The organism is Arsenicicoccus cauae (assembly GCF_043162025.1).
Taxonomy (GTDB): Bacteria; Actinomycetota; Actinomycetes; order Actinomycetales; family Dermatophilaceae; genus Arsenicicoccus; species Arsenicicoccus cauae.
Window position 1 is genome coordinate 1,567,795 of sequence record NZ_CP171001.1, and the last position, 56,938, is coordinate 1,624,732.

At 72.3% G+C, this 56,938-nt stretch carries 49 protein-coding genes and 2 tRNA genes (2 of these 51 running past the window's edge); 41 read left to right on the forward strand and 10 right to left on the reverse strand.

The window, feature by feature from the left end; all coding sequences use genetic code 11:
* Window positions 1-2,555 carry the 3' portion of a penicillin acylase family protein gene (locus ACF3NS_RS07395; RefSeq protein WP_392468932.1) on the forward strand. Its footprint begins 43 nt before the window's first position, so 2,555 of the gene's 2,598 nt are visible here — the last part of the coding sequence; its start codon lies beyond the left edge, outside the window; its stop codon occupies window positions 2,553-2,555.
* A gap of 14 nt (window positions 2,556-2,569) precedes the next feature.
* On the opposite strand, the gene ACF3NS_RS07400 is transcribed toward ACF3NS_RS07395, so the two are convergent.
* Window positions 2,570-3,151 (reverse strand): 5-formyltetrahydrofolate cyclo-ligase, encoded by a 582-nt coding sequence (locus ACF3NS_RS07400; RefSeq protein ID WP_392468933.1) that lies wholly within the window; start codon window positions 3,149-3,151, stop codon window positions 2,570-2,572.
* 92 nt (window positions 3,152-3,243) lie between these two features.
* Here ACF3NS_RS07400 and ACF3NS_RS07405 point away from each other — a divergent pair, with 92 nt between their 5' ends.
* The 8 genes from ACF3NS_RS07405 (at window position 3,244) to ACF3NS_RS07440 (ending at window position 9,943) form a co-directional block, all read left to right on the forward strand.
* Window positions 3,244-5,142, forward strand: coding sequence for a diguanylate cyclase (locus ACF3NS_RS07405; RefSeq protein WP_392468935.1), 1,899 nt, complete (start codon window positions 3,244-3,246; stop codon window positions 5,140-5,142).
* Between the two features lie 10 nt (window positions 5,143-5,152).
* Window positions 5,153-6,418, forward strand: coding sequence for a gephyrin-like molybdotransferase Glp (gene glp, locus ACF3NS_RS07410; RefSeq protein WP_392468937.1), 1,266 nt, complete (start codon window positions 5,153-5,155; stop codon window positions 6,416-6,418).
* Entirely contained in the window at window positions 6,415-6,906 is a 492-nt protein-coding gene (gene moaC / locus ACF3NS_RS07415; protein ID WP_288798426.1) for a cyclic pyranopterin monophosphate synthase MoaC, read from the forward strand. Before glp ends, moaC begins: the two co-directional genes overlap by 4 nt.
* Complete coding sequence (locus ACF3NS_RS07420; protein ID WP_392468938.1) at window positions 6,903-7,391, forward strand: molybdenum cofactor biosynthesis protein B; 489 nt, start codon at window positions 6,903-6,905, stop codon at window positions 7,389-7,391. Before moaC ends, ACF3NS_RS07420 begins: the two co-directional genes overlap by 4 nt.
* Window positions 7,391-7,993 (forward strand): GNAT family N-acetyltransferase, encoded by a 603-nt coding sequence (locus ACF3NS_RS07425; RefSeq protein ID WP_392468940.1) that lies wholly within the window; start codon window positions 7,391-7,393, stop codon window positions 7,991-7,993. The genes ACF3NS_RS07420 and ACF3NS_RS07425 overlap by 1 nt, the downstream gene beginning before the upstream one ends.
* A gap of 71 nt (window positions 7,994-8,064) precedes the next feature.
* Window positions 8,065-8,946, forward strand: coding sequence for a hypothetical protein (locus ACF3NS_RS07430; protein WP_392468942.1), 882 nt, complete (start codon window positions 8,065-8,067; stop codon window positions 8,944-8,946).
* Between the two features lie 46 nt (window positions 8,947-8,992).
* Window positions 8,993-9,065, forward strand: a tRNA-Ala gene (locus tag ACF3NS_RS07435).
* 104 nt (window positions 9,066-9,169) lie between these two features.
* Window positions 9,170-9,943, forward strand: coding sequence for a DinB family protein (locus ACF3NS_RS07440; protein ID WP_289033662.1), 774 nt, complete (start codon window positions 9,170-9,172; stop codon window positions 9,941-9,943).
* Window position 9,944: 1 nt separating this feature from the next.
* On the opposite strand, the gene ACF3NS_RS07445 is transcribed toward ACF3NS_RS07440, so the two are convergent.
* Together ACF3NS_RS07445 and ACF3NS_RS07450 are read right to left on the reverse strand one after the other, a co-directional pair.
* Entirely contained in the window at window positions 9,945-10,334 is a 390-nt protein-coding gene (locus ACF3NS_RS07445; protein WP_392468944.1) for a PIN domain-containing protein, read from the reverse strand.
* Window positions 10,322-10,591 (reverse strand): hypothetical protein, encoded by a 270-nt coding sequence (locus ACF3NS_RS07450; protein WP_392468946.1) that lies wholly within the window; start codon window positions 10,589-10,591, stop codon window positions 10,322-10,324. The genes ACF3NS_RS07445 and ACF3NS_RS07450 overlap by 13 nt, the downstream gene beginning before the upstream one ends.
* Before the next feature lie 498 nt (window positions 10,592-11,089).
* On the opposite strand from ACF3NS_RS07450, the gene ACF3NS_RS07455 reads away from it, so the two are divergent.
* A complete protein-coding gene (locus ACF3NS_RS07455; protein WP_392468947.1) occupies window positions 11,090-13,750 on the forward strand; it encodes an excinuclease ABC subunit A in 2,661 nt (886 codons plus the stop codon).
* Window positions 13,751-13,861: 111 nt separating this feature from the next.
* On the opposite strand, the gene ACF3NS_RS07460 is transcribed toward ACF3NS_RS07455, so the two are convergent.
* Complete coding sequence (locus tag ACF3NS_RS07460; RefSeq protein WP_288799230.1) at window positions 13,862-14,815, reverse strand: sugar-binding transcriptional regulator; 954 nt, start codon at window positions 14,813-14,815, stop codon at window positions 13,862-13,864.
* Window positions 14,816-14,976: 161 nt separating this feature from the next.
* Between ACF3NS_RS07460 and ACF3NS_RS07465 the strand changes: the two genes are divergently transcribed.
* The 5 genes from ACF3NS_RS07465 to ACF3NS_RS07485 all read left to right on the forward strand — a co-directional run bounded on the left by ACF3NS_RS07465 (window position 14,977) and on the right by ACF3NS_RS07485 (window position 21,461).
* Window positions 14,977-16,710, forward strand: a complete 1,734-nt coding sequence (locus ACF3NS_RS07465) for a glycerol-3-phosphate dehydrogenase/oxidase (RefSeq protein ID WP_392468949.1) — start codon at window positions 14,977-14,979, stop codon at window positions 16,708-16,710.
* A 116-nt stretch (window positions 16,711-16,826) separates the two neighbouring features.
* A complete protein-coding gene (locus ACF3NS_RS07470; protein ID WP_154593309.1) occupies window positions 16,827-17,618 on the forward strand; it encodes an MIP/aquaporin family protein in 792 nt (263 codons plus the stop codon).
* Between the two features lie 45 nt (window positions 17,619-17,663).
* Window positions 17,664-19,199, forward strand: a complete 1,536-nt coding sequence (gene glpK, locus ACF3NS_RS07475) for a glycerol kinase GlpK (RefSeq protein ID WP_392468952.1) — start codon at window positions 17,664-17,666, stop codon at window positions 19,197-19,199.
* A 106-nt stretch (window positions 19,200-19,305) separates the two neighbouring features.
* Complete coding sequence (locus ACF3NS_RS07480; RefSeq protein ID WP_392468953.1) at window positions 19,306-19,824, forward strand: PH domain-containing protein; 519 nt, start codon at window positions 19,306-19,308, stop codon at window positions 19,822-19,824.
* On the forward strand, window positions 19,821-21,461 hold the full coding sequence (locus ACF3NS_RS07485; protein WP_392468955.1) for a PH domain-containing protein: 1,641 nt from the start codon (window positions 19,821-19,823) through the stop codon (window positions 21,459-21,461). The genes ACF3NS_RS07480 and ACF3NS_RS07485 overlap by 4 nt, the downstream gene beginning before the upstream one ends.
* Before the next feature lie 101 nt (window positions 21,462-21,562).
* On the opposite strand, the gene ACF3NS_RS07490 is transcribed toward ACF3NS_RS07485, so the two are convergent.
* Window positions 21,563-23,146: a phospholipid carrier-dependent glycosyltransferase gene (locus ACF3NS_RS07490; protein ID WP_154593305.1), complete on the reverse strand. Its 1,584-nt coding sequence runs from the start codon at window positions 23,144-23,146 to the stop codon at window positions 21,563-21,565.
* Between the two features lie 31 nt (window positions 23,147-23,177).
* Between ACF3NS_RS07490 and ACF3NS_RS07495 the strand changes: the two genes are divergently transcribed.
* The 12 genes from ACF3NS_RS07495 to ACF3NS_RS07550 all read left to right on the forward strand — a co-directional run bounded on the left by ACF3NS_RS07495 (window position 23,178) and on the right by ACF3NS_RS07550 (window position 36,600).
* Window positions 23,178-24,149, forward strand: coding sequence for a cation diffusion facilitator family transporter (locus ACF3NS_RS07495; RefSeq protein ID WP_392468957.1), 972 nt, complete (start codon window positions 23,178-23,180; stop codon window positions 24,147-24,149).
* Window positions 24,146-25,024 (forward strand): 16S rRNA (cytidine(1402)-2'-O)-methyltransferase, encoded by an 879-nt coding sequence (rsmI, locus tag ACF3NS_RS07500; RefSeq protein WP_154593303.1) that lies wholly within the window; start codon window positions 24,146-24,148, stop codon window positions 25,022-25,024. The genes ACF3NS_RS07495 and rsmI overlap by 4 nt, the downstream gene beginning before the upstream one ends.
* A 169-nt stretch (window positions 25,025-25,193) precedes the next feature.
* Entirely contained in the window at window positions 25,194-25,925 is a 732-nt protein-coding gene (locus tag ACF3NS_RS07505) for a succinate dehydrogenase cytochrome b subunit (protein WP_288799219.1), read from the forward strand.
* Window positions 25,926-25,938: 13 nt separating this feature from the next.
* Complete coding sequence (locus ACF3NS_RS07510) at window positions 25,939-27,936, forward strand: fumarate reductase/succinate dehydrogenase flavoprotein subunit (RefSeq protein ID WP_154593302.1); 1,998 nt, start codon at window positions 25,939-25,941, stop codon at window positions 27,934-27,936.
* Window positions 27,933-28,676 (forward strand): succinate dehydrogenase/fumarate reductase iron-sulfur subunit, encoded by a 744-nt coding sequence (locus ACF3NS_RS07515; RefSeq protein ID WP_288799218.1) that lies wholly within the window; start codon window positions 27,933-27,935, stop codon window positions 28,674-28,676. The genes ACF3NS_RS07510 and ACF3NS_RS07515 overlap by 4 nt, the downstream gene beginning before the upstream one ends.
* Before the next feature lie 124 nt (window positions 28,677-28,800).
* Entirely contained in the window at window positions 28,801-29,337 is a 537-nt protein-coding gene (gene aroQ / locus ACF3NS_RS07520) for a type II 3-dehydroquinate dehydratase (RefSeq protein WP_392468960.1), read from the forward strand.
* An 84-nt stretch (window positions 29,338-29,421) separates the two neighbouring features.
* Entirely contained in the window at window positions 29,422-31,317 is a 1,896-nt protein-coding gene (metG, locus tag ACF3NS_RS07525) for a methionine--tRNA ligase (RefSeq protein WP_392468962.1), read from the forward strand.
* Window positions 31,314-32,183, forward strand: a complete 870-nt coding sequence (locus ACF3NS_RS07530; RefSeq protein ID WP_154593299.1) for a TatD family hydrolase — start codon at window positions 31,314-31,316, stop codon at window positions 32,181-32,183. Before metG ends, ACF3NS_RS07530 begins: the two co-directional genes overlap by 4 nt.
* Window positions 32,180-33,082, forward strand: a complete 903-nt coding sequence (gene rsmA, locus ACF3NS_RS07535; protein WP_392468963.1) for a 16S rRNA (adenine(1518)-N(6)/adenine(1519)-N(6))-dimethyltransferase RsmA — start codon at window positions 32,180-32,182, stop codon at window positions 33,080-33,082. Before ACF3NS_RS07530 ends, rsmA begins: the two co-directional genes overlap by 4 nt.
* Window positions 33,083-33,130: 48 nt before the next feature.
* Window positions 33,131-34,072, forward strand: coding sequence for a 4-(cytidine 5'-diphospho)-2-C-methyl-D-erythritol kinase (locus ACF3NS_RS07540; RefSeq protein ID WP_288799689.1), 942 nt, complete (start codon window positions 33,131-33,133; stop codon window positions 34,070-34,072).
* Between the two features lie 7 nt (window positions 34,073-34,079).
* Window positions 34,080-35,906 carry an ABC-F family ATP-binding cassette domain-containing protein gene (locus ACF3NS_RS07545; protein WP_392468965.1) on the forward strand — a complete coding sequence of 609 codons (1,827 nt, stop codon included), beginning with the start codon at window positions 34,080-34,082 and terminating at the stop codon, window positions 35,904-35,906.
* Between the two features lie 199 nt (window positions 35,907-36,105).
* A complete protein-coding gene (locus ACF3NS_RS07550; RefSeq protein WP_154593297.1) occupies window positions 36,106-36,600 on the forward strand; it encodes a MarR family winged helix-turn-helix transcriptional regulator in 495 nt (164 codons plus the stop codon).
* A 9-nt stretch (window positions 36,601-36,609) separates the two neighbouring features.
* On the opposite strand, the gene ACF3NS_RS07555 is transcribed toward ACF3NS_RS07550, so the two are convergent.
* Both ACF3NS_RS07555 and ACF3NS_RS07560 read right to left on the reverse strand, forming a co-directional pair.
* On the reverse strand, window positions 36,610-37,431 hold the full coding sequence (locus tag ACF3NS_RS07555) for an IclR family transcriptional regulator C-terminal domain-containing protein (protein ID WP_154593296.1): 822 nt from the start codon (window positions 37,429-37,431) through the stop codon (window positions 36,610-36,612).
* A 10-nt stretch (window positions 37,432-37,441) separates the two neighbouring features.
* Window positions 37,442-37,636: a hypothetical protein gene (locus tag ACF3NS_RS07560; protein ID WP_154593295.1), complete on the reverse strand. Its 195-nt coding sequence runs from the start codon at window positions 37,634-37,636 to the stop codon at window positions 37,442-37,444.
* Between the two features lie 54 nt (window positions 37,637-37,690).
* Between ACF3NS_RS07560 and ACF3NS_RS07565 the strand changes: the two genes are divergently transcribed.
* The 5 genes from ACF3NS_RS07565 to ACF3NS_RS07585 all read left to right on the forward strand — a co-directional run bounded on the left by ACF3NS_RS07565 (window position 37,691) and on the right by ACF3NS_RS07585 (window position 42,888).
* Window positions 37,691-38,467, forward strand: coding sequence for a hypothetical protein (locus ACF3NS_RS07565; RefSeq protein ID WP_392468968.1), 777 nt, complete (start codon window positions 37,691-37,693; stop codon window positions 38,465-38,467).
* A gap of 139 nt (window positions 38,468-38,606) precedes the next feature.
* Window positions 38,607-40,190: a DUF222 domain-containing protein gene (locus ACF3NS_RS07570; RefSeq protein WP_392468969.1), complete on the forward strand. Its 1,584-nt coding sequence runs from the start codon at window positions 38,607-38,609 to the stop codon at window positions 40,188-40,190.
* A gap of 25 nt (window positions 40,191-40,215) precedes the next feature.
* A tRNA-Gln gene (locus ACF3NS_RS07575) sits at window positions 40,216-40,294 on the forward strand.
* Between the two features lie 138 nt (window positions 40,295-40,432).
* Window positions 40,433-41,899 carry a bifunctional UDP-N-acetylglucosamine diphosphorylase/glucosamine-1-phosphate N-acetyltransferase GlmU gene (gene glmU, locus ACF3NS_RS07580; RefSeq protein WP_392468971.1) on the forward strand — a complete coding sequence of 489 codons (1,467 nt, stop codon included), beginning with the start codon at window positions 40,433-40,435 and terminating at the stop codon, window positions 41,897-41,899.
* Complete coding sequence (locus tag ACF3NS_RS07585) at window positions 41,896-42,888, forward strand: ribose-phosphate diphosphokinase (protein ID WP_154593293.1); 993 nt, start codon at window positions 41,896-41,898, stop codon at window positions 42,886-42,888. The genes glmU and ACF3NS_RS07585 overlap by 4 nt, the downstream gene beginning before the upstream one ends.
* 69 nt (window positions 42,889-42,957) lie before the next feature.
* On the opposite strand, the gene ACF3NS_RS07590 is transcribed toward ACF3NS_RS07585, so the two are convergent.
* Genes ACF3NS_RS07590 through ACF3NS_RS07600 form a run of 3 tightly spaced genes read right to left on the reverse strand, consistent with a single transcriptional unit; the run spans window position 42,958 to window position 44,608 of the window.
* Window positions 42,958-43,854, reverse strand: coding sequence for a hypothetical protein (locus ACF3NS_RS07590; protein WP_392468973.1), 897 nt, complete (start codon window positions 43,852-43,854; stop codon window positions 42,958-42,960).
* Window positions 43,854-44,117, reverse strand: coding sequence for an acyl carrier protein (locus tag ACF3NS_RS07595; protein ID WP_154593291.1), 264 nt, complete (start codon window positions 44,115-44,117; stop codon window positions 43,854-43,856). The genes ACF3NS_RS07590 and ACF3NS_RS07595 overlap by 1 nt, the downstream gene beginning before the upstream one ends.
* Window positions 44,114-44,608 (reverse strand): holo-ACP synthase, encoded by a 495-nt coding sequence (locus tag ACF3NS_RS07600; protein ID WP_392468975.1) that lies wholly within the window; start codon window positions 44,606-44,608, stop codon window positions 44,114-44,116. The genes ACF3NS_RS07595 and ACF3NS_RS07600 overlap by 4 nt, the downstream gene beginning before the upstream one ends.
* A gap of 248 nt (window positions 44,609-44,856) precedes the next feature.
* Here ACF3NS_RS07600 and ACF3NS_RS07605 point away from each other — a divergent pair, with 248 nt between their 5' ends.
* From ACF3NS_RS07605 to ACF3NS_RS07645, 9 genes are all read left to right on the forward strand, one after another.
* Complete coding sequence (locus tag ACF3NS_RS07605; RefSeq protein WP_392468978.1) at window positions 44,857-46,197, forward strand: UDP-glucose dehydrogenase family protein; 1,341 nt, start codon at window positions 44,857-44,859, stop codon at window positions 46,195-46,197.
* A 204-nt stretch (window positions 46,198-46,401) separates the two neighbouring features.
* Entirely contained in the window at window positions 46,402-47,097 is a 696-nt protein-coding gene (locus tag ACF3NS_RS07610) for a 50S ribosomal protein L25/general stress protein Ctc (RefSeq protein ID WP_154593288.1), read from the forward strand.
* A 117-nt stretch (window positions 47,098-47,214) separates the two neighbouring features.
* Complete coding sequence (gene pth, locus ACF3NS_RS07615; protein ID WP_154593287.1) at window positions 47,215-47,814, forward strand: aminoacyl-tRNA hydrolase; 600 nt, start codon at window positions 47,215-47,217, stop codon at window positions 47,812-47,814.
* 121 nt (window positions 47,815-47,935) lie between these two features.
* Window positions 47,936-51,535 carry a transcription-repair coupling factor gene (gene mfd / locus ACF3NS_RS07620; RefSeq protein ID WP_392468981.1) on the forward strand — a complete coding sequence of 1,200 codons (3,600 nt, stop codon included), beginning with the start codon at window positions 47,936-47,938 and terminating at the stop codon, window positions 51,533-51,535.
* A 184-nt stretch (window positions 51,536-51,719) separates the two neighbouring features.
* Window positions 51,720-51,977 (forward strand): acyl carrier protein, encoded by a 258-nt coding sequence (locus ACF3NS_RS07625; RefSeq protein WP_392468982.1) that lies wholly within the window; start codon window positions 51,720-51,722, stop codon window positions 51,975-51,977.
* Window positions 51,974-53,158, forward strand: a complete 1,185-nt coding sequence (locus ACF3NS_RS07630; RefSeq protein WP_392468984.1) for an acyl-CoA dehydrogenase family protein — start codon at window positions 51,974-51,976, stop codon at window positions 53,156-53,158. The genes ACF3NS_RS07625 and ACF3NS_RS07630 overlap by 4 nt, the downstream gene beginning before the upstream one ends.
* Before the next feature lie 12 nt (window positions 53,159-53,170).
* Window positions 53,171-54,100, forward strand: a complete 930-nt coding sequence (locus ACF3NS_RS07635) for a hypothetical protein (RefSeq protein ID WP_392468985.1) — start codon at window positions 53,171-53,173, stop codon at window positions 54,098-54,100.
* Between the two features lie 4 nt (window positions 54,101-54,104).
* Window positions 54,105-55,076, forward strand: coding sequence for a DUF1839 family protein (locus ACF3NS_RS07640; RefSeq protein WP_154593282.1), 972 nt, complete (start codon window positions 54,105-54,107; stop codon window positions 55,074-55,076).
* Window positions 55,073-56,938, forward strand: the 5' portion of a protein-coding gene (locus ACF3NS_RS07645) for a hypothetical protein (protein ID WP_392468987.1). It continues 432 nt past the right edge of the window; 1,866 of the gene's 2,298 nt are visible here — the first part of the coding sequence; its start codon is at window positions 55,073-55,075; its stop codon lies off the right edge, out of view. Before ACF3NS_RS07640 ends, ACF3NS_RS07645 begins: the two co-directional genes overlap by 4 nt.

Here is a 56,938-nt window from a genome sequence, read left to right on the forward strand (position 1 = left end):
TCGTCGTCCTGCTCCTCGTGGCCGCCCTCATCGTCGCCGGCGTGGTCTACGGCGCCGTGCGCAGGACCGACCCGAGCGTCACGGGCACCGCGCGGTTGGCGGGGCTGTCGGGCGAGGTGGACGTGCGGCGGGACGCCCAAGGCGTGGCCCACGTCTACGCCGACACCCCCGAGGACCTGTTCCGGGCGCAGGGCTACGTCGCGGCCCAGGACCGGTTCTTCGAGATGGACCTGCGCCGCCACGCGACGGCGGGCAGGCTCGCCGAGCTCGTCGGCGAGGCCGGCGTGGCGTCCGACACGAGCGTCCGCACCATGGGCTGGCGCCGCGTCGCCGAGCAGGAGCTGCCGACCCTCTCGGCCGACACCCGGCGCTACCTCGCGGCGTATGCCGACGGGGTCAACGCCTACCTGGACGCGACCGGCGACGCCACCCGGGTCGCCCCGGAGTACCTCATGCTCGGCGTGCGCTTCCCCGGCTACCGCATCGAGCCGTGGGGGCCGGTCGACTCGCTGGCCTGGCTCAAGGCGATGGCCTGGGACCTGCACGGCAACTACGCCGACGAGCTCGCCCGCGCCCGGCTCATGGCGCAGGGTCGCTCGCTCGACGAGGTCCGTGAGCTCTATCCCCGCTATGACGCCAGGGCCCAGCCGCCGATCCTGTCCGCGTCCGCGTGGTCTCCCTCGGGCGTGCGGGGCGGCCGGTCCAAGGCGCCGGCCGCCGGCATACGACCCCAGCCCGACCAGGACGGCCAGGCGGCCCTCGCCCGGGCCGCGCGGGCCGTCTCCGCGGTCGCGCCCCTGGTCGGGCGCGGCGAGGGCGTCGGCTCCAACTCGTGGGTGGTCGGGCCGTCCCGGTCCTCGACCGGCAAGCCCCTGCTGGCCAACGACCCGCACCTCGCGCTCGGCCAGCCGGGCGTCTGGCACCAGACCGCGCTGCACTGCCGCACGGTGTCCCAGGCGTGCCCCTACGACGTGAGCGGCTTCGCGTTCGCGGGCTTCCCCGGCGTGGTGATCGGGCACAACCAGCGCATCGCGTGGGGCTTCACCAACCTCGACCCCGACGTGAGCGACTTCTACCTCGAGCGGGTCAAGGGCAGCACCGTGCTCAGGGACGGGACCTACCAGCCGCTGACCACCCGCACCGAGGTGATCCGCGTGGCCGGCGGCACCGACCGCACCATCACCGTCCGGTCGAGCACGCACGGCCCGCTGCTGTCGGACGTGGACGCCGCGGTCAGGGACGCCGCCACCGCTCCCACGTCGGGCACCTCAGGCGCGGCCACCGCGCCGGCCGAGGGGGAGTCCCTGGCGATCGCGCTGAGATGGACCGGGCTGGACGTCACCCAGACCGCGGACGCGATCTTCCGGATGAACCGCGCGACGTCCTTCGAGAGCTTCCGCGCCGCCCTGTCGTCCTTCGCGGCCCCCTCGCAGAACGCCGTGTACGCCGACGTCGACGGGCACATCGGCTACCAGGCACCGGGCCGCGTCCCGGTCCGGCGGTCCGGGTCGGCCGGGACCCCACCCGGCTACCTGCCAGCACCCGGCTGGGACTCGCGCTACGACTGGACCGGCTACGTCCCCTTCGAGCAGCTGCCGCACACCCTGGACCCCGCCGAGGGCTTCCTGGTGACCGCCAACCAGGCCGTCACGGCGGCGACGACCCCCTTCCTGACGACGGACTGGACGCACGGCTGGCGCTCGACCCGCATCCGTCAGCTCCTCACCGCCCATCCCACGGTGACGCCGGAGCGCATGCGCGAGATCCAGGGCGACGTCAGCGACGGCTTCCAGCCCGTCCTCACCGCGGCCCTGCGGGGCGTGGACCTGAGCGGCGACGCCTTCACCCGCGAGGGGCAGGCCACCCTGGAGGGCTGGGACGGGCGGTTCGTCACGGGGGACAACCCGTCGTCGCGCGCGGCGGCCTACTGGACGGCGGCGTGGTCCGCCCTGCTGCACCGGACCTTCGACGACGACCTGCCGGTGGGCCTGCGCCCCGACGGCGGGTCACGCTGGCCGGCGGTCGTCCAGCAGCTGCTCGCCGACCCGCGCTCCCCGTGGTGGGACAACCAAAAGACGCTGCGCATCGAGACCCGCGACGACATCCTGCGTCAGGCGCAGGTCGACGCCCGGCTCGAGCTCACCCGGCTGACCGGCAAGGACGTCAAGGCCTGGGACTACGGGCGGCTGCACACGCTGACCCTGCGCCACCCGCTCAGCGCCGCGGCGCCGGGGATGCTGCGCTCCCTGCTGGACCGCGGCCCGGAGCCGGCGCCCGGGAGCCCGCTCGCGCCCAACGCCCTCGGCTACGACCTCCAGGTGGGCTACGCCGCCGACTGGGGGCCGTCCATGCGCATGGTGGTCGACCTCGCCGATCTTGACGCGAGCACCTGGGTCCAGAGCACCGGCGTGTCCGGGCACCCGACCAGCGAGCACTACGACGACCAGACGGGACGCTGGCTGCGCAACGAGTCGTTCGCGTGGCCGTTCAGCCGGGGGGCGGTCGAGGATGCCACGCGCGAGCAGCTCACGCTCGCGCCCCGCGACGACGGCTGAGCCCCGCCGCGCGCTCAGCGGTCGAGCCAGGTGATCCCGTCCGCGGTCACCACCGCGTCGACCCGCTGGTCGTGCTGCGCCGCCGGCAGGGCGTCGTCGAGGAGCTCCTGGGGGTGCAGGAGGGTCACCACGCAGATGCCCTCGCGACGCCGGGGCAGCGCTCGGTCGTAGCACCCGCCGCCCTGTCCGAGCCGCACCCCGCGCCGGTCCACCGCCGTGCCCGGCGTGAGCACGAGGTCGGCCTGGTCGATGGCCTCCAGCCCCAGCCGCGCGGACTCGTCCCGCTCGTCGCTGCCGAGCGGCCGCCAGTCCAGGTCGAGCCCCGGCAGCGTGACCGGCACCAGCACCCGGTAGCCCGCCTCGGCCAGCGCCGCGTTGAGCGGACCGGTGCCCGGCTCGGTCGGCCAGGACTCGTACGACGTCACCGTCCCACCCGGCCCCACCCGGTCCGCAACGATCCGCAGGACGTGGTCCGCCAGGGCCTGCGCCTCGCGCTCGGCGCGCGGGGTGTCGGCATACCGCTGCTTGCGGTGGGCCCAGAGGCGAGCCCGTAGGGCGCGCTTGGCGTCGGCGGGGGTCGGGGCGGGGGTGTCCATGCAGCGATTCTGTCAGCCACGCCCCGGTCAGCGGGAGGACTCGATCGGTCTCGTGCCACCATGGGCCGACCGGCCCACCCCGAGGAGGACCCGTGTCCATCCGGACCCGTCTGGCGATCGTGCTCGCCGCCGTGGTCCTGCCGGTCCTGCTCGTGGCCGGGCTGGTGGCCGGAGTCCTGCTGCCCCGTGCGCTCGTGGACGGCCAGCGACGCGACGTCGACCGCGCCACGGTGGCCGTCGCCACCGCCATGGCGTCCGAGTGCTGGGCGCTGGGCGACCGGGCCGAGGTCATCGCACTGTCGGTCGCCAACGGGCGCCCGCCGGCCGCCGTCCTCGCGGAGGAGACCCGGGGCGGCCTGGGGGCGGAGCGCGGCTACGCGGTCGTGCTGCGCGGCGGCGAGGTGCTGGCGGCCTCCGGGTCCGCGCCCCGACCCACGCCGACCACCCTGCCGACCACCCGCTGCTCGACCGTGACCAGACCCGCCGGGCCGCACCTCGCCGAGCGGGTCGACCTGAGCACCACGCAGGGCACCCTGACCGTCCTCGTGGTCGAGCCCCTCACCGCCGGTCGGCTCGACGCGCTCGCCCGGCAGGCCGCCGCCTCGGACGTGCGCACGATCCTGCAGTGCGCGGGCGGGGTCGAGGTGCACCCGAGCTCGGACCGCGGCCAGGGGTCCGTCGCGCAGACCGCCGCGGCAGGGCCCGGTCGCCCCTGCGCCGTCCAGGGCTCGGCTCCCGATCCTGTGGGCGGCCCGCGCGCGTGGGTGCCCCTCCTGCTGATCCTGGTCGTGCTGGCGGCTGCGGTCGGGCTGCTCCGGTGGCTGGCCCGGGAGCTCACCGCCCCGCTGCTCGCCCTCACCGAGGGCACCCGTCGCATCGCCGACGGTGACCTGACGGTGCGCCTGCCGGAGGGCCGCGACGACGAGGTCGGCGAGCTGTCGCGGGAGTTCAACGCCATGGCGGTGGAGCTGGACCAGCGCATGGCCGAGCTGACGTCGAGCCGGGCGACCTTGCAGGACACCGTCCGGCGGATCGCCGCCACCCTGCAGCGCACCCACGACCTCGACGGTCTCCTCGCAGCGCTGTGCGCGCTGGCCGAGACGACGACCGGGTCCGCCTGCGCCGTCGTCTGGATGCGCGAGGGCAGCGGCCTGCGCGCCCGGGTCGTCCACCCCATCGGGACCCGCCGTCCCGGCACCGGGCGGATCCGCGCGGCCGAGAGCGTGGTCGGAGAGGTGGTCAGCGACCGCCGCGTCGTCCTGCTCGACGACGCGAGCGGCGAGCCCGGCGCCGTCCTGAGGGGGCGGCTGTGCGCCGCGCCCCTCGTCTCCGGAGACGACGTCATCGGGGCGCTGGTCGTCGAGCGGGCGGCCGACGCGACGGCATACGACGACACCACCGGGGAGCTGCTCGACCTCGTGGCCGGACCGGCCGGGGTCGCCATCGACAACGCGATCCTGCACCGTCGCGCCCAGCGCCAGTCCGTCACCGACCCGCTGACCGGCGTCGGCAACCTGCGCATGCTCACGACCACGCTGGGTCGCGAGGTGGAGCGGGCGCGCTCGTTCGGACGGCAGGTGTCCCTGCTGATCCTGGACATCGACCGGTTCCGCCGGATCAACGACGAGCACGGCCACTCCGTGGGCGACGGCGTGCTGGCCGCGCTCGCCGCTCGCCTCGTCGAGCTGGTCCCGCCGGTGGACGTCGTCGCGCGCTACGGCGGGGAGGAGATGGCCGTCGTCTGCCCCGAGCGCGGCGAGCAGGAGTGCCTGGCGCTCGCTCAGCGGATCGTGGCCGACCTGCGAGAACGTCCGCTGCAGGTCGGCGACCGCGAGGTCCCCATCACCTGCAGCATCGGGATCGCCACCTGGCCGCAGGACGCTGCGACGGCGCCCGAGCTCGTGTCGGCGGCCGACGCCGCCATGAACGCCGCCAAGCGCGCCGGGCGTGACGGGACGGTCGCGGCCGGGCATGTCGGACCCGTCGACTAGTCTCCGAAGCATGTCCGAACCCCGGCTGATGCCCGTCGACGAGCACCTGCGCATCCTCCTCGAGGCCTGCGCCACCGTGCCCCGCCGCACGTCCCCGGTGCCGGTGGCCGAGGCGCACGGCTGCGTGCTGGCCCAGGACGTGCGCAGCGCCGTCGACGTCCCGGCGTTCGCCAACTCGGCGATGGACGGGTATGCCGTCCGGGCCGCCGAGCTCGCGGGTGCGGGCGACCGCCCCGTGGTCCTGCCCGTCGCCGGCGACATCCCCGCGGGCCGCACCGACCGGGTCACCCTCGAGCCGGGCACCACGCTGCGCATCATGACCGGTGCCGCCCTGCCCGACGGGGCCGACGCGGTGGTGCCCGTCGAGCTGACGGACGGCGGCACGCAGCGGGTGACCCTGCGTCAGGAGCCGCTGGCCGGAGCCCACGTCCGACCTGCCGGCGACGACCTGTCCCGCGACGAGCTCGCACTCACGGCAGGGACCTTCGTCGACGCGCGGGTGCTCGCGCTGCTCGTCTCCCTCGGGCACCCGCGGGTCGAGGTCGTCCTGCCGCCCCGCGTCGCCGTCCTGTCCACCGGCGACGAGCTGGTCGAGCCGGGCGGCGCCGCCGGGCACGGCACGGTCGTCGACAGCAACGGCCCGATGCTGGTCGCCGTCCTGCGCGAGCACGGCTTCACAGCCGAGCGGGTGCGGGCGGTCGCCGACGACGAGCAGGGCTTCCGCGCGCGGCTGGACGAGGTCCTGCTGACCCACGACGCGGTCATCACCACGGGCGGGGTGTCCGCGGGCGCCTACGACACGGTCAAGGCCGTGCTCGCCCGTGACGGCGAGGTCGAGTTCCGGGGCATCGCGATGCAGCCGGGCAAGCCGCAGGGCTTCGGCCTGGTGCGGGCGGGCGACGGGCGACGCGTGCCCGTCTTCACCCTCCCCGGCAACCCCGTCAGCGCGATGGTGTCCTACCAGGTCTTCGTGGCCCCGGCGCTGCGCCTGCTCGCGGGCCGCCCGGCCGAGGGGCTCGCAGGCCTGGAGGCGGTGGCGGACGACGGGTGGCGCACGTCGGCCGGTCGCACGCAGCTGGCCCGGGTCCGGCTGCGCCGCGAGGACGACGGGCTGCACGCCACCCTCGCCGGTGGTCAGGGCTCGCACGTGCTCGGCGCCCTCGCCCACGCCGATGCCCTGGCCGTCGTGCCCGCCGAGGTCGACGAGGTCCTCCCCGGCGCGCGCCTCACCTGCCTGCTGCTGCGCCCCCTCCCCGGCAAGGAGTCCCTCGCATGACCACCGACCCCACGCCCGAGGCGCCCCGACTGACGCACGTGCGTGCCGACGGCAGCGCCCACATGGTCGACGTCTCCGCCAAGGCCGTCACGGCCCGCTCGGCCACCGCCCGCGGCCGGGTCCTGCTCGCGGCGCCGGCGGTCGCGGCGCTGCGGGACGGCACCGTGCCCAAGGGCGATGCGCTGGCCGTGGCCCGCATCGCCGGCATCCAGGCGGTCAAGCGCACCCCCGACCTGGTCCCGCTCGCGCACCCCATCGCCGTGCACGGGGTCGAGCTGGACCTCGAGGTCACCGACGACGGGGTCGAGCTCGCGGCGACCGTCCGCACCGCCGACCGCACCGGCATCGAGATGGAGGCGCTCACCGCGGTCACCGTCGGCGCCCTGGCCCTGATCGACATGGTCAAGGCGGTCGACAAGCACGCCCGCATCACCGACGTCCGCGTCACCGCCAAGTCGGGCGGCCGGTCCGGGGACTGGTCCGAGTGAGCGCGCCCGAGCCGCGGCGCGCCGTCGTCGTGACAGCGTCCACGCGCGCCGCTGCCGGCACCTACGCCGACCGCACCGGACCCGTCATCGTCGAGGCCCTGCGCGCGTGGGGTCTGGACACCCCGGACCCGGTGGTCGTCCCTGACGGTGACCCCGTGGGGGACGCCATACGGACCGCCGTCGACGACGGGGTCGACCTCGTCGTCACGACCGGCGGGACCGGCCTGTCGCCCACCGACCGCACCCCTGAGGTGACCCGGGCGCTGGTCGACCGCGAGGTGCCCGGCCTCGCCGAGGCCATCCGCGGCGCCGGTCTGTCGCAGGGCGTCGCCACCGCCTCCCTGTCCCGCGGCATCGCCGGGCTCGCCGGCGCCACCCTGGTCGTCAACCTCCCGGGCTCGCGCGGTGGCGTCGCCGACGGGCTCGAAGTGCTGGAGCAGGTCGTGACGCACGCCCTCGACCAGGTCCGCGGGGGCGACCACTGATGGCCGCGTGGCCGGTGCGGCTCGAGGCGACCCTGCCGGACGGGGGAGCTCTCGTGCTGCGCGGCCTGCGCCGCCGCGACCGCACGCAGTGGCTCGAGCTGCGTCGCACCAGCTGGGACTGGCTCAAGGAGTGGGAGCCGACCTTCCCGCACGCGGGCCAGCAGCCCAAACCCTTCCCCGAGTACATCCGCCACCAGGCCCGCGAGGCGCGCGCCGGTCGGCAGCTGCCCTTCGCCGTCGAGGTCGACGGTCGGCTCTGCGGCGCGGTCAACCTGTCCCAGATCATGGAGGGCGCGCTGTGGGGCGCCACGGCGGGCTACTGGTGCGCCCCCACCCACGCCGGCCGGGGCATCGTTCCCCTGGCCCTGGCCACGGCGTGCGACTACGCCGTGGGCGAGCGGGGCCTGCACCGCATCGAGGTCAACATCCGCCCCGACAACACCAAGTCGCTCGCCGTCGTCCGCAAGCTAGACTTCCGCGACGAGGGGCTGCGCGAGCGCTATCTCCACATCGACGGCGCCTGGCGCGACCACCGGACCTTCGCGCTGACGACCGAGGACCTCGGCGGTGGCACCTTCGCGGACCGGCTCACGAGGGCATGATCCAGGGCAATCCGCCGACACACCCGTGCGGTTGAGCGTCCATCACCCGCGCCCCCTCTAACGTCGGGGACGTGCAGCCCTCCAGCCTCGTCTTCGTCGTCGTGATCGGTCTGTGGGCTGCCTACCTGACCCAGTCGTGGATGCGTCGTCGGGAGCACCTGCAGACCGCGCGATCCATCGAGCGGTACGCCGAGGCCCTGCGGGTGCTCGAGCGGCGCCCGGTCCTCGCCGAGCCCACCACCCCCCGGTCGTATGCCGTCAGCCCGCTGCGGGCCGGCGCCACCGCCACCGCGCCCGCCGGCGCGACGCGTGCCACGCCCATGACCGAGGAGGCGGGGGCGGGCCGACGCGCCCGCAGCCTGCGGGGCGCCTCCCTCGGGATCGCGGTGACCGCGCTGATCGCGCTCGTCGTGGTGACCGTTCTGCGCCTGGTCCCCGTCTGGACCCCGGCCGTCGGCCTGGCGCTCGTCACAGCCGACCTGGCGTGGCTGCGCCACACGGCCCGGCCTCGTCAGCCGCGCCTCGAGCTGCACCGCACCACCTCGAGCGCCGGGAGGACCGACGTCGCCGCCCCCGTCGAGCCCGCAGCTCCGGGCGCGTCCACCGCCCCGACCACGTCCCCGGTCTCCACCGCTGACGCGCTGGTCGTGGTGGACACCGCCGAGCCCGCCGTGGCCCGCGTGGGTGACATCCGCGTCGATGACCCCTTCGACGTGCGCCAGTTCGACACCGTCGACGAGGCGCCCGCACCGGTCGAGGTCGTCCTCGAGCCGCTCGAGCCCGGGCAGTGGCGTCCGACCCCTGTGCCGCCTCCGACCTACACCATGAAGCCCGCCGCCCCCCGGGCTGCCCCGGCCCCGCTGCCGGTGGACGACGACGTCTTTGCCCCCATCGAGGTCGAGGACGAGTTCCTCGACGCCGCAGTGCCGTTGCGCAGCGCCGTGGGCGGGTGAGGATTGGGCCGACGTGCCGCCTCGGTGGTACAGTCGGTCCTCGCCAGGGGCTGTGGCGCAGTTGGTAGCGCGTCTCGTTCGCAATGAGAAGGCCAGGGGTTCGAATCCCCTCAGCTCCACGTAAGACGAGAAAATCAAAACTGCCCCGCCTGATGGCGGGGCAGTTTTGTCTTTGCGGTGACTCTGGCCAGTGCACGGAGTGACTGGCTGTCATCATCAAGTCATGGCAAGTGAAGCGTTCAGGGCTCGTGATCTGTCCGGCTCGACCTTCCGTGACGTCAGTCTCAGAGATGCAGTTATGCGGGGTGTTGACGTCGACGGCCTCGAGATCGACGCGCCGTGGCTGCTGGAGGAGCCGGGTCGGCTCATCGTGAACGGCGTGGATGTGGCGCCGCTGATCGACGGCGAACTTGACCGCAAGTTCCCCGGCCGCGCCCTCCGTCGTGCGTCGAGCGCTGACGGTTTGCGCGACGCTTGGGCCGCAGTTGAGCAGGCATGGCAGTCGGCGGTCCGTCGTGTAGAGGCCATGCCATCGGGCTCGATGGATGAACAGGTCGGTGAGGAGTGGTCATTCGCTCAGACGGTGCGGCACCTTGTTATGGCGACTGATACGTGGCTCCGCAAGGCGGTGCTGGGAGTTGAACAGCCCTACCACCCTGTTGGTCTGCCTGACACCAGCTTCGTTGAAGACGGTGGCGGCACCGCCGTCTTCCGCGTGACGCATCCTGACTGGGCAGAGGTACTGCAGGCTCGTGGCAGCCGGATGCGCATGGTCCGTGAGTTCCTGGAAACCGTCACCGACGATGACTTGTCGGCCACCCGACCCAATCCGCATGCCCCCGAGCACCAGGAAACTGTGCTGTCGTGCGTGCGAACAGTCCTTGAAGAAGAGTGGGAACACCTGCGGTATGCAACCCGTGACCTCGACGCCCTCGACGAGCGTGCGCTTGGAGGAAGGACCCGCCTGGGGTCGGCTTCGCGGCAGCGTTGTTCCTAGGTCAGACGATCTGCAGGTTGAGCACTCGAGCTGACTCCTTCAAGCCTTCGTCGAATGTGGCGATGCGGGCCGAGGTCTGCTCGGCTGTCAACAATACGCAACAGTCGGGCATCTTCGACCGAGTGGTCGCGCGAAGCCGCGCCAGTCGGGTGGCGGCGTCATCCGGCAGGGAAGTCGTGGCGACGTCGAGAGCCCGAAGGTCGGCCAGCATTTGCCGATCACGGTTCTCGCGCGCGGCCCTGACGAGCACTTCCGCCAAGTTGATCGGACCGATGGTCATCGGCTCTGAGGCGTGGATCGTGAACAGTGCCTCGGCTGCAGCGTGGTGCGCGTCATTGGCATCGAACAGCGCGATGAGCACGCCCGAGTCTAGGGCGATCACTCGGGCCACTCCGCGCGCAGATCGTCGAGGTAGCCCGGCTCGTAGAGGCCGGTGTAGGAGCCGCTGATCCGCTTCAGGGCGGCCAGTCGGTTGTCCTGACGCTCTGCGGCGCTCGGGTCGATGCTCTTGTGCCCTTCCTCGATCAGGCGACGCAGCAGCCGAGCAGGCTTGTCTCGGTCGGCAGGCCATCGCAATGCAGCAGCGCGCAGTGCTTCAGAGACTTCGGCCGTCTCGGTCACGGGGTGGCGACGCTTGGTGGTCGGCATACCGCGAGTGTAACACTGATGAGAAGTGTCACATCTTGAACTGGAAGTGGTCAGTGAGCCCTGAGTGCCCGCAACGCGGGGGAAGTTTCGACAGGCATCCCGCAAGGTCCACCGCACGCACAAGGCTCGAACCCTTGCCAACGGCAAACGTTGGTTGAGGTTCGGGCCTTGTGTGCGTCTGCGGCCCAGGTCAAGGCGTGACGTCGACCTGCGGATCGAGGAGCATTTCGAAGGGCCGACTGTGCTCGACTCGAGCTCTTCCCAACCCGCGATACTGAGACCATCGCCCTTGAAAAGAGCGGCCGGTAGGCGACGAGCATCACCTCAAAGCCCACCACTCGACGGGGCTCTGTCCGAGAAGGTCGTTCGCCTCTTCGAAGAGGGCTGATCACTCGTGCGCTCAACTGGACAAGTGGTGCGTCGGCCCTCATCGGTGCGGAAACCCTCTCCTCCGGACGGAGATCGTCCGACCGTTCCGTACGTGGTTAACATGCGACCATGGTTGAATCTTCTGCTTTCGGGTCTCCGAAGCTCTCCGTGCAGCCCGACGTTCGCGTTCTCGGCGCCCGCGAACACAATCTGCAGGATGTCGACCTCACGGTGCCGCGCGATGCAACAGTCGTCTTCACCGGTGTGTCTGGCTCGGGAAAGTCCTCGCTGGCGTTCGGGACGCTGTACGCCGAGTCGCAGCGACGCTATCTGGAATCGGTCGCACCCTACGCCCGACGCCTGATCGATCAGGCGGGAGTGCCCGATGTCGACTCGATCACGGGGATGCCCCCGGCGGTCGCCCTGCAGCAGCAGCGCGGTGCCGGTAACGCACGATCGACCGTGGGCAGCATCACCACGTTGTCGAGCTTGATACGAATGCTGTACTCGAGGGCCGGGGACTATCCGGATGGGCAGCCGATGTTGTATGCGGAGGACTTCTCCGCGAACACGGTCCAAGGAGCCTGCTCGGAATGCCACGGCATCGGCCGCGTCTACACGGTGAACGAGCAGCAGATGGTCCCGGACCCATCGCTCACCATCCGCGAACGCGCCATCGCTTCCTGGCCGACCGCGTGGCACGGCCATCAGCTGCGCGACGTACTGGTTGCTCTTGGTTACGACGTCGATGTGCCGTGGCGGGACCTGCCGAAAGAGGACCGGGACTGGATCCTCTACACCGATGAGACCCCCTTCGTTCCGGTCCACTCCCGGCTCACCCTCTCTGAGTCCAGAGCTGCGATCAAGGCAGGCGTGGAGCCGAGCTACTCGGGCACGTTCGTCGGGGCTCGTCGGTACATTCTGGACACGTTCGCGAACACGAAAAGCGCCTCGATGAAGCGGCGCGTCGCGCAGTTTCTCACCGCTGCCATCTGCCCGGCCTGTGATGGCAAGCGGCTGAAGCCCGAGGCGCTGTCCGTCACGTTCGAAGGATTCGACATCGCCGATTTCTCCCGACTGCCGCTTCGGGAACTTGCCACGATCCTTTCGGGAGTCGTTGCCCGCCTGGAGGAGCACGGAGCCGCTTCTCCCGGCGCTGCCTCTGCGCGAGCCGCATCGCAGGAGCATGTCGCTGCTGGCGGTTCCTCGCCTGCCGCCGCGGCCGATGTGCGACCCACCCTGAGCCGAGCGCCAGAGAAGCGTGCTGCTGCGGTCCAGCTCGCATCGGGGGTGCTGCAGCGACTTCGTCCACTGGTCGATCTGGGGCTGGGCTACCTGTCGTTGAGCCGGACGACGCCGACGCTGTCGGGCGGCGAGCTGCAGCGGCTACGGCTCGCGACGCAACTCAGCTCTGATCTCTTCGGGGTGGTCTACGTCCTCGACGAACCCTCGGCGGGGCTGCATCCGCAGGACGTGACGGCGCTCCTCGGGATCCTCGACGGACTCAAGGGGAAAGGTAACAGCCTGTTCATCGTCGAGCACTCCGTGGCCGTGATGCGGCACGCGGACTGGTTGGTCGACATCGGCCCGGGCGCCGGTGAACACGGCGGCCGAGTGCTCTACAGCGGCCCGCCCGACGGGCTCGCCGATATCGAGGAGTCCGTGACACGCGGGTACCTCTTCGGTGGCCGCGGTCTCCCTCTTCGCACACCCCGTGAGGCACGCAGCTGGCTGTCCCTGGAGAACGTGACGCGGAACAACCTGCACGACCTCACTGTCGATATCCCATTGGGTGTCTTCACCGTGGTCACGGGCGTGTCCGGGTCCGGCAAGTCGAGTCTGGTCAGCCAGGCGCTTCCGTCGCTGCTTGGCGATCGCCTTGGCCGGGCCGTCCCGGCCGATGACGAGCCGGTCAGCGACGAGTCACTCCTCGCGGATGCGCCGGAACGTCTCGATGGACGCGTCGCCGGGCCCGTCACCGGTGTACGCCGGCTGATCGTCATCGACCAGCGGCCCATCGGCCGGACGCCGCGGTCGAACGTCGCCACCTACACCGGGCTGTTCGACCACGTACGTCGTCGATTCGCAGACACCCCGGAAGCTCGTTCCCGCGGGTACAAGCCCGGCCGATTCTCCTTCAATGTCGCCGGCGGGCGCTGCCCGACCTGCGAGGGCGAGGGATCGGTGATGGTCGAGCTCCTCTTCCTGCCTTCCGTGTACACCGAATGCCCCGACTGCCACGGCACCCGATACAAGGCGTCAACGCTCGAGGTCACGTGGCGGGGGCGCACGATCGCTGACGTGTTGTCGATGAGCGTCGAGGAGGCGAACCTGTTCTTCGTGGGCGATGAGGAGATCACTCGATCCCTGGCCGCTTTGTCGGACGTTGGACTCGATTACCTCCGACTGGGTCAACCGGCAACGGAACTCTCGGGGGGTGAAGCCCAGCGCGTCAAGCTGGCGGCCGAGCTGCAGCGTGCGCAGCGTGGGGACACGCTGTACGTATTGGACGAGCCGACGTCCGGGCTCCACTGCGCCGACACGGATCGTCTGGTCGCGCATCTGCAGACGCTGGTCGATGCGGGCAACACGGTCGTCGCCGCGGAGCTGGACATGCGCGTTGTCGCGGTGGCCGATCACGTGATCGATCTTGGACCCGGCGCGGGCGACGCCGGCGGGACCGTGGTTGCAGCGGGTACGCCCGCCTACGTCGCGGACAAGGGCGTCGGTGCTTCCGCGGGCTACCTTGCCGCCGCACTGCAGGCAGCTACCAACGCGACCCCATTGTGACGAGTGTGTCGCTGTGCGATATGAACATCGCACAGCGACACACTCGACGAGGTCGGGGTTGGAACCTTGAGCTGGCCGACGGCGTCCCTGGGCCACCGCACCACCGGGCCCTCACGAGGACAGCAGGGCGATCAGGCCACCTGCCGTGCGTTCGTCGATCACCAGGTCCGACACCACGCCCGCGCGCAGCGCCCCCAGCGTCCCCTGGATCTTGTTGTCACCCGCCACCGCGCACAGCCTGCGGTTCACACGCCGCAGCTCTGCGGGGGAGGGCCCGGAGGCCCGGCGGTTGAGCGCGATCCCGGCATACGACCCGTCCACCCGCAGGAAGTGCGTGGCGACGTCGCCGACGACGTGCTGGTCGGCGAGCTCGCGCACCTCCTCGGGGCGCAGGTAGCCGGTGGAGTAGACCTGGCTGAGCAGCCGCCCGCGGAAGGCCCCGACGCTGAACACCGCGATGTCGCAGGTGCGCCGCAGCTCGAGGATCCGGCGCACGGATCCCTCACGCCACAGCGCCTCCTTGGTCTCGGCGAAGTCGAAGAACGCCGGGGCGGGGAAGTGGTAGAGCTCGGTGTCGTAGGCGCTCGCGAAGCGATCGAGCAGCTCGGTGGTGTAGCGGACCCCGGAGGTGCGGGCGTTGGCCGCGCCGTTGAGCTGCACGACCACCGACCCGGTGGTGGGGTGCGGCACGAGATGCCCCGCGATGGCGGATGTCGTCGTGCCCCACGCGACCGCGAGGGTCATGTCGTCGCCCATCCACGAGTCCAGCAGGCCGGCGGCGCGCCGGGCCACGGCCTCCAGCCGCTGGGGATCACTGGCCGAGGACGACACGGGCACGACGTGCGCCTGCACCCCGAAGGCGTCGAGGAGGGTGCGCGCGGTGTGGTCGGTCGGCCCGTCGGGCGCCGCGACCGTGATGCGCACGATCCCCTCGTCCCGGGCCCAGCGCAGCAGCCGCGAGACGGTCGACCTCGAGACGCCGAGGTCACCGGCGATCATGTCCATGGTCTGGTCCTGCAGGTAGTACAGCTGCGCTGCGCGGTAAGCGGCTTCACGATCGTTCACGAGCCTCGCCCCCTCCTGCACGTTCGTGCAGACTGCTTGAGCATACGTGCAGGGCGGCGCATGCTCGATGCAGAGACCAAGATGCACCACGGGGTGCACCCACCGAGCCGCCGGTCGACACCGGCACAGAAAGGGTCGTGAGGACCATGGCCGCCACACCGATGACCTCCACCGCACTGTCCGCGACGAGCCGCGCCGACGCCCTCGAGGCGATGACGACCGGCGAGCCCCTGGACCTGCTCGTCGTCGGCGGCGGCGTCACCGGCGCGGGCATCGTGCTGGACGCCGCGAGCCGGGGCCTGCGCGTCGGCATCGTCGAGGCCGAGGACTGGGCCTCCGGCACCTCCCAGTGGTCCTCCAAGCTGGTCCACGGCGGCCTGCGCTACCTCTACCAGCTCAACTTCGCCCTCGTGGCCGAGGCCCTCAAGGAGCGCGGCCTGCTGCTCACGACCCTCGCCCCGCACCTGGTCAAGGCCCAGCCCTTCCTGTGGCCCCTCAAGCTGCCGGTCGTCGAGCGGTCCTACAGCGCCGTGGGGGTGGGGATGTACGACGCCCTTGCGCTCGTCGGGGCCAAGGGCACCAAGACCGTCCCGCTGCAGAAGCACTACACGCGCCAGGGCGCCCAGGAGCTCTTCCCCGACATCCGCGACGACGCGCTGACCGGCGCGATCCGCTTCTACGACGCCCGCGTCGACGACGCCCGCCTGGTCATCGACCTGGTCCGCACCGCCACCGGGTATGGCGCGCTCGCGGCCACCCGCGCGCGAGTCACCTCCTTCGTCAAGGACGACACGGGACGGGTCGTGGGGGCCGAGGTGCACGACGCCGAGGGCGACCGCGACCTGACGATCCGCGCGCACCGGGTGGTCGCCGCCGCCGGCGTCTGGACCGAGGACGTCGAGGCGATGACGGGCTCCGACCAGGGCCTGAAGGTGCTGGCGTCCAAGGGGATCCACATCGTCGTGCCCAAGGAGCGGATCCAGGGGGAGACCGGGCTGTTCCTGCGCACCGAGAAGTCCGTGCTGTTCGTCATCCCCTGGGAGCGCTACTGGGTCATCGGCACGACCGACACCCCGTGGGAGCAGGACCTGCGCAACCCGGTGGCCACCGCCGAGGACATCGACTACGTCCTCGAGCAGGCCAACTCGGTGCTGGCCCGTCCCCTGACCCGCGACGACATCATCGGCACGTATGCCGGGCTGCGCCCCCTCCTGCAGCCCCACCGCGGCAGCGGCGGGTCCTCCACCAAGGTGTCCCGCGAGCACACCGTGGCCGAGGTCGCCCCGGGGCTGTGGTCGATCGCCGGCGGCAAGCTGACGACCTACCGCGTCATGGCCGAGGACGCCGTCGACGTCGCGCTGGGCGAGGAGGCGGCCGAGGCCAACCCGTCCGTCACCGAGCACACGCCGCTGGTCGGCGCGGCCGGGTTCGACGCCTACCGCCACCAGGCTCCGCGCATCGCCGCCGCCTACGGGTGGAGCGCCGAGCAGGTCGAGCACCTGCTGTCCCGCTACGGCGCAGAGCTCCCGGCCCTGCTGGCCCTCGTCGACGCCGACGCCTCCCTGGGGGAGCCGCTCACGACCGCGCCCGCCTACCTGCGGGTGGAGGCGGCGTTCGCCGTCACCCACGAGGGCGCGCTGCACCTCGAGGACATCCTCATGCACCGCATCCGGCTGCACTACGAGACCCGCGACCGGGGCGTCAGCGCTCTCGACGAGATCGGCTCGATCGCCGCACCGCTGCTCGGCTGGGATGACGACGACCTCGCGCGGGAGCAGGCGGCCTACCGCGCCCGCGTGGCGGGCGAGGCCGCGGCGGAGCAGGAGCGGACCGACGCCGCCGCCTCCGCGGCCCGCGCCCAGGTCGCCGGCGAGGCGCTGCCGGCCTCGTCCTGAGCGACCCGGTCGGCCTGACCGACCCGCTCGACCGCTAGAACAACCCACCCCCCGGGCGCCATCACCGTCCCGGCCGGGGCGACTGCAGGACAACGACGTTCACCAAGGAGTCAGCCATGCCCATCTTGCTCACCGCTGCCCTCGCCCAGGCGGCGATCGCCGCGCCACCGGCCGAGCCCGTGCCGCTCGGCACGGTCTTCGCCCACGAGCTGCTGGGGACGATGATCCTCATCGTGCTCGGTGCGGGCGTGGTCGCCAACGCCCTGCTGCCCGACTCCAAGGGCAAGGGCGGCGGCAACCTGATGATCAACGTCGGGTGGGGCATCGGCGTCATGGCCGGCGTCTACGTCGCCTTCAAGTCGGGCGGGCACCTCAACCCCGCGGTGACCCTCGGCCTGTGGGCCAACGGCGCGGACTTCGCCCCCGGCGTCCCGGCCGGCGCCACGACCGCGCTCGTCTACATCGCCGCGCAGGTCCTCGGGGCCTTCCTCGGCGCGGTCCTGGCCTGGCTGGCCTATCGCGACCACTTCGACCGGGAGGCCCCCGCCGGCGACAAGCTCGCGATCTTCTCGACCGGCCCGGCCATCCGCAGCTATGGCAACAACCTGATCACCGAGGTCATCGCGACCTTCGTGCTCGTCTTCGTCATCGTCACCTTCGGGCAGAACCCCGCCCAGCTCGGTCCGCTGCCCGTCACCCTGCTGGTCATCGGCATCGGCGCGAGCCTCGGCGGGCCCACCGGCTACGCCATCAACCCCGCCCGCGACCTCGGCCCCCGCATCGCCCACGCCCTGCTCCCGATCAAGGGCAAGGGTGGCAGCGACTGGGCCTATGCCTGGGTCCCCATCCTCGGACCCGTGCTCGGCGGCGTCCTCGCCGGTGTCGCCGCCACGGCGTTCGTCGGCTGATCGACATACCGTCAACCCAACTCACAAGGACGTGAAGGACAACTCATGAGCCTCAACACCCAGAAGTACGTCATGGCGATCGACCAGGGCACGACCAGCTCGCGCGCCATCCTCTTCGACCACTCGGGCCGGATCGTGAGCACCGGCCAGCTCGAGCACGAGCAGATCTTCCCCCGGGCCGGGTGGGTGGAGCACGACCCCAAGGAGATCTGGCGCAACGTCCGGCAGGCCGTGGCCCAGTGCCTCGCCGCCTCCAAGGACATCAACAGCTCCAACATCGTCGCGGTCGGCATCACCAACCAGCGCGAGACCGCGGTCGTGTGGGACAAGACCACGGGCGAGCCGGTCTACAACGCGATCGTGTGGCAGGACACCCGCACCGACAAGATCTGCGACGAGCTCGCCCAGGGCGACGACGACCGCTTCAAGGAGCGCTGCGGCCTGCCGCTGGCGACCTACTTTGCCGGCCCCAAGGTCAAGTGGATCCTCGACAACGTCGACGGCGCTCGTGAGAAGGCCGAGCGCGGCGACCTGCTCCTCGGCACCACCGACTCGTGGGTCGTGTGGAACATGACGGGCGGAGTCCAGGGCGGCGTCCACGTCACCGACGTCACCAACGCCAGCCGCACGATGCTGATGAACCTCGACACCCTCGACTGGAACCCCGACATCTGTGCCGCGATGGGGATCCCGATGTCCATGCTCCCGGAGATCAAGAGCTCCTCCGAGGTCTATGGCGAGGGTCGCAAGGGCGGCTTCCTCGTCGGCGTGCCCATCGCCGGCATCCTCGGCGACCAGCAGGCCGCGACGTTCGGGCAGGCGTGCTTCGAGCGCGGCATGGCCAAGAACACCTACGGCACCGGCTGCTTCATGCTGATGAACACCGGCGAGGAGGTCATCCACTCCCGCAACGGCCTGCTCACGACGGTCTGCTACAAGATCGGCGACAACAAGCCCGTCTACGCCCTCGAGGGGTCGATCGCCGTGGCCGGCTCGCTCGTGCAGTGGGTCCGTGACAACCTTGGGCTGATCAAGGACGCCGCCGAGATCGAGACGCTCGCCACCACCGTCGACGACAACGGCGGCGCGTACTTCGTCCCGGCGTTCTCGGGGCTGTTCGCGCCGTACTGGAAGGACGACGCCCGCGGCGCCCTCGTGGGCCTGACGCGCTACGTCAACAAGGGGCACATCGCCCGCGCCGTGATCGAGTCCACGGCCTTCCAGACCCGCGAGGTCGCCGAGGCGATGGCGGCCGACGCCAAGGACGTCGACATCGAGCTCACCGAGCTCAAGGTCGACGGCGGCATGACCGCCAACGAGGCCCTGATGCAGTTCCAGGCCGACCAGCTCGGCGTAGCCGTCGTCCGCCCCCAGGTCGCGGAGACGACCGCCCTCGGGGCGGCCTACGCGGCCGGCATCGCCGTGGGCTACTGGGACGGCGAGCAGGACGTCATCGACAACTGGGCCGAGGACGCCCGGTGGGAGCCCCAGGTCGACGAGGACGAGCGCGAGCGCACCTACCGCCTGTGGCAGAAGGCGGTGACCCGGACCTTCGACTGGGTCGACGACGACGTGCGCTGACCGAGCGTCTCGCGATCCGGCTCCGGCCGTATGCCGGGAGGGCCCCACCCCACGAGGCGGTGGGGCCCTCCCGGCATACGAGGGGTGTGTCTGGCAGGGTGGCCCCATGGGGGAGACGATCGACGAACCGACCGACCTGGCCGCGGCGCTGAAGTCACCCGCCCACCGGCCGAGCCCACGCGCGAGGACGCTGTGGCTGATCCACTCCGTGCTGGGGTCGCTGCCGTTCCTGGTGGCGGTGGGCGCCTGGTGGTGGTTCGACGAGGAGCGCCGCACCTGGTCGACCTGGGCGTTGGCCGCGCTCGCGGTGATCACCCTCGTCGACATGGTGGTCGTCCCGCGCTGGCGCTACGCCGTGCACCGCTGGGAGTGCAGCCCGACCGCCGTGTTCACCCGCACGGGGTGGTGGACGCAGGAGCGCCGCGTCGCCCCCATCTCGCGGGTGCAGACCGTGGACCTCGAGCGTGGCCCGATCGCGCGGATGCTGGGCCTTGCCACCGTGACGGTGACCACGGCGTCCTCTGCGGGGGCGGTCGAGCTGGAGGGACTCGACCTGGAGACCGCCGAGCGGGTGGTCGCCGACCTGACCCGCATCACCGACCAGACGCCGGGGGACGCGACGTGAGCGACCCGACCGAGCGCACCGAGGCCGATCGGGTCGGCATCGGCACCGGTGGCGAGATCGAGCCGCGGACCGGCCCGGCGGAGATCCCCTGGCGGCGGCTGAGCGGGCGCATGCTCCTCATCCACCCGCTGCGCAGCCTCAAGGAGCTGTTCCCCGCCATCCTGCCCGCCCTCGTCGTCGGCAACGCGCGCGTGGGCATCGACAACCAGTGGTGGAACCTCGGCGTCGGCGCCGTGGTGCTCCTGGTCGCGGTCGTCACCTGGGCGACCACCCGCTACCGCATCGCCGACGGGCGGGTGCAGCAGCGCAAGGGGCTGCTCAAGCGCGAGACCCTCAACGTCCCCATCGACCGGGTCCGGTCGGTGGACCTGCAGGCCTCCCCGCTGCACCGCATCCTCGGCCTGTCGACGGCACGGATCGGCACGGGGGTGGCTGGCGGCAAGCCGCTGGTCCTCGACGGGCTGACCACCGGCGAGGCAGCGATGCTGCGCGCCGAGCTGCTGGTGCACCGCGGGTCGATCCAGGAGACCCATGCCCCCTCCACCACGGCGGTGGGCGAGGGGGAGGGCGAGGGCTTCGACGCGCAGCGGACGACCACGACCGGCGGGCCGTCCGGCGCGCCCGAGCCCGAGGTGCTGTCCCGCTTCGACCCCCGGTGGGTGCGGTACGCCCCGCTGTCGACCAGTGGGCTGCTGATCGCGCTGGCCATCGTCGGATTCGCGGGACAGCTCGCGGGCCAGGTGCTCAGCGACCAGGTCGTGGCCCAGCTGACCAACGCCTCGCAGCGCTACGGCATCGTCGCGATCGTGGCGGCCCTGGCTGTCGCCGCCGTGGTCTTCGTGCTGGTGTGCGCGCTGGTGGCCTACGTCCTGGCCTACTGGGGACACACGGTGACCCGAGAAGGGGACCGGCTGCACATCGCGCGCGGCCTGCTCACCGTGCGCTCGACCACGATGGACCTCGGCCGGCTGCGGGGCGTGGCGATGGGGGAGAGCCTGCCGGTCCGGGCGGCCCGCGGCGCCAGCCTCAAGGCCGTGACGACGGGCATCGGTGGACAGGGCGCCGACGAGGGGGTCGGCTCGAGCTCGGGCTCCGGCCTGCTGCCCCCCGCCCCGCGCCGCCACGTCCAGGCGCTGGCCACCCGCCTGCTCGGCGAGGACCGGCTCGGCGCGCCGCTGACCGGTCACGGCCCGGCCGCCCGGCGCCGCCGCTGGAGCCGGGCGCTGCTGTCCGGCGTGCTGCTGCTGGTGCCGCCGCTCGTGCCGGTGCTGCGGGCGGGGTGGTCGTGGTGGTGGGTGGCGCCGTTCGCCATACCTCTGCTGCTCGCCCCGCTGCTCGCCGAGGACCGTTGGCGCAGCCTTGGTCACGCCGTCCTCGGCCGGCCCGGCGAGGCGCGGCAGCTGGTCACGCGCGCGGGCAGCCTGCACCGACGGACGGTCGCGCTCGACGCCGACGGCATTATCGGGTGGACGGTGCGGGAGACCTTCTGGCAGCGGCGTGTCGGCGTCGCGACGCTGGTGGCGGCGACGGCGGCGGGGTCGCAGCACTATGACGTGGTGGACGTGCCGACCGACCGGGCGTGGCAGATCGTGACCGACGAGCTGCCGCTCGGCCTGTCGCAGACCCGCCGGGGGTAGGTCCGTCGACCTGGCGGACGAAGGCCGGTCGATGGCCCTACCGGGGGCGGGATCATCGGCCCGGGGGACGAAGGCCGGTCGATGCCCCTACCCCCGGTAGGTCAGATCCAGGAGGGGAACCACATGCGCAGCTGCCAGTCGGCGTACGGGATCACCTGCGCGGTGTAGACCGGCCAGAAGAACACGAAGCACGCCACGCACAGCGCGACGAAGGTCCCCGCCACGGTCAGCCCGGCGCGTCGGCGCGCCACCGAGGCCTCCGGCCGCCCGATCACGAGGCCCAGCAGATAGGTGACGGCGAGCACGAGGTAGGGCACGAACACCACGGCGTAGAACGTGAAGATCGTGCGGTCCTGGTACATGAACCACGGCAGGTAGCCCGCCGCCACCGCCACGACGATCGCGCCCGCCCGCCAGTCGCGCCGCAGCAGCCACATCACGAGCAGCACGACCAGCGCTGCGACGGCCGTCCACCACAGCAGGGGCGTGCCGACCGACGTGATTGCCTTGGCGCAGGAGTCGACGGCGCAGCCCTGCTCGCCGCGCTTGGGGTTCTGCCAGTAGAAGGAGGTGGGGCGGCCCTGCAGCAGCCACGACCAGGGGTTGGACATGTAGGGGTGCGACGCGGTGATCGAGCGGGCGGACGTGAACATGTCCTGGTGGTAGTGCAGGAGCGAGCGCAGCGCGCCGGGGACCCAGCTCCACAGGGGGTCGGCGGGGTGGCTGTCGGCCCAGTGCCGGCCGTAGCCGTTGTCGCTGCGGAACCACCCGGTCCAGCCGGCGAGGTAGGTGCCGACGACGATCGTCGTCATCGAGACGAAGGCGGTCACCCCGTCGACGAGGATCGCGTTGCGGGCCCAGTTGACCTCGCCGATCGCGCGCCGCGCGGACAGGTCCCAGGCGACCGTGAGCAGCCCGAACGCCGCGAAGTAGAACCCGCCGGACCACTTGGTGCCGATGGCGAGACCGAGGCAGAGGGCGGCCACCAGCCGCCAGGGCCGTATGCCGAGGCCGATGCGTCCGTAGGTGACGTCACGTCCCTGGGCTATCAGCGTGGCGGCGTGGTCGGCGAGCCGTCGCCGGGAGTGCTCCCGGTCCGCCACGAGTGCGCAGAACGCGGCGAGGACCCAGAACATCAGGATCATGTCGAGCAGCGAGGTCCGCGAGTGCACGAAGTGGTGGCCCTCGGCGGCCAGCAGGATCGCGGCGACGACGCCGAGCAGGGTGGAGCGGAGCATCCGGCGGGCGACCAGCCCGAGCATGAGGATGGACAGGGTGCCCATCAGCGCCACGGTGAACCTCCACCCGAGGGAGCTGGTGGGGCCGAAGGCCAGCTCGCCGAGCGCGATGCACCACTTGCCGATGGGTGGGTGCACGACGAAGTTGCCCGCGGTGCCGAAGACGTCGGTGGTGCCGTGGGTGAACGGCACGTCGTGACTGGTGATCGAGGACTTGGGCGTCAGCTCGACGCCGCTCTTGAGCAGGCCCACCCCGTCCTTGACGTAGTAGGTCTCGTCGAAGATCAGCTCGTGCGGACGCCCCACGTCCCGGAAGCGCAGCACGCCGCCGACCAGGGTGACCAGGCCGATGAGCAGCCAGGCCCGTAGCGTGTCGGTGAGCGGCCGGCCGATCAGGCGCTCCCTCAGCCGCAGGGCGAGGTCGGTCGGTGGCGTCACGCGCCTCATCGTAGGTGCAGCGGGGTGCGATGATCGACGCGTGACGCCCGCTGCCGACCCCTCGCGCGACCTCCGCCGGTTCGCCTGGCTCTCCATCGCCGCGGCCATCGCGACCATCACCCTCAAGGCCGGAGCCTGGCTGCTCACGGGCTCGGTGGGGCTGCTGTCCGATGCCGCGGAATCCGTCGTCAACCTCGTGGCCGCCGTGGTCGCCCTCGTCGCCCTGACGGTGGCGGGGCGCCCGGCCGACGACGACCACCATTTCGGGCACGCCAAGGCTGAGTACTTCTCGGCCGCGGTGGAGGGCCTGATGATCTTCGTGGCGGCGGGGGTGATCCTCGTGACCGCGGTCGAGCGCTTCCTGCATCCGCAGCCGATCGACAACGTCGGTGTCGGCCTGGGCGTCTCGGTCGTGGCCTCGGTCATCAACGGTCTGGTCGCGGTGGTGCTGGTGCGCGCGGGTCGGCGGCACGACTCGATCACCTTGCGCGCGGACGGTCAGCACCTGCTGACGGACGTGTGGACCTCGGTGGGGGTGGTCGTGGGTGTCCTGCTCGTCGCCCTCACGGGGTGGCAGCGGCTGGACCCGGTCGTCGCCTTCCTCGTCGGCATCAACATCGTCCTCACCGGCGTGCGGCTGCTGCGCGAGTCCGTGGGCGGGCTCATGGACACCGCCCTCCCGGAGGAGCGGCACCGCGAGATCGCCGCCGCGCTGCTGCCGTTCGCGTCCGACGAGGTCGACTTCCACGGCCTGCGCACGCGCAAGTCCGGTCACCACGAGTTCGCCGAGCTGCACCTGCTCGTGCCCGGCCACTGGACCGTGCGGCGCGGCCACGACCTCACCGAGGACGTCGAGCAGCACCTGCGCCGGGCGATGCCGGAGCTGCGGGTCGTCATCCACCTCGAGCCGCTCGAGGACCCCCGGTCCTACGACGGCGTCCCGGTCGACCTGGGTGAGCTGCCCGCGGGGCCGCAGGGCCGGACGGACCTGGGCCGGGAGGGGATCGTATGACGCCGCCCGCCGCCTCCCCTCCCGCCGCCAGGCCGGGGGAGGGCGTGCTCGTCCTCGCCGCCACCCCGATCGGCGACCCGCGCGACGCGGCTCCCCGCCTCGCCGACGAGCTGACCGCGGCCGACGTCGTCGCCGCCGAGGACACCCGTCGGCTGCACCGTCTCTGCCAGGCCCTCGGCGTCCAGCCGGGCGGCACCGTCCTCAGCTATCACGAGCACAACGAGGCCTCGCGCACGCCCGACCTGCTGGCCAGACTCGAGGCAGGGGAGCGGGTGCTCGTCGTGACGGACGCGGGCATGCCGTCCGTCTCCGACCCGGGCTATCGCCTGGTGGCGGCCGCGGTCGAGGCGGACGTCCGGGTGACCTGCGTGCCGGGGCCCAGCGCGGTGCTGATGGCCCTCGCGGTGTCCGGGCTCCCGGTCGACCGGTTCTGCTTCGAGGGCTTCCTCGCGCGCAAGGCCGGGGAGCGGGCCCGCCACCTCGCCGAGCTCGTCGGCGAGCGCCGCACCATGATCTTCTTCGAGGCGCCGCACCGGCTCGACGCGACCCTTGCGGCGATGGTCGAGGCCTTCGGCGGCGACCGGCGGGCTGCGGTGTGCCGGGAGCTGACCAAGACCTACGAAGAGGTCGTCCGCGGCCCCCTCGTGGAGCTGGTGGAGTGGGCGCGCGGCGAGGTGCGTGGCGAGGTCACCGTGGTGGTCGAGGGGGCGCCCGCGGTGGTCGTCCGGGCCGAGGACGCCGTGGCGCTGGTGCTCGACCGGGTCGCCTCCGGCGAACGGCTCAAGGACGCGTGCGCCGCGGTCGCCGCGCAGACCGGCGCGGCCAAGAAGGCGCTCTACGACGAGGCGCTGCGCGCCCGGCATACGGACCGGTAGTCCCAGGGGGCGAGACCCCCGAACCCCACGTCGGTGACGTGGGTCACGAAGGGCATCCTAAGCAGGACGGACACCAACGCGGCGCGCACCGTGATCGTTCCCGATCCGTGGCCTCGGAGGGCGCGCCCCGGTCGGGCCTGTGCTGCGGCGAAGGGGTAAGTTTCACCACGTGGCTACTTCGACACTTCCCGCGAGGCAGGACACGCCGCGGCGCAGCAGCATCGCCCTGAAGGTCATCATGGCGATCTCGGGTCTGTACCTCGTGTTCTTCGTCCTCTTTCACATGTACGGCAACCTCAAGCTGTTCGCGGGCCAGGCGGCCTTCGACGAGTACGCGCACCACCTGCGCACGATGTTCATGCCGATCCTCCCGCACTCGGGCTTCCTGTGGGTGTTCCGCCTGACCCTGCTCGTGGCCGTCGTCGCCCACGTCTGGGCCGCGCTCCAGCTGACCGGTCGCGCCCATGCCGCCCGCAAGGACCGCTACGTCGTCAAGCGCACCGTGCGGGCCACGCTGGCGTCGCGCACCATGCGCTGGGGCGGCCTGGCGCTCGCGATCTTCATCGTCTGGCACCTGCTGCACTTCACGATCGCCAAGATCAACGTCAACAGCAGCTACTCCGACGCGGACCTGATGGTCGGTGGCCACGAGAGCCCGTTCCTGCTGACCTTCGCCGCGTTCAGCACCTGGTGGATGACGCTGATCTACCTGCTGGCCATGGTGGCGCTGGGGATGCACCTGCGCCACGGCATCTACAGCTCGATCCAGACGCTGGGCGGCACCAGCACCAAGAAGGCCAACCGCACCGCCAACCTCGTCTCGATCGCCCTGGCGCTCGTGATCGCGGTCGGGTTCGCCGTGCCGCCCCTGGCCATCGTCCTCGGCATCATCGGGAAGTAGGACCTGAGTACCCATGACTGACAACCTGATCCACGGCATCTACCGCGAGGGCGAGCCGATCCAGGACACGGCGGCGCCCAAGGGCCCGATCGAGTCGCGCTGGACCCGCCACAAGTTCGAGACCAAGCTCGTCAACCCGGCCAACCGCCGCAAGCTCGACGTGATCATCGTCGGCACCGGCCTGGCCGGCGGCGCGGCCGCGGCCACGCTCGGCGAGGCCGGCTACAACGTCAAGGCGTTCTGCTACCAGGACAGCCCGCGGCGCGCCCACTCGATCGCCGCGCAGGGTGGCATCAACGCCGCCAAGAACTACAAGGAGGACGGCGACTCCGTCTACCGCCTCTTCTACGACACGGTCAAGGGCGGCGACTACCGCTCCCGCGAGTCCAACGTCTACCGCCTCGCCGAGGTCTCGGCCAGCATCATCGACCAGTGCGTCGCCCAGGGTGTCCCCTTCGCCCGCGAGTACGGCGGGCTGCTGGACAACCGCTCCTTCGGCGGCGTGCAGGTGTCCCGCACCTTCTACGCCCGCGGCCAGACGGGCCAGCAGCTGCTGATCGGCGCCTACCAGGCCCTGGAGCGCCAGGTCGCGGCCGGCTCGGTCCGGCAGTTCACCCGGCACGAGATGGTCGAGCTCATCGTCGTCGACGGCCGCGCCCGCGGGATCATCGCCCGCGACATGGTCACCGGCGAGCTCGAGACCCACCTGGCCGACGCCGTCGTGCTCGCCTCGGGCGGCTACGGCAACGTCTTCTTCCTGTCGACCAACGCCATGGGGTGCAACGTCACCGCCACCTGGCGGGCGCACCGCAAGGGCGCGCTGTTCGCCAACCCCTGCTACACGCAGATCCACCCGACCTGCATCCCGCAGCACGGCGACAAGCAGTCCAAGCTGACGCTGATGAGCGAGTCCCTGCGCAACGACGGCCGCATCTGGGTGCCCAAGCGCGCCGAGGACTGCGACAAGGACCCGCGCCAGATCGCCGAGGAGGACCGCGACTACTACCTGGAGCGGATCTACCCCTCCTTCGGCAACCTCGTGCCGCGTGACATCGCCTCCCGCCAGGCCAAGAACATGTGCGACGAGGGTCGCGGCGTCGGCCCGGCCATCGCCGAGATCGGCCCGGACGGCCAGGAGCGCCAGGTGCGTCGCGGCGTCTACCTCGACTTCGCCGAAGCCATCTCCCGCCTGGGCAAGGACGCCGTGTCCGCCAAGTACGGCAACCTGTTCGACATGTACGAGCGGATCACGGGGGACAACCCCTACGAGACGCCGATGCGCATCTACCCGGCCGTGCACTACACGATGGGTGGCCTGTGGGTCGACTACGACCTGCAGTCCAACATCCCGGGGCTGTTCGTGGCCGGCGAGGCCAACTTCTCCGACCACGGCGCCAATCGCCTCGGCGCCTCGGCGCTCATGCAGGGCCTGTCGGACGGCTACTTCGTCCTGCCCAACACGATCCGCGACTACCTCGCGGCCGGGCCCTTCCCCAAGGTCGACGCCGACGACAGCGCGGTGGCCGAGGCCGAGCGCTCCGTCCGCGACCGCATCCAGCACTTCCTCACGATCAACGGCACCCGGTCGGTGGACTCCTTCCACCGCGCCCTGGGCTCGATCATGTGGGAGTACTGCGGCATGTCCCGCACCGAGGAGGGCCTCAAGAAGGCCATCGGCATGATCCGCGACCTGCGCGCCGAGTTCTGGCGCGACGTGCGGGTCCTCGGCGAGGGCGACCGGCTCAACCAGGAGCTCGAGAAGGCCGGCCGCGTGGCCGACTTCCTGGAGCTCGGTGAGCTCATGTGCATCGACGCCCTGCACCGGCGCGAGTCCTGCGGCGGGCACTTCCGCGAGGAGTCGCAGACCGAGGAGGGCGAGGCCCTGCGCCACGACGACGAGTTCGCCTACGTCGGCGCTTGGGAGTGGGGCGGCGAGAACGGCGCCCCCACCCTGCACAAGGAAGACCTCGTGTACGAGTTCATCGAGCTGAAGCAGCGGAGCTACAAGTGAGAATCACCCTGAAGATCTGGCGCCAGGCGGGCCCCGCCGCCAAGGGCGCCCTCGCGACCTACCAGCTCGACGACATCTCCGAGGACATGTCCTTCCTCGAGGTGCTGGACGTGCTCAACGAGTCCCTGATCTCCTCCGGCGAGGAGCCGGTGGCGTTCGACAGCGACTGCCGCGAGGGCATCTGCGGGCAGTGCGGCGTGGTCATCAACGGCCAGCCCCACGGCCCGGAGGTCACCACCTCCTGCCAGCTGCACATGCGGTCCTTCTCGGACGGCGCGGAGCTGACGGTCGAGCCGTGGCGCGCCACGGCCTTCCCGGTGATCCGTGACCTCGTCGTCGACCGCTCGGCCTTCGACCGGATCATCCAGGCGGGCGGCTTCATCGGCGCCAACACCGGGTCGGCCCCCGAGGCCCACTCGGTGCCGGTCCAGAAGCGCAAGGCCGACCGGGCGTTCGAGGCGGCGGCGTGCATCGGGTGCGGCGCCTGCGTCGCGGCGTGCCCCAACGCCTCCGGCATGCTCTTCATGGGCGCCAAGGTCACGCACCTCGGCGAGCTGCCGCAGGGCCAGCCGGAGCGCTGGTCCCGCGTCGCCGCGATGGTCAAGCAGCACGACGCCGAGGGCTTCGGCGGCTGCACCAACATCGGCGAGTGCTCGGCGGCCTGCCCCAAGGAGATCCCGCAGGACGTCATCTCCACGCTCAACGCGGACTTCCGCATGAGCAAGGGCGGCAAGCGCTGACCCCGCTCGTCACCCCGGCGCCACCGCGTGCGCCGTCCCACCGGTAGCCACCGGGACGGCCTACGACTGCAGACGGCCCGTCCTCCCCTCGGCGAGGGGAGCGACGGGCCGTTAGCGTTCTCCCATGGACCAGACCCACCCCCGGCCGTCACCTCAGCGAGACCCCGCACCGCAGGCGGAGGTCACGAGCGCGGGCAGGCCCGTCGTCGCGGTCCTCAACGGCCCCAACCTCAACCTGCTGGGGGCGCGCAACCCCGAGGTCTACGGCCGCGACACCCTGGCCGACGTCGAGCGTCGCTGCGAGGAGCGGGCAGCGGCATACGGCCTGGTCGCCGACTGCCGCCAGTCCAACCACGAGGGCGTCCTCATCGACTGGGTCCACGAGCTGCGCGCCAGCTGCGTCGGCCTGATCGTCAACGCGGGCGGCTACACCCACACGAGCGTGGCGCTGCGCGATGCCCTCGAGACCGTCGAGGCGCCGGTGATCGAGGTGCACATCAGCGACATCCACGCGCGCGAGGACTTCCGCCACCACTCCTATGTCGAGCAGGTCGCCGCCGCGCAGATCGCCGGCCACGGGATCGCGGGCTACGAGGAGGCGATCGACCTGGTCGCCCGCCTGGCGGGTGCCCAGGCCGGCCAGCCAGACCAGCCCGTATGACGCGCCGCCCCGGCCGCTCGCGCCGGACCTGACCAGCGGGCGACGGTGAGAGCGGTCCTCGTGCGCCCACTAGACTCGTGCCTCATGAGCAAGGTCCTGTCAGCAGTTGCCTGGCCGTACGCCAACGGCCCCCGCCACATCGGTCACGTCGCGGGCTTCGGCGTCCCCTCGGACGTCTTCAGCCGCTACATGCGGATGGCGGGTCACGACGTGCTGATGGTGTCGGGGACCGACGAGCACGGCACGCCGATCCTGGTCGCGGCGGACAACGCGGGCGTCACCGCGCAGGAGCTGGCCGACAAGAACAACGCGGTCATCGTGCAGGACCTCGTCGACCTGGGGCTGTCCTACGACCTGTTCACCCGCACGACCACCCGCAACCACTACTCGGTGGTGCAGGAGATGTTCCGCGTCTGCCACGCCAACGGCTACATGGTCGAGGAGACCACCAAGGGGGCGATCTCGCCGAGCACGGGGCGCACCCTGCCGGACCGCTACGTCGAGGGCACCTGCCCGATCTGCGGCTTCCCGGACGCGCGCGGCGACCAGTGCGACAACTGCGGCAACCAGCTGGACCCGACCGAGCTGATCGATCCGCGCTCCAAGATCAACGGCGAGACGCCGCAGTTCGTGCAGACGCAGCACTTCTTCCTCGACCTGCCCGCGCTGGCCGACGCGCTCGCGGTCTGGCTGGACGAGCGCGAGAGCACGGGCACCTGGCGCCCCAACGTCATCAAGTTCTCCCAGAACCTCCTCAAGGACGTGCGCCCTCGCGCGATGACGCGCGACATCGACTGGGGCATCCCGGTGCCGCTGGACGGCTGGCGCGACCAGCGCGCCAAGCGGCTCTACGTGTGGTTCGACGCGGTCATCGGCTACCTCTCGGCGAGCATCGAGTGGGCGCGGCGCATCGGCGACGAGGAGCGGTGGCGCGAGTGGTGGAGCGACGAGGCGAGCTCCTTCTACTTCCAGGGCAAGGACAACATCACCTTCCACTCCCAGATCTGGCCCGCCGAGCTGCTGGCCTACGCGGGTCAGGGCGCCAAGGGCGGCGAGCCCGGCGTCTTCGGCGCGCCGAGCCTGCCGACCGAGGTCGTGGCCAGCGAGTTCATGACGATGGAGGGCAAGCAGTTCTCGTCCTCGCGCGGCGTCGTGATCTACGTCGGGGACATGCTCAGCCGCTACCAGCCGGACGCGCTGCGCTACTTCATCTGCGCCGCCGGCCCGGAGAGCCAGGACTCCGACTTCACCTGGGCGGAGTTCGTCCAGCGCACCAACTCCGAGCTGGTCGCGGGCTGGGGCAACCTGGTCAACCGCACGGCGAGCATGATCGCCAAGAGCTTCGGCCAGATTCCGCAGCCGGGCGTCCTCGAGCCGGTCGACCAGGAGATCCTCGACGAGGTCGCGCGCGGCTTCGACACCGTGGGGGACCTGATCGCCCACCACCGGCAGAAGGCCGGCATCGCCGAGGCCATGCGGATCGTCGGCGAGGTCAACACCTATGTCTCGCGCACCGAGCCGTTCAAGCTCAAGGGCGAGGACCAGCGCGAGCGCCTCGCGACGGTGCTGCACACGCTCGCCCAGTGCGTCCACGACTGCAACACGATCCTCGCCCCCTTCCTGCCGCACGCCGCCAACCGCGTGTGGGCGACCTTCGGCGGCGAGGGGGAGTTCATGCCGATGCCGCGGATCGAGCACGTCGAGGACCTCGGCCCGGTCACCACCGCGCCGGTCGACCCCTCCATCGCCGCGGACGAGCTCCGCGTCTACCCCATCATCACCGGCGAGTACTCCGCGACCCCGCGCTGGGAGCGGCGCCCGGTCGCCGTGGGTGCGCCGGTCGCCAGGCCGACCCCCGTCTTCGTCAAGCTCGACCCGTCCGTGGTCGAGGAGGAGATGGCCCGTATGACGGGCGCCTCCGGCGCCGGCGCGACCGGTGAGGGTGAGGCCGCCCCGGCCGGCGGCGAGGCCCGGGCATGACGGACGGCGGCGGCCACGGCGCCGGGCAGGAACGCGGCGCGCCGCCGCCCCTGCCCGACCCCTTGCCGCTGCCCGTCGTGGACAACCACACCCACGTCGACACCGCCCGCGACGGCGGCGAGCGCCCCGACCTGAGCGAGGTGATCCGGCAGGCGCGCAGCGTCGGCGTGGACCGCCTCGTGCAGGTCGGCTGCGACCTGGAGGCGGCCCGCTGGACGGTCGAGACCGCGGTGACGCACCCCGAGGTCATCGGCGGCGTCGCGCTGCACCCCAACGAGGTCCCGCCCCTCGCGGCTCGCGGTGACCTGGCTGCGGCATACGCCGAGATCGAGCGACTGGCGCAGCATCCACGCGTGCGGGTGGTGGGCGAGACCGGTCTCGACTACTTCCGCACCGGCCCGGAGGGGCGAGACGTGCAGCACGAGTCCTTCCGCTGGCACATCGATCTCGCCAAGCGGCTCGGCAAGGCGCTGCAGATCCACGACCGCGACAGCCACGAGGACGTCCTGCGGATCCTCGCCGAGGAGGGCGCGCCGCCGGTGACGGTGCTGCACTGCTTCTCCGGCGACATCACCGTGGCGCGCGAGTGCGTGGAGCGCGGCTACTACCTGTCGTTCGCGGGCACGGTGACCTTCAAGTCGGCCAAGTCGCTGCGCGACGCCCTGTCGATCGTGCCCCTGTCGCAGGTGCTGGTCGAGACCGACGCGCCCTACCTGACCCCGCACCCGTGGCGCGGCGGCACCAACGCGCCCTACCTCATCCCGGTGACGCTCCGGTCGATGGCGACCACCCTCAACGTCGACGTGCCGACGCTGTGCCGCGCGGTGTCCGACAACGCCGAGCGCATCTATGGAGGCTGGTCGTGACCGAGCCCTCGACCGACGGCTCGACCGACGGCCCGACCACCGGCCTGCTCGGGCCCGTCCAGATCCGCGAGCTGGCGAGCCGCCTCGGGGTGCGCCCGACCAAGCAGTGGGGGCAGAACTTCGTCCTCGACGCCAACACCGTGCGGCGCATCGTGCGCCTCGCCGGGGTGGGGCCGGACGACGTCGTCGTCGAGGTCGGGCCCGGGCTGGGCTCGCTGACCCTCGCGCTGCTGCCCGAGGTGCGCCAGGTCGTCGCCATCGAGGTCGACCCGGCCCTCGCGGCTGCCCTGCCCGACACCGTCGCCGCCACCAACCCCGCTGTCGCGCACAAGCTCTCGCTGGTGCAGGCGGACGCCCTCACGGTGCGGTCGCTGCCCGACCCACAGCCGACCGCCCTCGTGGCCAACCTGCCCTACAACGTGTCGGTGCCCGTGGTCCTGAGCTTCCTCGAGGCCTTCCCGACCCTTGAGCGCGTGCTCGTCATGGTGCAGCTCGAGGTCGCCGAGCGCCTCGCGGCCGGGCCGGGCTCCAAGACCTTCGGCGTGCCCTCGCTCAAGGCCGCCTGGTATGCCGACGTCCGCCTCGTCGGCACGGTCGGGCGCACCGTCTTCTGGCCCGCCCCCAACGTCGACAGCGGCCTGGTCGAGCTCGTCCGTCGTCCCGCGCCGGTCGTCGAGGGGGACCAGCCCGACCGCACCGACGTCTTCCGCGTGATCGACGCGGCCTTCCTCCAGCGCCGCAAGACCCTGCGCGCGGCCCTCGGCGGCTGGGCCGGCTCCACGGCCCGCTCCGAGGCGATCCTGCGCGCGGCGGGCGTCGACCCGCAGGCTCGCGGCGAGGCCCTCGACATCGAGGCGTTCACCCGCATCGCGGTGGCGGCCGGCACGGTCCCCGCGTGACCCGGCGTCGTCTGCGCGCCCGGCCCGGGTGTGGGTAGGGTGCGAGACATGCCGTCCCTGCCCGATGCCGTCACCGTGCGTGCCGCAGCCAAGGTCAACCTCGAGCTGCTGGTCGGTCCGCGCGACGCGTCGGGCTACCACGCGCTCGCGACGGTCTTCCAGGCCGTCAGCCTCTACGACGACGTCACCGTGCGCCGGGCGGGGCGCTGCTCGCTGACGGTGGCCGGCCGCGACGCCGAGCACGTGCCCACCGACGAGTCCAACCTCGCCTGGCGGGCGGTGGTCGCGGTCGGCGAGGGACGCCCCGACGCGGGGCCGGTCGCCATCTCCATCGCCAAGGACATCCCCGTGGCCGGCGGTATGGCGGGAGGCTCGGCCGACGGCGCCGCGGCCCTCGTCGCCGCTGACGCGCTGTGGGGCGTGGGGCTCGGTCGCAGCGAGCTGCACCGGCTCGCGGCGGGGCTCGGGGCGGACGTGCCGTTCTCGGTGCTGGGCGGCACGGCCATCGGCACGGGGCGCGGCGACGAGCTGGCGCCGGCGATGGCGCGCGGCAGCTATCACTGGGTGTTCGCGTTCAGCGACGAGGGGCTGTCGACGCCGCGTGTCTTCGCCGAGCTCGACCGGCTGCGCGCCGAGCGGGGCGAAGACGCGGTGCACCAGCCCGAGCCCGAGGTCTCCCCGGCCCTGATGACGGCGCTGCTCGCAGGGGACGCCGAGGCCGTGGGCCGGGCCATGCACAACGACCTGCAGGAGGCCGCGCTGTCCCTGCAGCCCCGCCTCGCGGACACCCTCGTCATCGGCCAGGAGTGCGGCGCGCTCGGCGGCATCGTCAGCGGCAGCGGCCCCACCTGCGCCTTCCTCGCGGCCTCGCACGAGCATGCGCTCGACCTGGCCGTCGCGCTGACGGCGTCGGGCGTGGCCTCCGACGTGCGTCGCGCCCAGGGCCCGGTGCCCGGCGCCCGACTCATCCACCCCGGCAAGGAGCAGTGACCAGCAGGTGGCCAACCTCGTCTCCGTCGAGCACGCGACCCTCGCGCTCGGCACGACGCTCGTCCTCGACGACGTCTCCCTCGGCGTCAGCTCCGGCACCCGCGTCGGCATCGTCGGCCGCAACGGCGGCGGCAAGTCCACGCTGCTCAAGGTGCTCGCCGGTTCGCTGCCGGTCGACGACGGCCGGGTCGCGCACACCGGCGGCCTGACTGTCGGCGTCCTCAGCCAGGACGACACGCTCGACCCGGCGCACACGGTGCGCCAGGCCGTCCTGGGCGACCGCGCCGAGCACGAGTGGGCGGGCGACCCGCGCGTGCGGGACGTGCTCGAGGGCCTGCTCGGGGGTGTGTCCGCCCCCGACGTCGGTGGCCTCGAGGCGATCGTCGGGCCGATGTCCGGTGGCGAGCGCCGGCGCCTCGCCCTGGCGGCGCTGCTCGTCGCGGACCCCGACCTGCTCATGCTCGACGAGCCGACCAACCACCTCGACGTCGAGGGCGTCGCCTGGCTGGCCCGCCACCTGTCGACCCGCCGCACCCGCACCGACAGCGCACTGGTCACCATCACCCACGACCGGTGGTTCCTCGACGCCGTCGCGACCGACACCTGGGAGGTCGTCGACGGTGCCGTCAACGCCTACGAGGGCGGCTACGCGGCATACGTGCTCGCCAAGGCCGAGCGGGCCCGCATCGCCGCCGTCACCGAGGAGCGGCGCGCCAACCTGCTCCGCAAGGAGCTGGCCTGGCTGCGCCGCGGAGCGCCGGCCCGCACCTCCAAGCCGCGCTTCCGCATCGAGGCGGCCACCCAGCTCATCGAGGACGAGCCGCCGCCGCGCGACGACGTCTCCCTCCTGCGCTTCGCCACCACGCGGCTCGGCAAGGACGTCATCGACCTGGAGGACGCGTCGGTCCGGCTGGGGGACAAGCAGATCCTCGACGACGTGACCTGGCGCCTCGGGCCCGGCGACCGCATCGGCATCGTCGGCGTCAACGGGGCCGGCAAGTCCACCCTCCTGCGCGTCGTCTCCGGCGACGTGGCGCTGGACTCCGGTCGCCGCAAGCAGGGCAAGACCGTGGCGATGGCCTTCCTGTCGCAGGAGGTCCGCGAGCTGGAGCGCTTCGCCGACTGGCGGGTCATCGAGGCGATCGAGGACGTCAGGAAGTTCACGATGCTCGGCGGCAAGGAGGTCAGCGCCTCCTCGCTCGCCAAACAGCTCGGCTTCACCGGGCAGCGGCAGCAGACCCGCGTCGGGTCCCTGTCCGGTGGCGAGCGTCGGCGGCTGCAGCTGCTGCGCCTGCTCATGGCCGAACCCAACGTCCTGCTCCTCGACGAGCCCACCAACGACCTGGACATCGAGACCCTGCAGTCCCTCGAGGACGTCCTCGACGGCTGGGCCGGCACCCTGCTCGTGGTCTCGCACGACCGCTACCTGCTGGAACGCATGTGCGACAAGCAGATCGCGCTCCTCGGCGACGGTCGACTGCGTGACCTGCCCGGTGGCGTCGAGCAATACCTCGAGCTGTATGCCGCCCAGCAGGCCGCCCGCTCGCGGGGCGCCGTCGCCTCGGCCACCCCGGCGGGCAGGGTCACCCACGACGGCGGTGGCGGGTCGGCCTACTCCGCCGCCGAGGTCCGTGAGGCGCGCAAGGAGATGGGCCGCCTCGAGCGCCAGATCGCGCGGCTCGAGGCCGAGCAGGCCCGGCTCCACGACGACCTGGTGGCCCGGGCCACCGACGCGTCCGCGGTCCGCGAGCTCGACGTCCGGTTGCGCGAGGTCGTCGATCAGCGCGAGGAGCTGGAGATGGCCTGGCTCGAGGCCGCCGAGATCGCCGACTGAGCGCCGCCCCGCTCGCCCTGCCGCCCCCACCGCGCCGCGCCGCGACGATTCGTCAGCTCGGGGCTCAGTCCGGGTCGTCCGGGGAGCCCGGCGCGCGCCCGGTCGTCAGCGCGGACAGCACCCAGCCCACCCAGGCGACGTCTCTTGAGCCCCGCAGGTCGCTCGACATCGAGAAACTTGACGGGGGTAGCCTGTCCTCATGACCACCGCTGACGACGTCGACGGCATCGTCGAGGCGTGGGGCCGCGAGCGGCCCGACCTCGACCTCGCCCCCCTGGACGTCCTGTCGCGCGTCTCGCGTCTCGCCCGGCACCTCGACCTGGCGCGGGGTGAGGCCTTCGCCCAGCACGGGCTCGACGGGTGGGAGTTCGACGTGCTGGCCGCGCTGCGACGGGCCGGGTCGCCATACGAGCTGTCCCCGGGGGCCCTGGTCCACCAGACGCTGGTGACCAGCGGCACCATGACCAACCGCGTGGACCGGCTCACCGCACGGGGATTCGTGCGCCGGTCGCCAGACCCGCACGATCGACGGGGGGTCATCGTGGCGCTGACCGACGAGGGGCGCGCGGTGGTGGACGCGGCGTTCGCGGACCTGCTGGGGCGCGAGCGCGAGCTGCTCACGGAACTGTCGCCGGCGGATCGCGCCGAGCTGGCGGGGACGTTGCGTCGGCTGCTGCTGTCCTTCGAGGGCTGAGGGAGCCGCTCAGGTCTGCACGCGCAGATCCTCCTCGATCGCCCGCGCGGTGTCGCGCAGCGCGTCGAGATAGCCCTCCAGCTGGCCTCGCTCGGTCGACATCACCTTGGTGGACACGTTGGCGGCGGCCACGACCTGGCCGCGGGGGTCACGGATCGGCACGGCGAGCGAGCGCAGGCCGAGCTCCAGCTCCTGGTCGAGCATGCACCAGCCGGTCTCGCGCACCTCGTCGAGCGAGCGCCGCAACGCCTCGACGGTGACGACGGTGTGGGGGGTGAGGCGCTCGAGCTGCACCCGCGCCAGGTAGTCCTCTCGCTGGTCGTCGGGCAGGCCGGAGAGCAGCACCCGACCCATCGAGGTCGCGTATGCCGGGAAGCGCGTGCCCACGAGGATGGACACCGTCATGATCCGGGTGGTGGCACGACGGGCGACGTAGACGATGTCGTCCCCGTCGAGGACCGCCACCGACGTCGACTCGCGGATCCGCTCGGAGAGGTCCTGCAGGTGCGGCTGCGCGACGTCGGGCAGGGTCTGGCTGGACAGGTAGGCGAAGCCGAGCCGCAGCACCTGCGGGGTGAGGGTGAAGGTGCGTCCGTCGCTGCGGACGTAGCCGAGGGCCTCGAGGGTGAGCAGGAAGCGTCGGGCGGCGGCCCGGGACAGGTCGGTGCGGCGGGCCACCTCGGACAGCGTCATCTCGGGATGCTCGTCGTCGAACGCCCGGATCACCGCGAGGCCGCGGGCCAGGGACTGCACGTAGCCGTCGCCGGGGGCCTGCCCCGCCTGGGCGGCCGGGGTCGCTGCGGTGGCAGCGGCGGCGTCCGTGCTGGTCATGGGTGCGATCCTAGCGATCGCGGCGGCGACCGCCGGGGTGGGCCCCGCGCAGCCGGGCGTGCTGCGTGGCGAGGCGCACGGGGGCGTTGGGGGCGCCATACCCGTCGTAGCCGCCGCGCCGCTCCACGACCTCGAAGAACACCGACCCGACGGTGGCGGTGACGTCCTCGTCACCAACGCCACCCTCCAGTGGGTCCCCACGCACCGTGAGCTGATCCCGCGGTGGCTCGAGCACCTCGCTGCCGCAGGGTGGTTCGCGATGCAGGCTCCCGCGAACCTCGACGCCCCGAGCCACGCCCTGATGCGCGAGGTGGCGGCCGATCACCCCCGCGCCGCGGAGCTGGCGCCGGTGCTGGACCGATCCCGGGCATCGGGGTCCGCCACGGACTACCTGCGGCTGCTGACGGCGTCGGGACTCGAGACGGATGCGTGGGAGACGACATACCTGCATGTCCTGGATCCTGCTGGGACGCAAGAGGATCCTGTCCTCGAATGGGTGCGTGGCACAGGACTGCGACCGGTCCTCGAGGTGCTGGGGGACGACGCGCAGTCCCTCCTGGCTCCCTACCGCGAGCGCCTGCGGTCGGCGTATCCCCGTGAGCCTCATGGCGTTCCGTTCCCCTTCCGCCGCGTCTTCGCCGTCGGCCGCCGGCCAGGAGCCCGCGACGGCGCCGCCCCGCTGGTCGTCGGCCTCGACCACGTGCAGGTGTCCTGCGCGGCGGGCGACGAGGGGCGGGCGCGGGCGTTCTACGGCGAGCTGCTGGGCATGGCGGAGCTCCCCAAGCCGCCCGTCCTGGCGGTGCGGGGTGGTTGCTGGTTCCGCTCGGGGTCGGCGGTGGTGCACGTCGGTGTCGAGCCCGACTTCAGTCCGGCCCGCAAGGCGCATCCCTGCCTGCTGAGCGGCGACCTCGACGAGGTGGCCCGTCGGCTCACCATGGTCGGCCACTACGTCACCTGGGACGACGCGATCCCGGGCGTGCGACGGCTGCACACGCACGACGGCATGGGCAACCGGGTCGAGATCCAGCAGGCCTGACCGCCCCCTGCTGGTCGTCGAGCTGGAGTCGGTGGGCACTCGTGGCGATGGGTGCTGACCGCGGGTGAGGGGTCTGGCGTCTGGGTGTTTGTGCTGGTCAGGGGTGGTTTCCGAGCATATTTTTCGCTATCCTGTTCGTATGACGACGACGCCGCTCCGGCAGGCCCCCGGGCCCGACGCGGCCCCCGCACGCCGTCACCTGACCCCCCTGCCGGGCATCGAGCCGGGAGGGGGCGCGGGGGTGTTGACCGCGGGCGGGGTCGACCAGGTGGTGGACCGGTTGCTGGTGCTGGACGACACCGCCACCGACACCGAGCGGGTCGGGTTGCTGGCAGCGTTGCAGCGTCTGGAGCGCGCGGCGCAGGCCGCGCAGCTGCGCACCATGCTGGCCCTGGACGAGCACCGCCACGACCAGCGCGAGGCCGCGGGGCTGGCCACCGACCGGCGCGGCTCGGCGCCCGGGGTCGCCGCGGAGGTCGGGGCCGCCTTGGGCTGCTCGGCCGGCGCAGCAGGACACAGGCTGGGGTTGGCGCGGGTCGCGGACCGGGAGCTGGGTCGAGTGGCGGGCCTGCACGCGCGGGGTCTGGTGTCAGAGCAGCACGTGCGGGCGGTCGCGGCCGCCACGATCGGGCTCGGCCGCGATGACCGGGTCACGGTCGATGAGGAGGTCGCCCCGCACGCGGCGGGGTGCAGCGTGCGGGAGCTGGAGGCGCGGGCCCGGGCGATCGCGTACGAGCTGGACCCGGGCGCGGCGACCGCGGCGCACGAGCGGGCGGTCGCGGACCGGCACGTGTCGGGTCGCCCGGTCCCGGGCGCGATGATGCGCCTGTCCGCGCTGCTGCCCCTGGTCGAGGGCGTCGCGTGCCTGGCCGCGCTGCGTCAGGGCGCGCAGGCCGCCAAGGCCACCGGGGACGCGCGTTCGGTGTCGCAGCTGCAGGCCGACCTGCTGGTGCAGCGGATCACCGGGGAAGCACCCGGGTGCATGCCGGTCGAGGTCGGGATCGTGATGGGCGACCACACCGCATTCGGGACCGGGGACACCGCGGCCTGGCTACCCGGTTACGGGCCCGTCCCCGCCCCCGTCGCCCGACGCCTGCTGCGCGGACAGGACGAACGCCACCACCACACCCACCACACCCACGACAGTCACGACAACCACGACAGTCACGACGGTCACGACCGCGACGGTGGTGGTGGTGTCACCGGGCCGGGTTACGTGCCTCAGGCCCGGCCCGGCGCGCCGGGAGACGGTCTGGACGGGGACGACCCGGCCGTGCTGGCCCGGGCAGCGGACGTGTTCCTGCGCCGCCTGTACACCCACCCCGACACCGGGCAGCTGGTCGCCCTGGACGCCCGCGGCCGCGCGTTCGACGGCGCGTTGCGGCGCCTGATCGAGTGGCGCGACGGGACCTGCCGCGCCCCGGGCTGCGACTCACCGATCCGCCACATCGACCACGTCCACCCCTGGCGCATCGGCGGCACCACCACCGCCGACAACGGGATCGGCCTGTGCGAGGCCCACAACTACGCCCACGAAGCCCCCGGCCACACCACCCACGCCGTGCACCCACCCCCCGACGACACCGGCTGGGACCAGCCCCCCACCACCATCCACACCTACCCCGACGGCAGCCAGCACACCACCACACCCCCACCCCTGATCCCCTCCATCTGGGGCCCCCTCGGCAGCCACCCACGCAGACCAGCCAGCTCGGTCGACTAGGCTTGGGCGGTCGCCCAGGCGACGTTCCCCGGTTGGTCTGCTGGCAGGGCCCGCCTGACTTTGAATCAGGACAAGCGACGTAGGTTCGATTCCTACCCGGGGAGCTGGGCGACGAAGGTGCCCGCCCCAGCAGGGCGCGTGAGACGACTCCGTCCACGGACGTCACCTGGCGGACCGGTAGAGTTCACGTCGTGCGCCGCCAGGGCGTGCGAGCCCTGTCCCCGCCAGGCTGGAGACCCCCAGTGACCGCAGTTCGTCCTGCCGCCGTCATCGTCCTCGCCGCAGGCGAGGGCACCCGGATGAAGTCCGCCACCCCCAAGGTGCTGCACGCGATCGGCGGTCGCAGCCTGGTGGGCCACGCGATCAGGGCGGCCGAGGGCGTCGAGCCCCTGCACCTCGCGGTCGTGGTGCGTCACGAGCGGGAGCGGGTCGCCGCTCACGTCGCCGAGATCGCCCCTGAGGCGGTGATCGCCGACCAGGACGAGGTCAAGGGCACGGGCCGGGCGGTCGAGTGCGGGCTCGAGCAGCTGCCGGCCGACCTGTCCGGCACCGTGATCGTGACGTATGGCGACGTGCCGCTGCTCGAGTCGGTCACCCTCACGGCCCTGCTGGAGCAGCACGACGCCACCGGCAGCGCGGTCACGGTCGTCACCGCGCACCTCACGGACCCCACGGGCTACGGCCGCATCGTGCGCGACGCCGACGGCTCGGTCGCCGCCATCGTGGAGCAGAAGGACGCGATGCCGCAGCAGCGGGAGATCACCGAGATCAACTCGGGTCTCTATGCCTTCGACGCCCAGGTGCTGCGCAGCGCCCTCGCCCAGGTGGGCACCGACAACGCCCAGGGCGAGAAGTACCTCACCGACGTCCTCGCCATCGCCAAGGGCCAGGGGCTCACGGTCAGCGCCCACGTCGTCGACGACCTGTGGCAGACCGAGGGGGTCAACGACCGCGTCCAGCTCGCCACGCTCGGCAAGGAGCTCAACCGCCGCATCGTCGAGCGCTGGATGCGTGAGGGCGTGACGGTCGTCGACCCCGCCACCACGTGGATCGACGGGGACGTCTCGATCGGGCGCGACACCACCATCCGCCCGGGCACGCAGCTCCTCGGCGCCACGACCATCGGCGAGGGCGCCGAGATCGGGCCCGACACCACGCTGCAGGACACTCAGGTGGGGGACGGCGCGAGCGTCATACGGTCCCAGACCCTGCTGGCCGAGATCGGGCCGCAGGCCACGGTCGGCCCCTTCTCCTACCTCCGCCCGGGCACGACGCTCGGGGTCAAGGCCAAGGTGGGCGGCTTCGTCGAGACCAAGAACGCCCAGATCGGTGACGGCGCCAAGGTCCCGCACCTGACCTACTGCGGGGACGCGACGATCGGGGAGGGCACCAACGTGGGGGCCGGCACGATCTTCGCCAACTACGACGGGGAGCGGAAGTACCGCTCCACGCTCGGCAAGCACGTATTCATCGGGTCCAACTCGGTGCTCGTGGCCCCGGCCGAGATCGGCGACGGCGCCTTCGTCGCGGCCGGGTCGGCGATCAACCAGCCGGTGGGCGCGGGCGACCTGGCCGTCGCGCGCGGCCGTCAGCGCAACATCCCGGGCTACATTCGCAGCCGCCGCCCGGGCAGCAAGGCCGCCGAGGCAGCAGCCGCCGCCGAGGCACGGCAGGGCGACGAGAGCAAGCAGGAGGGCACCACCCGATGACCGGTGTGAAGCGCACCAACGAGAAGAACCTCATGATCTTCAGCGGCCGGGCGCACCCCGCGCTCGCCGAGGAGGTGGCCTACCAGCTCGAGACCCAGGTGGTCCCGACCGACTTCCGCACCTTCGCCAACTCCGAGATCTACGTGCGCTTCCAGGAGTCCGTCCGCGGCTCCGACGCCTTCGTGATCCAGAGCCACACCGCGCCGATCAACGAGTGGATCATGGAGAACCTCATCATGATCGACGCGCTGAAGCGGGCCAGCGCCAAGCGCATCACGACGGTCATGCCGTTCTACGGCTACGCCCGGCAGGACAAGAAGCACCTCGGGCGCGAGCCCATCTCCGCGCGACTGATGGCCGACCTGTTCAAGACCGCGGGGGCGGACCGGCTCATCGCCGTCGACCTGCACACCGAGCAGATCTCCGGCTTCTTCGACGGCCCGGTGGACCACCTGCAGGCGATCCCGATCCTGTCGGAGTACGTCTACGAGAAGTACCACCACCACAACCTGTGCGTGGTCTCCCCGGACGCCGGCCGGATCAAGGTCGCGGAGAAGTGGGCCAACCGCCTCGGCGGCACGCCGCTGGCCTTCATCCACAAGACCCGCGACCCGCACAAGGCCAACCAGTCCGTCGCCAACCGCGTGGTCGGTGATGTCGAGGGGCGCATGTGCATCCTGGTCGACGACATGATCGACTCCGGCGGCACCATCTGCCAGGCCGCGGACGCCATCATGGAGGCCGGGGCCAGCGGGGTCGTGATCGTGGCGACCCACGGCATCCTGTCCGACCCCGCCGTGGAGCGCCTCAAGGCGTCGGTGGCGCGCGAGGTCGTCCTCACCAACACCCTGCCCATCCCGGAGGAGAAGCGCTTCGACAAGCTCACGGAGCTGTCGATCGCCCCGCTGATCGGCGACGCGATCCGCGAGGTCTTCGAGGACGGCTCGGTCACCTCGCTGTTCGACCACGCCTCGGAGCGGGCGCACTGACGACCGGCCGTTTGCCGGACGCCCGACGACTCACGGGGTCACCCCGAGGCGGCGGCGTGCGGCATACGGTCAGAGGGCGAGCTCCCGGCGCACCTCGGCGGGCCACTCGCGCACGTCCAGGCCGTGGACCAGCAGCAGCGCCAGCGCCACCCGCTCCACCCCGAAGCCCATGCATGCCGTCTCGGCGGGCGACCCGTCGGGCAGCCTGAGGTCGAAGGCCTTGGCGAAGTGGGGGCCGTGGAGGTTGGCGGAGGCGAGTGCGGTGCGCGGGTGGCCCGGTCCGTAGGCCTGGACCGACAGCTCCCGCTTGAGCTCGGCGGCCCGCTGCCCGCGCGCCATGAGCTTGCCCGCTCGGCCGAAGAAGGGGTCGTTGGCGACTTCTCCCTCCACGTCGAGGCCGAGCGAGGTGAGCAGCGCGGCAGCCCGCTCGAGGTAGTGGTCGCGGTGCTCGACGCAGGCCTCGTGGGGCCCGACGTGCACGGACTCCTTCTGCCGGAAGGTGATCGTGCGGAAGGGGTCGTCGGACGGCTCGTGCCGGAAGGCGTGGCCGAAGATCAGGTAGGAACCGCTGACCTGCTGCCCCGCGAGCGCCGCGTAGAGCGGGTGGCAGGCGGCCGAGGCGAACATCAGCCCGGCGGGTTCGAGGCGGTGCGTCCAGTCCTCCCCGGTCTCGCACTCGGCCAGCAGCGCGCGGTGCTCCTCGTCGCCGCCGCGAAAGACGTCGACGCTGCCGACGAGCTGCGTCTGGGAGGCGACGTAACCCGTGCGCTGGAAGGACTCCTGGGGCATGAGCGGCCCGAAGTGGTAGGTCCTCTGCGGCCGGTCGGAGTACATCGCGTCCAGGCGCGCGACGAAGCCCAGCACCACCCGCTCCAGGTCCGCGCCTCGACCCCAGCTGCCCTGGTGCGGCAGCGGGAGCAGGTGCCCGGCCTCGACCAGGGCGCACCGGAAGGCCGTGGGGTTCATCAGCCCCGCAGCTGGTCGACGGCGTCGCTGATGGAGCGCAGCGACGTGAACGTCTCGCGGGTCAGCAGGGCGTCGGGGAACTCGACGCCGAGCTCGTCCTCCAGTGCCATCATCAGGTTGACGCTGCGGTGCGAGGTCATGCCGGCGTCGAAGAGGTCGTCCTCCGGCGCCAGCTCGGAGGCGTCGCGCTTCAGGCCGGCGTGCGCGGCGACGACGGCGCGCACGGCCTCGATGGTGTCGGTGCCCGTGGTGTCGGTGCTCATGGTGTCCCTTCCTGCGCTTCTGTGGTGCGGGGCGTGGTGTGGCCGGAGCGGAGGCCCACCGCGGTGACGGTGACGGTGTCGGCGGTCAGGCCCGCGGGGGTGACCTCGTCGAGCTCGTCGAGCACGAGCTCGTCGATCCCGAGCCGAGCGGCCAGCTCTCGTGGCCGCCCGTGCAGCACCACCGAGGGTCGTCCGGCCCCGCCGACCACCTCGACGTGGCGCCACGGCCAGGGGTCGTCCTGCGCGGGGCCGAGCACCTTGGTGACCGCCTCCTTGGACGCCCACCGCCGGGCGGTGTCGCGCACGAGGTCCTGGCCGGTCAGGGCCGTCTGCTCGGCCTGCTCCCGCGGCGACAGCAGGAACGCCCGGTAGCGCTCGGCGTAGACGGCCAGCGAGCGGCGGACCTCGGCGACGTCGGCGGTGTCGACGCCCACGGCGACGACCCGGGTGCTGGACGTCGACAGACCCACGCTGACGCAGCCCTCTCTCATGTCCACCCCGTCCCGTGGCCTTCCCCCGGCCTCGCAGCCGACCATGGCGGTCGACAGGCCAATCCTAGGTGGTGGCGGGGGTGCGCGGGCGTGGTTGCGGAGAATGCCGGGCGGTGGCAGCGGCGGTGGCGGTGACGGGGACGACGACCCGGAGATCGGGGGCGGTGGCCGAACGTTCACGGGGCGTTGGGGGACTCGTCGACCGCGCGATGTCCCGCCGGGCTTGCCGAACGCCTATGTTCGGCCCCGTGAAGCTCTCGGTGATCGGATGCGGATATCTCGGTGCGGTGCACGCGGCCAGCATGGCCGAGCTGGGCCACGAGGTGGTGGGGGTCGATGTGGACGTCGACCGGGTGGAGCGGCTGTCTCGGGGTGAGCCGCCGTTCTACGAGCCGGGTTTCGCGGAGCTGTTGTGGCGCGGCGTGGACGAGGGACGGTTGCGGTTCACGACGGACATGGGGGACGTCGCGGGTGCACGGGTGCACTTCGTGGGGGTAGGGACGCCTCAGCGGGAGTCGGGGTATGCCGCGGACCTGTCGCACCTGGACGCCGCGATGACGTCCCTGCTGGCGGTCATGGCCGATCACCCGGTGCCGGGGGCGCTGGTGGTGGGCAAGTCGACGGTGCCGGTGGGCACGGCGGCGCGGCTGCAGGAGTGGTGCGGGAGTGAGGGGGTGGCCGCGACGGTGGTGTGGAACCCGGAGTTCCTGCGGGAGGGGTTCGCGGTGCAGGACACGTTGACCCCGGACCGGGTGGTGTACGGCCTGCCGGAGGACCGGGCGGCCGGGGAGGCGGCGCGGGACCTGCTGGACGAGGTCTATGCGGGGGTGCTGTCGCACGGGATGCCGCGGCTGGTGACCAACTACCAGACGGCGGAGCTGGTGAAGGTGGCGGCCAACTCCTTCCTGGCGACCAAGATCAGCTTCATCAACGCGATCGCGGAGCTGTGCGAGGCGACGGGGGCGGACGTGACGCGGCTGGCGGAGGCGCTCGGGCACGACGAGCGGATCGGTCCGAAGTTCCTGCGGGCGGGGGTCGGGTTCGGGGGTGGTTGCCTGCCCAAGGACATCCGGGCGTTCATGGCGCGGGCGGGGGAGCTGGGCGTGGACCAGGCGCTGACCTTCCTGCGGGAGGTGGACGCGATCAACCAGCGGCGGCGTCAGCATGCGGTGGCGCTGGCGGAGCGGCACTTCGGCGGGAGCGTCCGGGATCGCCGAGTCGCCATACTGGGGGCGGCGTTCAAGCCGGACAGCGACGACCTGCGCGACTCCCCGGCGCTGTACGTCGCGACGCGGCTCGTGGGGCAGGGCGCGGACGTGGTCGTGACGGACCCGATCGCGTTGCCGGGGCTGCACGCCCGGTACCCGCACATCCAGACGGCGCCGAACGCGCGGGCGGCGTGCGTGGACGCCGAGATGGTGATGCTGCTGACCGAGTGGACCGACTTCACGGGCCTGGAGCCCGACCAGCTGGGCTCGGTGGTCAAGGAGCGCGCGATCATCGACGGTCGCAACGCCCTGGACCCGGCCCGGTGGGAGGCGGCCGGCTGGTCCTACCGCGGGATGGGCCGCGCCTCGACCACCTGGTGACCCGACGCGGGCGGTTCCGGCATACGGCGAGGCTCGGCTATGCTGGTGCGGTTGCCTCGGCGAGGGACAGGGCACGGTGCGCAGCACCGGCCAGGTCCGTGATCGACGCGGTGGTGGGAGTCGCCTCCTGCTGACGCGCCGTCGCGCCCGCGCCGTGTCCCGCGTCGAGGCCCGACCGTTCCCCACCACCCACGAGGAGTCGACATGTCCGACGCCATCCTGCAGGCCGAGGCCCGTTCCGAGTTCGGCAAGGGCGCCGCCCGCCGCATCCGCCGCGAGGGCAAGATCCCCGCCGTCATGTACGGCCACGGCGCTGCCCCCGTGCACGTGACCCTCCCGGGCCACGACACGCTGCTCGCCCTCAAGAACCCCAATGCGCTGCTCACGATCGTCCTCGACGGCAAGGAGCAGTACGCCCTGGCCCGCGACGTGCAGCGCGACCCGATCAAGACCGTCGTCATCGAGCACATCGACCTCGTCGTCGTCCGCCGCGGCGAGAAGGTCACCGTCGACATCGCCGTGAGCGTCGTCGGCGAGGCCGCGTCCGAGACCGTGGTCACCCTCGAGAACTCCGTCCTCTCCGTCGAGGCCGAGGCCACCCACATCCCGGAGGGCGTCGAGGTGTCCGTCGAGGGCCTCGAGGCCGGCACCCAGATCCTGGCCAAGGAGGTCGAGCTGCCCGCCGGCTCCACGCTGGTGTCCGACGAGGAGCTGCTCGTCGTCAACATCACCCAGCAGGTCTCCGCGGAGGCGCTGGAGGCCGAGCTCGCCGAGGCCGAGGCCGAGGCCGGCATCGAGCACGAGGAGTCCGACGCCGACGCCGAGGGTGGCGAGGGCGAGTCCGCCGAGGGCGGCGACGCCGAGGGCGACGAGGCCAAGCCCGAGGGCGACGAGGCCTGATCCTCACCCCTCCCGCGGGCCAGCCCGCAGCACGACCCGTACGCCGGCGCGGCGCCCAGGCAGCACCTGGGCGCCGCGTCGTCGTGCCACCCCCTCTGCTCTGGGAGACTGCCTGGCATGACCACCTCGGACACCTGGCTCGTCGTGGGCCTCGGCAACCCCGGGTCCGCGTACGCCCAGAACCGGCACAACGTCGGGGCCATGGCGGTCGACGTGCTCGCGGCCCGGGCCGGGGCGTCGCTGCGTCGCCACAAGGCCCGGGCGTCGGCGGCCGAGGTGCGGGTGGGGGTGCTGCCCGGCGGCGCCCCCGGCCCGCGCGCCGTGCTCGCCGTGCCGTCCTCGTGGATGAACGAGTCCGGTGGCCCGGTCAAGGCGCTGACCTCCTTCTACAAGGTGCCGCCGCGGCAGCTGGTCGTGATCCACGACGAGCTGGACATCCCCTTCGCCACCTCCCGGGTCAAGCTCGGCGGGGGAGAGGGGGGTCACAACGGGCTGCGGTCGATCAGCAAGAGCCTCGGGACCAGGGACTACGTGCGCGTGCGCCTCGGCGTCGGTCGCCCCCCGGGCCGGCAGGACCCGGCCGACTTCGTGCTCAAGGACTTCTCGGGCGGCGAGCGCGCCGACGTGGACGTGCTGCTCGAGGACGCCGCCGACATCGTCGAGGACCTGATCACCCGCGGCCTCACCTACGCCCAGGACCGCTGGAACGTCCGCTGACCCTGCTCCCGGTGGTCCGCACCCCGCTCCCGCGGGAGCAGGGTGTGTCGGTGCCGCGGCGTAGGCTGTCCCGCGGTCCGGATCCCCGGTGAAGCCACCCCCCTCGGAAGCGAGACTGCTCATGGCGCTGCCTGCCCTCCTCGACGTCCTCGGTCGTGACGCCACGGTGCGTCGCGTCCTGGACTCCGTCGGCGTCGAGCAGCTCGTGGACGTGGCCGCGGCAGGGGGGTCGCGCGCCCCCCTCATCGCGCTGCTGGCCCAGCACCGCGGCGGCACCCCGGTCCTCGCCGTGACGGCGACCGGGCGCGAGGCCGACGACCTGGCCGCCGCGCTGCGCTGCTTCCTCCCGCACGACGCCGTCGCCGAGTTCCCCAGCTGGGAGACCCTCCCGCACGAGCGGCTCAGCCCGCGCAGCGACACCGTCGGGCGGCGGCTGGCCGTGCTGCGGCGGCTCGCGCACCCCTCCGCCGACGACCCGGCACTCGGCCCGGTCTCGGTCCTCGTGGTCTCCGTCCGCGCCTTGATCCAGCCCATCGCGACGGGGCTGGGCGAGCTGGAGCCGGTGGCCCTGGCCGCCGGCGACGAGCGTCCCCTCGAGGACATCGTCGAGGCGCTGGTCGGCGCGGCCTACACCCGGACCGACCTGGTCGAGCGGCGCGGCGAGTTCGCCGTCCGCGGCGGCATCCTCGACGTCTTCCCACCCACCGAGGAGCACCCGCTGCGCGTCGAGCTCTGGGGCGACACGATCGAGGAGATCCGGTGGTTCCGGGTCGCCGACCAGCGCAGCCTGGAGGTCGCCGAGCACGGGCTGTGGGCGCCGCCGTGCCGCGAGATCCTGCTCACCGACACCGTCCGCGAGCGCGCCCGGGCCCTGGCCGAGCAGCTGCCCGGCGTCCGCGACCTGCTCGACAAGGTCGCCGAGGGGATCGCCGTCGAGGGCATGGAGTCCCTCGGCCCGGCCCTGGTCGACGGCATGGAGAGCCTGCTCGACACCCTGCCCGCCGGGGCGCACGTCGTCGTGTGCGACCCCGAGCGCGTGCGCACCCGCGCCCGCGACCTCGTCGCGACGAGTGCCGAGTTCCTCGAGGCGAGCTGGGCCAACGCGGCTGCGGGCAACGCCGTCCCCGTCGACCTCGCGAGCGTGCTCGGCACCGCGTCCTACCAGGGCCTCGGCGACGTGCGCGAGCACGCGCTCGCCACGTCCCGCCCGTGGTGGACCCTGACGCCCTTCGCCGCCGACGAGGACCTCGCCGCGCTGGTCGGGGCCGGCGACGACGACGCGCTGACGTTCACGGTGCCGACCGTCGAGACGCCGGCCTACCGCGGCGACCGCGACGCGGTCCTCGCCGACCTGCAGGGGTGGCTGCGCGACGGGCGCCGCGTCCTGATGGTGACCGAGGGCCAGGGTCTGGCCAAGCGCCTGGTCGACCTGCTCGGCGAGGGCGGTCTCCCGGCTCGTCTGCTCGCGGACGGCGCCGGGCTGGACAGTGGGGTCGCCTCGGTCGCGACCGGGCGGCTGGGGCGCGGGTTCGCCTGCGACAGCGTCGATCTCGTCGTCCTCACCGAGGCCGACCTGACCGGCACCTCAGGCCAGGGCACCAGCACCAAGGACATGCGCAAGCTGCCCTCCCGGCGGCGCAACCAGGTCGACCCCCTGCAGCTGCGTCCCGGCGACTTCGTCGTGCACGAGCAGCACGGCGTGGGCCGGTTCGTCGAGATGATGCAGCGGACGGTGGGCGGCGCGACGCGCGAGTACCTCGTCCTGGAGTACGCCTCCTCCCGCCGCGGGCAGCCCGGTGACCAGCTCTTCGTGCCCACCGACCAGCTCGACCAGGTCACCCGCTACGTCGGCGGGGAGCAGCCGACCCTGTCCAAGATGGGCGGCTCCGACTGGCAGCGGACCAAGAGCCGCGCCAAGAAGTTCGTCAAGCAGATCGCCGGCGAGCTCATCCGTCTCTACAGCGCGCGCATGGCGACCGCGGGCCACGCCTTCGGCCCGGACACGCCCTGGCAACGCGAGCTCGAGGATGCCTTCGCCTACGTCGAGACCCCGGACCAGCTGTCCAGCATCGACGAGGTCAAGGCCGACATGGAGAAGTCCGTGCCCATGGACCGCCTCATCTGCGGCGACGTGGGCTACGGCAAGACCGAGATCGCGGTGCGGGCCGCCTTCAAGGCGATCCAGGAGGGCAAGCAGGTCGCGGTGCTGGTGCCGACGACACTGCTCGTGCAGCAGCACTACAACACCTTCTCCGAGCGCTACGCGCAGTTCCCCGTGACGGTCAGGGCGCTGTCGCGCTTCCAGACCGACAAGGATGCCCGGGAGGTGGTGGCGGGGCTCGCGGACGGGTCCGTCGACCTGGTCATCGGCACCCACCGGCTGCTGTCCAAGGAGATCTCCTTCAAGGACATCGGCCTGGTGATCATCGACGAGGAGCAGCGCTTCGGCGTCGAGCACAAGGAGCAGCTCAAGGCGCTGCGCACCTCGGTCGACGTGCTCGCGATGAGCGCCACCCCGATCCCGCGCACCCTGGAGATGGCGGTGACGGGCATCCGCGAGATGTCGACCCTGGCGACGCCGCCCGAGGAGCGTCACCCCGTGCTCACCTATGTCGGGGCGTATGACGAGAAGCAGGTGGTCGCCGCCATCCGGCGCGAGCTGCTGCGCGAGGGACAGGTCTTTCTCGTGCACAACAAGGTCTCCTCGATCGAGCGGGCCGCGTCGCGGCTGCGCGAGCTGGTGCCCGAGGCACGGGTCGAGACGGCGCACGGCCAGATGGGCGAGCACCGCCTCGAGCAGGTCGTGCTGGACTTCTGGGAGAAGAAGTTCGACGTGCTCGTGTGCACGACGATCGTCGAGACCGGGCTGGACATCTCCAACGCCAACACCCTGATCGTGGAGCGGGCCGACATGCTCGGTCTTTCCCAGCTGCACCAGCTGCGTGGCCGGGTGGGGCGCGGACGCGAGCGCGCCTACGCCTACTTCCTCTACCCCCCTGAGAAGCCGCTCACCGAGACCGCGCACGACCGGCTGCAGACCATCGCCAGCCACACCGACCTCGGCGCGGGCATGCAGGTCGCGATGAAGGACCTCGAGATCCGCGGCGCCGGCAACCTGCTCGGCGGCGAGCAGTCCGGCCACATCGCCGGCGTCGGGTTCGACCTCTACGTCCGCATGGTCGGGGAGGCGGTCGCCGACTTCCGGGGCGACGACGCCGCTGCCCAGCCGATGGAGATCAAGATCGAGCTCCCGGTCGACGCCCACCTCCCGCACGAGTACGTCCCGGGGGAGCGGCTGCGCCTCGAGGCCTACAAGAAGCTCGCCGTCGTCGAGGACGAGGCCGCCCTGGCCGACATCGTCGCCGAGCTCACCGACCGCTACGGCACCCCGCCCCCCGCCGTCGACAACCTCATCGAGGTGGCCCGCCTGCGCACGGTCGCCCGACGAGCCAAGGTCAACGACATCGGGATTCAGGGCAAGTTCGTCAGGTTCGGGCCGGTCGAGCTGCGCGAGTCCCAGCAGCTGCGCCTCATGAGGCTGTATCCCGGGACCCTCGTCAAGGAGCCGCAGCGGCAGCTCCTGGTGCCGGTGCCCACGACCGCCAAGGTCGGCGGCACGGTGCTCCGCGACGTCGAGATCCTGCGCTGGGCCGCCGGTCTGGTGCAGTCGATCCTGCTCGACGACATCGCCGCGGCGGCCGGGGTCCAGGGACGCAGCTGAGCGCGCAGCGTCACGATGATCTCACCGGGTGTCAGGGATCGGCGCATTGTGGTGATGCGCGGGTGTGGTGACCCCCGAACGCCAGGTGGACGGGAGGTGTCCGCACTAGGCTCGGTGGTGGGCAGCCCTAGGGGGAATCCGGTGGCCGCTCATCGCGTCCGCACCAGCTCAGCAGAGGGCCACCATGTCTGTCGACTCCTTGACCACCACCATCCGCGACGCCCTGGCCGAGGCCGGCCGGCTCAAGGTGGATGCGCACCAGATCGGCGCCGACGCCGACCTCTACTCCGCGGGGCTGACCTCGCACGCCACCGTCAACGTCGTGCTGGAGCTGGAGGACACCCTCGACATCGAGATCCCGGACGAGCTGCTCGTCAAGAGCACGTTCGCCTCCGTGGGCGCCCTGCAGGCCGCCCTGTCACCGCTGCTGGACCAGCGATGACCAGCGACCCCGTCACGATCGGCGCGCAGTCCCCGACCAGCACGGACGTGGTCGCCGAGGCCGGACGGATCGCCACCGAGGTGGCGGCGGTCCACGCGGCTGACGTCGACCGCGACGCCCGCTTCCCGCACGAGGCCGTGGCGGCTCTGAGGCAGGCCGGGCTCCTCGGCGCCTGGATCCCCACCGAGCTGGGTGGTCTCGGTGCCGACGTCGTGCAGATCGGGCTCGCCTGCGAGGAGCTCGCCAAGGGCTGCGCCTCGACCGCGATGATCTTTGCGATGCACCAGATCCAGGTGGGGTGCCTGGTCCACCACGGCAGGACCCCGTACCTCCAGGAGCTCATGCGGCGCATCGCCGCCGAGCAGCTGCTGGTCGGCTCCGCCACCACCGAGATGGGCATCGGCGGCGACGTGCGACGCAGCCTGTGCCACGTCGACCGCTCCGAGGACGGCACCTTCGAGCTGGTCAAGAAGGCCCCCGTCATCTCGTACGGCGTCGAGGCGGACCTGATCTTCGTCACCGCCCGCAAGGACGCCGAGGCCGTCGAGAGCGACCAGGTGCTGGTCGTCTGCGAGAAGGAGGACCTGACCCTGGAGCCGCTGGGCGACTGGGACACCATGGGCTTCCGCGGCACCTGCAGCCCGGGCTTCGTCCTGACGGCCCGCTCCCACCAGGACCGGATCTTTCCGGACGACTACGCCGACCTGTCCGCCCGCACGATGCTGCCGGTCGCGCACTCCCTGTGGTCCTCCTGCTGGCTGGGCCTCGCCGAGGGCGCGACGGCGGTGGCGCGCGGGGTCGTGCGGCAGGCCGCGCGCCGCTCGGGCCAGCTTCCGCCGGTGACCGGTCTGCGGCTGGCCGAGCTGGAGGTCGTGCTCGAGGCCTTTCGGGCCCGCGTGCACGCCGCCACCGTCGGCTACCGCGAGGTGGAGCCCACCTCCCAGGCCGCGACGCTCATGGGCCGGGCGATCGGCTACAACACCCTCAAGGTCTACAGCGCCGAGACTGTCGTGGACGTCGTCGCCAAAGCCCTGCTCATCGTGGGGATCGCGGGCTATCGTCGGACGGGGGCGGTGAGCCTCGACCGCCAGCTGCGGGACGCCTACGGTGCCCAGCTCATGGTCAACAACGACCGGATCCTCGGCAACACCGCCCAGCTCGAGCTGATCTACAAAGGCTGACAGGAGACCCCGATGACCTCACGTCACGACCGCGAGCTGGCCCTGCGTCGAGACCTCGTCGAGGCAGGCCACATGGTCGAGCTCCCGCTGCGTGGTCTGTCCGCGTTCACGCAGACCTTCGAGGAGGTCCTGACCGGGGTGGAGCGCCTCGTCCATGAGATGCAGCCGACCGAGGACGTGACCGTCATCTCGTTCCCCCCGCTGCTCACGCAGCCGGTCTTCGAAAAGACGGGCTACCTCGACTCCTTCCCCCAGCTCATCGGCTCCGTCGACGTCTTCACCGGCGACGGCCGGGAGCACAAGGCGATGGTGGGCGCCAAGAACTCCGGCGAGGACTGGACCACCCACCTCGTCCCGGCCCGCCTGGACCTGCTGTCCGCGCCGTGCCACCAGACCTACCCGCTGCACGCCGGGACCCGGCTCGAGCGGTCCGTGACCTACGAGACCGGCAACCGCTGCTTCCGGCACGAGCCGTCCGACGACCCCATGCGCCTAGTGTCCTTCCGGATGCGCGAGAAGGTCTGCATCGGCACCCCCGAGCAGGCCCAGGCGCACCGCGAGATCGGCCGTCGCGTGGGGCCGGACCTGCTGACCTCCATCGGGCTGCAGATCGAGGAGGTGCCGGCCAACGACCCCTTCTTCGGCCGCGCCGCCAAGATCTTCGCCGCCGGCCAGCGCGACGCCGGGCTCAAGGTCGAGTTCGAGTGCAAGGTCTACGGCGAGGACCAGCCCGGCACGGCGCTCGGGTCGTCCAACTACCACAACGACCACTTCGGGCTCGACTTCGACATCACGACCGCGGACGGCGAGCTCGCGCACAGCTCGTGCATCGGTTTCGGGCTGGAGCGGGTGACGGTGGCGTTGTTCGCGACCCACGGCATGGAGGTCTCGTCCTGGCCAGCTCCGGTGCGCGCCCGGCTGGGGCTCGACGCGCAGGGCTGACGGCATGCTGCTGGACCACCTGCGGGCCGACACCTTCACGGCGCACCCGCTGCACGGCGACGACCGGGTCTGGACGCAGACCAACTGCTACCTCGACATCTGGATCGAGATCGCCGCCTCCCTCGGGCTGCCTCCCGAGCCCCTGGGCGTCTGCGCCTACAGCGCCGGCACGGTCCCGGGAGCCTGGGCCTTCCTCAAGGCCCAGACCGACGACCTGCGCGACCTCTACGGCATCGAGGTCGCCGAGATCAACCTGTGGCGCACCGTCGAGGAGCACGTGCTCGACCATCTCGAGGTCGGCGAGCTGCTGACGGTCGAGTCGGACGCCTACTACCTGCCGGACACCGAGGGGGTGTCCTACGGCGCAGAGCGGGTCAAGACGACGATCGTGCCCGTTCAGGTGGACCCTCGCGCGCGGACGATGACCTACTTCCACAACTCCGGCCTCTACGCCCTGCACGGCGAGGACTACGACGGGGCGCTGGCCCTGCACGGCCTGCCGACGTGCGCCCCGCAGCCCTACGTCGAGCGCGTCCGCCTCGACGGCCTCGTCCGCGACGAGACCGAGATCCGCCGCAGGGCGAGGGCGCTGGCCTCCCGCCACCTGGCTCGCCGACCGGTGGGCAACCCGGTGGCCGACCTGTGCGCCTCCGTCCGCGAGGTGGCGCCCACGCTGCGCGAGCGCGGCTTCGCGTTCTTCCACCTCTACTCCTTCACCGCCACCCGGCAGCTCGGGCTCACCGCCCAGGCCGCCGCCGACGCGACCCGCTGGCTGGCCGCCGGGGACGAGGTGGACGGCGACGAGCTGCGCAGGGCCGCAGACGACTTCGACGTCGTCTCCCAGGAGATGAAGAACCTCCAGTTCGCCCTCGCCCGGATCACCGGCGGTCGCGCGCGAGACCTCGAGCCGACCCTCGGGCGCGCCACCGAGCGGTGGGGGACCGCCATCGACCGGGTCGCGGCCCAGCTGGGATGAGCGCCCTCGCCGCGGGCGGGCACCCCGTCGAGATCCGTTGGCAGGTCAGGCGGCTCGACGAGGGTGGGGGGCTCGACCCCGTCGCCTGGCCGCGCGACGGGTGGGTCGACGCGGTCGTGCCCGGGTCCCTCGCCGCGTCGCCCGCCGTCGTCGAGGCGTATGGCGAGCCGGCGCTCGCCGACGCCGACCACGTCGCCTGGGGGCTGCGCGGCACCCTCACCCTGGACGAGCCCCTGCCGGACGCCCGGCTGGTGCTGGACCGGGTCGCCACCCACGCCGACGTCGACCTCGACGGCACCCGGGTCCTGCGCAGCGACAACGCCTTTCGCCGCCACGTCGTCGACCTCGGCGACCTCGCCCCCGGGCCGCACGAGATCGCGGTGCGGATCGCGTCGTTCGACGAGACGCCCGTGCCGCGCAAGCCCCGTCCGCGCTGGCGCAGCGCGCTGCTGCCCGACCCGAGCCTGCGGTGGCGGCGCACCCCGCTGCTCGGCCGCATCCCCACCTGGGAGGGGGTGCTGCCGCCGGTCGGCGTCCTCGGCGAGGCCACCCTGCGATGCCGCCCCCGGGTCGAGGTGCTCTCGCTGCGGACGCACGCCGAGCCGGGGCCGGACGGCTGGACCGCCCGGCTCGCGCTGCACCTGCGGGCGGCGGACCCGCACGACGTCGTGGTGCTGCTCGACGGGCACGCGGTACCGTCCGCGTCGGAGTCCGAGTCGGAGCCCGAGTCCGAGTCCGAGTCCTGGGATCTCGCCGACGACGGGGCCTGGCACCTGCGGCTCACGCACGACCAGGCGGTGGCGGCGACCGCCCTGTGGTGGCCGCACACCCACGGCGTCCCGGCCCTGCACCACCTGCGCGTCGAGGCGTCGGGCGAGACCGTCCTGGACCGGCGGATCGGCTTCTCCTGCGTGCGGGCTCGCCGCGAGGACGGCCGGTTCGCGCTCGTCGTCAACGGCGTCGACGCCTTCGCCCGGGGCGTCGTGTGGGCGGCCACCGACCCGCGCGGCTGGACCAGCGACCCGGTCGAGGTGGCACGGGACCTCGACGCCCTCGCCGCCGCGGGCCTCAACCTCGTCCGGGTGCCCGGCACCGGCACCTACGCCGACGCCGTCCTGCGCGAGCTCGCCGCCGAGCGTGGCCTGCTCGTGTGGCAGGACGTGATGCTCGCGACCTTCGACCCGCCCGAGGACCAGGCCTGGCTGGCCGAGCTCGAGGCCGAGCTGCGGGACCAGCTCGGGGCCTGGCAGGGCTGGCCGCACCTGGCGGTCCTGTGCGGGGGGACCGAGACCGAGCAGCAGCCCACGCTGATGGGGCTGCCTGCCGAGCGTCGCCGGATGACGGCGATCCACGACCTGGTGCCCCGCCTCGCGCGGGAGCTGGCGCCCGGCGCCGTCCACGTGACCTCGAGCCCGTCCGGCGGTCCCCGCCCGGTCAGCATCGAGCACGGCGTCAGCCACTACTTCGGGGTGGGCGCCTACCTGCGGCCGCTCGAGGACGCCCGCACCGCGCGCGTGTCCTTCGCGTCCGAGGCGCTGGCGTTCGGCATACCGCCCGAGCCGTCGACCATGACCTCCCTCGAGGCCTCGGGCGCGGCCCCCGGACCGGAGGACCGGGGCCGCGGATCGGCCTGGCGCCGGGCGGCGCCGCACGACCGGGGGACCTCATGGGACTTCGTGGACGTCACCGACCACTACCTCCGGGACTGGGCCGGCCGCGCCCTCGACCTCGATGACCTCCCGACCGAGCAGCGGGAGGACCTGCAGCGCCGGACCGTCGCCCGGGTCATGGCCGAGACCTTCGCCTGGTGGCGCAGCTCGCTCACCCCGACCGCCGGCGCCGTGGTGCTCGCCCACCGGGAC

Bases quoted from the DNA above. Each gene is read 5' to 3' on its own strand.
- ACF3NS_RS07400 (WP_392468933.1), bottom strand. From the start codon at position 3,151: ATGGACACCCCCGCCCCGACCCCCGCCGACGCCAAGCGCGCCCTACGG.
- glp (WP_392468937.1), top strand. From the start codon at position 5,153: ATGTCCGAACCCCGGCTGATGCCCGTCGACGAGCACCTGCGCATCCTC.
- moaC (WP_288798426.1), top strand. From the start codon at position 6,415: ATGACCACCGACCCCACGCCCGAGGCGCCCCGACTGACGCACGTGCGT.
- ACF3NS_RS07425 (WP_392468940.1), top strand. From the start codon at position 7,391: ATGGCCGCGTGGCCGGTGCGGCTCGAGGCGACCCTGCCGGACGGGGGA.
- ACF3NS_RS07440 (WP_289033662.1), top strand. From the start codon at position 9,170: ATGGCAAGTGAAGCGTTCAGGGCTCGTGATCTGTCCGGCTCGACCTTC.
- ACF3NS_RS07450 (WP_392468946.1), bottom strand. From the start codon at position 10,591: ATGCCGACCACCAAGCGTCGCCACCCCGTGACCGAGACGGCCGAAGTC.
- ACF3NS_RS07455 (WP_392468947.1), top strand. From the start codon at position 11,090: ATGGTTGAATCTTCTGCTTTCGGGTCTCCGAAGCTCTCCGTGCAGCCC.
- ACF3NS_RS07465 (WP_392468949.1), top strand. From the start codon at position 14,977: ATGACCTCCACCGCACTGTCCGCGACGAGCCGCGCCGACGCCCTCGAG.
- ACF3NS_RS07470 (WP_154593309.1), top strand. From the start codon at position 16,827: ATGCCCATCTTGCTCACCGCTGCCCTCGCCCAGGCGGCGATCGCCGCG.
- glpK (WP_392468952.1), top strand. From the start codon at position 17,664: ATGAGCCTCAACACCCAGAAGTACGTCATGGCGATCGACCAGGGCACG.
- ACF3NS_RS07480 (WP_392468953.1), top strand. From the start codon at position 19,306: ATGGGGGAGACGATCGACGAACCGACCGACCTGGCCGCGGCGCTGAAG.
- ACF3NS_RS07490 (WP_154593305.1), bottom strand. From the start codon at position 23,146: ATGAGGCGCGTGACGCCACCGACCGACCTCGCCCTGCGGCTGAGGGAG.
- rsmI (WP_154593303.1), top strand. From the start codon at position 24,146: ATGACGCCGCCCGCCGCCTCCCCTCCCGCCGCCAGGCCGGGGGAGGGC.
- ACF3NS_RS07510 (WP_154593302.1), top strand. From the start codon at position 25,939: ATGACTGACAACCTGATCCACGGCATCTACCGCGAGGGCGAGCCGATC.
- aroQ (WP_392468960.1), top strand. From the start codon at position 28,801: ATGGACCAGACCCACCCCCGGCCGTCACCTCAGCGAGACCCCGCACCG.
- metG (WP_392468962.1), top strand. From the start codon at position 29,422: ATGAGCAAGGTCCTGTCAGCAGTTGCCTGGCCGTACGCCAACGGCCCC.
- ACF3NS_RS07530 (WP_154593299.1), top strand. From the start codon at position 31,314: ATGACGGACGGCGGCGGCCACGGCGCCGGGCAGGAACGCGGCGCGCCG.
- ACF3NS_RS07540 (WP_288799689.1), top strand. From the start codon at position 33,131: ATGCCGTCCCTGCCCGATGCCGTCACCGTGCGTGCCGCAGCCAAGGTC.
- ACF3NS_RS07550 (WP_154593297.1), top strand. From the start codon at position 36,106: ATGACCACCGCTGACGACGTCGACGGCATCGTCGAGGCGTGGGGCCGC.
- ACF3NS_RS07555 (WP_154593296.1), bottom strand. From the start codon at position 37,431: ATGACCAGCACGGACGCCGCCGCTGCCACCGCAGCGACCCCGGCCGCC.
- ACF3NS_RS07565 (WP_392468968.1), top strand. From the start codon at position 37,691: ATGCAGGCTCCCGCGAACCTCGACGCCCCGAGCCACGCCCTGATGCGC.
- ACF3NS_RS07570 (WP_392468969.1), top strand. From the start codon at position 38,607: ATGACGACGACGCCGCTCCGGCAGGCCCCCGGGCCCGACGCGGCCCCC.
- ACF3NS_RS07585 (WP_154593293.1), top strand. From the start codon at position 41,896: ATGACCGGTGTGAAGCGCACCAACGAGAAGAACCTCATGATCTTCAGC.
- ACF3NS_RS07590 (WP_392468973.1), bottom strand. From the start codon at position 43,854: ATGAACCCCACGGCCTTCCGGTGCGCCCTGGTCGAGGCCGGGCACCTG.
- ACF3NS_RS07595 (WP_154593291.1), bottom strand. From the start codon at position 44,117: ATGAGCACCGACACCACGGGCACCGACACCATCGAGGCCGTGCGCGCC.
- ACF3NS_RS07600 (WP_392468975.1), bottom strand. From the start codon at position 44,608: ATGAGAGAGGGCTGCGTCAGCGTGGGTCTGTCGACGTCCAGCACCCGG.
- ACF3NS_RS07610 (WP_154593288.1), top strand. From the start codon at position 46,402: ATGTCCGACGCCATCCTGCAGGCCGAGGCCCGTTCCGAGTTCGGCAAG.
- pth (WP_154593287.1), top strand. From the start codon at position 47,215: ATGACCACCTCGGACACCTGGCTCGTCGTGGGCCTCGGCAACCCCGGG.
- mfd (WP_392468981.1), top strand. From the start codon at position 47,936: ATGGCGCTGCCTGCCCTCCTCGACGTCCTCGGTCGTGACGCCACGGTG.
- ACF3NS_RS07625 (WP_392468982.1), top strand. From the start codon at position 51,720: ATGTCTGTCGACTCCTTGACCACCACCATCCGCGACGCCCTGGCCGAG.
- ACF3NS_RS07630 (WP_392468984.1), top strand. From the start codon at position 51,974: ATGACCAGCGACCCCGTCACGATCGGCGCGCAGTCCCCGACCAGCACG.
- ACF3NS_RS07635 (WP_392468985.1), top strand. From the start codon at position 53,171: ATGACCTCACGTCACGACCGCGAGCTGGCCCTGCGTCGAGACCTCGTC.
- ACF3NS_RS07640 (WP_154593282.1), top strand. From the start codon at position 54,105: ATGCTGCTGGACCACCTGCGGGCCGACACCTTCACGGCGCACCCGCTG.